The following is a 56,454-nucleotide window of genomic DNA, read 5'->3' as shown; positions in this document are numbered from 1 at the left end:
CGGTGGCCCAGTACGGGCTGGTGGGCGGGCCCGAACAGGACGCCGGGGCGTGGCTGCGGGCCACCGTCGGCGCCGGGCTCTACATCGCCCTGCTGGGACTGCTCTCGATGGCCGTCGGCACGATCATCCGGCACTCCGCGGGCGCCATCACGATCATGATCGGGGTGCTGCTGCTGCCGCTGGTGGCGGGACTGTTCATGTTCACGGAGTCCCTGCAGGGCCTCCAGGAGGCGCTGTTCACGTACGCCGTGCCCTCGCAGATGATCGCGCTGTACGCCGACGTCCCGCCGTTCGGCGCCGACGGCCCGTCCGGCTGGGAGCCGGTACTGATCCTCATCGGCGTCACCGGCCTCGCCCTCGGCGCCGCGTACGCGGCGATGCGCGCGCAGGACGTGTGACGCCGCTCCGGCCGGGCGTTCAGTAGCGCGGCGCGTTCCGGGACCGCTGCACCCGCGAGGTGCGGCGGTCCTTCGCGTTCCAGCACGCCTTGTGCCAGTGCCGCCGGTCGTCCACTCCCCCGTACTCCGGCCAGGCCACCACGTGCGGCGCGCCCGACGGGATCTCCTGGTCGCAGCCGGGGCAGCGGTACCGCTTGCCCGGGGAGCTGGCGCCGGCCACGAGGCGGACGTACCACTCCTCGCCCTGCCAGGTCTCGCTCCGCTGCGCGCCTCCGTAGCGGTCGCCCGGCTCGTCCTGCTGGGCCGCCGGCTTCTCGCCGCCTCGGGAGCGGTTGCGACGCGGGGACACGGAACACCTCACAGGGCAGGGGACGACGGTCGGCTCCCTCCAGCGTACGGGCCGGGCCAGGCCGCTCCGGCCCACCCGGACGGCGGTGTTACCGGAAAATCGCAACAACTTGCCGCGTGCCCGTTGCCTTTGGCACGTGCAGGCGTTGATGCGTACAAGGGGGAGTACCGCGTCGGCCGCAAGGAGGCAGTAGCGATGCGCGTGGGTACGTTTGTTCTGGCCGCCCAGTTCCCGGGCCAGGGGCCGGGGGAGGCGCTGCACCGGGCGGTGCGGACGGCCGAGCTCGTGGAGGAGTGCGGGCTCGACTCGGTCTGGCTGGCGGAGCACCACTTCGTGCCGTACGGCGTGTGCCCGTCCGCGGTGACGCTGGCCGCGCTGCTGCTGGGGCGGACACGCCGGATCCGGGTCGGCACGGCGGTGAGCGTGCTGCCGACGGCCCATCCGGTGGCGCTCGGCGAGCAGGCGGCGCTGCTCCATCTCACCTCCGGCGGGCGGTTCACGCTGGGCGTGGGCCGGGGCGGGCCGTGGGTGGACCTGGAGGTCTTCGGCGCGGGGCTGGAGGCGTACGACAACGGGTTCCCGGAGTCGCTGGACCTGCTGCTGCGGTGGCTGGGCGAGCCGCGGGTCGGGGCGGACGGCGAGCGGTACGCGTTCCGCGAGGTGGCGGTGGTGCCGCGGGCGGACGAGCTGGTGGGCGGCGAGGAGGGCCCGGAGGTCGTGGTCGCCTGCACCTCGCGCAACAGTGTGCGGCTGGCCGCGGAGCGCGGGCTGCCGATGCTGCTCGGGATGCACTGCGGGGACGAGGAGAAGGCGGAGACGGTCGCCGCCTGGCGGCGGTACGCGCGGGACGCCGGCCGGAGCCCCGGGGAGATCGAGCGGATCGGGCGGGGCCATGTCTCGGCCGGTGTGGTGCAGCTCGCGGACCGTACGGAGGACGCGGCGGAGGCGCTGGTCAAGGCGATGCCCGGCTGGCTGAAGCAGGGGCTCGACGCGCATGTGACGGTGGACGGCCGGTACCGCGCGATGCGGGACCCGGTGGCGTACACGGAACTGCTGTGCGGGCTGCACCCGGTGGGCACCCCGCGGGTCGCCGCCGACCGGCTGGCGGCCACCGCCGAGCGCACCGGGATCACCCGCTTCGCGCTGCTCGCGGAGGGCTCGGGCGACCTCGCGGCCACGGAGGAGAACGTCCGGAGGGTGGGCGCGGAGGTCCTGCCGCTGCTGAGCTGAGCCGGCGGCCCGTCCGCGCGCCGGCGACCGCGGACCTCCGCTCCCGCACCGGAAGGATCTCCCCCGTCAGGGACCTCCTCCGCTGCGGGAGCGGCGGCACAAGACATCAGCGGTCGCGGGCCATCAGCAGTCGCGCAGTTCCGGTGACTGGTTGAGCAGCTGTCCCCGGACGGAGGTGAAGCGGGCCAGCCGCTCGTCCGCCGCGGCGTCCAGCGGGAAGACCGCCACACGGTGGCAGTTCTGGAAGGCGAGACGCACGCCGAAGTGCCGCTGCAGCGCACCACGGATCGCGTCGCTCGCCAGCGCACGCAGCAACTGGCCGCGCGCCTGCTCGTCCGGCGGCGGCGTCTGGTTGTCGGCGAACTCTCCGCCGTCCACCTTCAGCTGGGCCACCAGAGAGCTGATCATCTCCCACGCGTAGGGCAGGGAGGTCCGGACGCAGTCGACGAAGTCGGCTTCGTCGACCTCGCCTCGCTCGGCCTGTTCCAACAGCGCCGGTGAGACGTCGAGCGACATGTGTACTCCTCTCGCGACCCCGCCCGCGGCGGGGTCTTCCGGGCAGGACTGGAGGACCCCCGTCCGCAACGCAGAGTGCACGGGTGGCGACCTCCTGCTAACACGGTAAGCGTGCCGTCCTGACCGCACCAGGAGATTGGGAACACAACCGGCCAATAACGAACGGGAGTTTAGGCGCGAATCGCGCGGAGGAGCGGAGGTCTTGTAGCGTTGCGCACCATGCGTCTCGTCATTGCCCGTTGTTCCGTGGACTACGCGGGCCGGCTCACCGCCCATCTGCCCTCTGCACCCCGACTGATCCTGGTGAAGGCGGACGGCAGCGTCTCCATCCACGCGGACGACCGCGCGTACAAACCGCTCAATTGGATGTCCCCGCCGTGCACGCTCAAGGAGGGCGTGGACGGCGAAGAGGGCGTCTGGACCGTGGTGAACAAAGCGGGCGAGAAACTGATCATCACGATGGAGGAGATCATGCACGACTCCTCCCACGAACTCGGTGTCGACCCGGGCCTCATCAAGGACGGCGTGGAAGCGCACCTGCAGGAGCTGCTCGCCGACCGGATCGAGACGCTCGGCGAGGGCTGGACGCTGATCCGCCGCGAGTACCCGACGGCGATCGGCCCGGTGGACATCCTGTGCCGGGACGCCGACGGCGCGACGGTCGCGGTGGAGATCAAGCGGCGCGGCGAGATCGACGGCGTCGAGCAGCTGACCCGCTACCTGGAGCTGCTGAACCGCGACCCGCACCTCGCGCCGGTGAAGGGCGTCTTCGCCGCGCAGGAGATCAAGCCGCAGGCCCGCGTGCTGGCGACGGACCGCGGCATCGACTGCGCGGTCCTGGACTACGACGCCCTGCGCGGCATCGAGGACGACAAGCTGCGGCTGTTCTGAGCGCCCCCCACGTGTGACGGCCCCCGTCCGGCGAGAGCCGGGCGGGGGCCGTCGTCCGTGCGGGACTCAGAGGCCGGTGGGGCTGCCTCCCGTGGAGGCGGCGCCCCCGGTCGCCCCGCCGTCCGTCGTCGTGCCGCCGTCGGTCGTCGTGCCGCCGTCGGTGGTCCCGCCGTCCGTCGTCCCGCCGTCGGTCGTCGTCCCACCGTCCGTCGTGGTCCCACCGTCCGTCGTCGTGCCGCCGTCGGTGGTCGTACCGCCGTCGGTGCCGCCCGTGGGCGTGCCGCCGGACGGGCTGCCGGACGTCGTTCCGCCGGTCGTCGGCGTACCCGGCTTCGTGGTCTTGGTGGGCTTGGTCGTCGTGCCGCCCGTGCTCGTCGGGGTGCCCGGCTCGGTGGAGGTGCCGCCGGTGGTGGAGTCCCTCGGGTCCGTGGCGGCGGAGCCGGTGGGGGAACCGCTCTCGCCCGGGGTGGCCTCGCCGGAGGGGTCCGGGGTGGCGTCCGGGGTGGCGGTCTCGTCGGGCGTCTCCGTGTCGTAGCCGTCGCCGTAGCCGTCCTCGCCCGTGGTCTGGTCGGAGGTGACCCGGTTGGAGCCGGGGTCCTCGCCCTCGCCGGACGTCGCGCCGAGGGTGACCACGGTGCCGAGCACCGCGACCAGCAGCGCGCCCGCGCCCGCGGCGATCAGGTTGCGGCGGGTGCCGAGGAGGCCGCGGCGGGCGGGTCCTGCGGCCGGTTCGGGGGTGGCGGTGCCGGTCAGGGCCACGGTCGGCCCGTCGTCGGGGAAGTCCGGGAAGTGCTGGACGGTCGGGAACGGCGCGCGATCCTTCACGAGCGCCGTCGTCGTGTCGACGGCCGCCGCGGCCGGCTCCTCGTACAGGTCGCCCGGCACCGGCGACGGGCTGCCGCCGCGGTCCGCGACGAGGGCCAGCGCCCGCCGCCCGGCGACGGTGCCGCGCTTGTCGGCGAGCGCGCCGCGCAGCGCGATGGAGGCCTCCAGCTCGGCGCGGGCCCGCTCCAGGTTGCCGGAACACAGTGCGAGGACGCCCAGCTCGTGGTGGAAGTACGCCTCCTCCGCGACCTCCCCGGCCCGCCGGGCGGCCTCCTGGCCGGCCCGCAGGGCGCGCTCCCAGGCGCCCCAGTGCAGCCCGGAGGCGAAGACGGGCGCGGCGCTGCGGGCGAGCAGCACGGCGGCGCTGGCGTGCCCGGCCTCCTGGCTGGGCAGCAGCACGGTGAGCGCGCAGCCCAGCGCGTCCGCCTCGGCGGCGGCGCGTTCGGGGGTGACGGAGGGGTGGCCGGCCCACCAGGCGTAGTGCTGGGCGACGGTGTGCGCGCGGCCGACGGTGTCCTCGGCGTAGCCGGAGGCGACGAGCTGGGTGAGCACGCCGGGCGCGAGGCGGTAGCGGGCGCCGACCGGGCTGAGCAGTCCGGCGCCGGTGAGTTCGCCGAGCGCGGCGTCGGCGTGGGTGTCGCCGACGAGGGCGGGCAGGTGCGCGGGGTGCGGGACCTCGCCGCCGAGGGCGACGGCGAACCGCAGGGTGTCCTGGGCGGACTGGCCGAGCCGGGAGGCGAGCAGGGCCGCGGGGGCGGCGCCCTCGCCGAGGGTGGGCAGCGGGACGTCGGTGCCGTCCGCCGCCCCGGGTATGCCGGAGACGTGGACGCGGGTGCCGCCGTCGCCGGGCCGGCCGGCGTCGCCGAAGGCGTCGTCGAGCGCGCCGAAGGCGTCGAACTCGTCGAAGGCGTCGTTCTGCTCGGGCCCGCTGCGCAGCCGGTCGCGCTGCCTCAGCAGGGCTCCGGCCTGGACGAAGCGCAGCGGCAGGCCCTCGGACTCGAACCAGAGGTCGCCGGCCCAGTTGGCCTCGTCGTCGGTGAGGGTGCGGCCGACGGTCGCCTCGAGGAGCTCCAGGGCGGAGGCCCGGCCGAGGCCGGCGAGGGCGACCTCCTCGACGTGCGCGTCGGCGGAGGGCGCGGCGACGTCGGGGGCGGCGGCGAGCAGGTAGGCGCACTCGGGGGTGGCGGTGAGCAGTTCGTCGAGGGCGGCGCCGCCGAGTTCGAGGTCGTCGACGACGACGATCGCGCCGATCTCTCGGACGAGGTCGAGCACCTCGGCGCGGTCGGGGCGGTACGCGGGCAGGTGCATGACCGTGCCGAGCAGGTCGTGCAGCAGCTCGGTGGCGGTGCGGTGGTAACCGGAGAGGCGCACGACGCCGTCGGGGGCGAGGTCGGTGCAGTCCGCGGCGACCTCGTCGAGGAGCCGGCTGCGGCCGGAGCCGGCCGGTCCGGTGACGCGGGCGCTGCGGCCCCGGGAGAGCAGCTGGACGAGCCGCTCGCGCTCCTCCTGGCGCTCCAGGAGCGGCGGGCGGGGCACGGCGGGGCCGGGCGGTACGGGCGGGGCGGAGGCGCGGGCGTGGTCGGCGCGTTCCTCGGCGGTGCGGCGGCGCGGCGGCTGCGGCCGGTCTCCGGGCGGGCAGGCCTCGATCTCGCTGCCGTCGACCGGGTTGACGGTGAGCAGCAGGTCGCCGACGACGAGTTTGACCGTACGGACGACGGGGGGTGCGGACTGGCCGAAGTCGGACGTCAGCGGGTCGCGGGGACCACGCCGAGCACCGGCGGCCGCGCCCGTGCGCTCGCCGTCCTTGCCGTACTCCTCCGGTCCCCGGTGGATCGGGTCCATGGTGAATGCCCCCAAAAAAGCGGTGCGCGCCGTGCCCCTCCCGGCCGTTCTGCACGCTCGCTGACGCTTCGGGTCCGGTGCCCGCCTGGTGGGTCCGTCAATCGGCGGGCGACCGAACCCTAGACCGATGGACGGCATTCCGTCACGGGCGGGGTACCGCCCCGCCCGTGACGTCACCATCTCGTGAGGATTGAGCGGGTCGCCGGTTTCACACAGGTGCTTCACAGGCGGGTCGCCCGCGCGTCGTTTCAGACGCGCGGCAGCGACTCGGCGGCGAGGCCGCCCTCGATGGCGAGGATGCGGTGCAGCCGGGTGGCCACTAGCAGCCGCTGCATCTGGGGCGGGACACCACGCAGCACGAGCCGGCGGCCGCAGCGGCCGGCCCGTCGGTGTGCGCCCATGATGACCCCGAGCCCGGTGGCGTCCCAGGAGTCGAGACCGGTCAGGTCGAGGACCAGGTCTCCGTCTCCGTCGTCGACGGCCGAGTGCAGGACCGTACGGGCGTCCGCCGCGCTGCGGACGTCGAGGCGGCCCCCGACGACCAGCTCGGCGTGGTCGCCCCTGATGTGCATATGCGCTCCCCGAGAGTGCTTCGTCTATGCAACAACTGACTGCCGGACCGGCAGAAGCGTTGCGCCTTGTAAGCGAACCGAGACCGAATTCACCCGTCGGGGTGATAGCGGTCAGTACGTGTAGAAGCCCTGCCCGCTCTTGCGGCCGATGTCACCCGCGTCCACCATCCGGCGCATCAGCTCCGGCGGGGCGAACTTCTCGTCCTGGGACTCGGTGTAGATGTTGCTCGTGGCGTTGACGAGGATGTCGACGCCGGTGAGGTCGGCCGTGGCGAGCGGGCCCATGGCGTGCCCGAAGCCCAGCTTGCAGGCCAGGTCGATGTCCTCGGCGGTCGCCACGCCCGATTCGTACAGCTTGGCGGCCTCGACGACCAGCGCGGAGATCAGGCGGGTGGTCACGAAGCCGGCCACGTCGCGGTTGACGACGATGCAGGTCTTGCCGACGGACTCGGCGAACTCCCGTGCGCCGGCGAGGGCTTCGTCGCTGGTCTTGTGTCCGCGGACCAGCTCGACGAGCTGCATCATCGGGACCGGCGAGAAGAAGTGGACGCCGACGACGGACTCCGGGCGCTCCGTCACCGCGGCGATCTTGGTGATCGGGATGGCGGAGGTGTTGGAGGCGAGGACCGCGCCGTCCTTGGCGATCTTGTCGAGGGAGCGGAAGATCTCGTGCTTGACCTCGAGCTTCTCGAAGACCGCCTCGACGACGACATCGGCGTCGGCGACCGCGTCGAGGTCGGTGGTCGGGGTGATCCGGGCGTAGGCGGCCTCGGCGGCCTCCGCGTCCAGCTTCCCCTTGGAGACGAACCTGTCGTACGAGGCCTTGATGCCGTCGGTGCCCCGGGTGAGGGCCGCGTCGGTGACATCGCGCAGCACGACGTCCCAGCCCGCCTGGGCGGAGACCTGCGCGATTCCGGACCCCATCAGTCCGGCGCCGATGACGGCGAGCTTCCTGGCCACGTTGGTTCTCCCCTTAACGACTGTTCACCGATGACTCTCCGGCGGAGATTAGCGGCCTGGGAGCTTCATGTGACCCGGAAGTAATGCGCGTCACGCCCGGTTTGACGGACGTCACACTGACGACACCCCGCGGGAGGTATCTACGCTGGGGCCATGGTCAATCTGACGCGCATCTACACCCGTACCGGCGACCAGGGCACCACCGCCCTGGGGGACATGAGCCGGACCGCGAAGACCGATCTGCGGATCGCCGCCTACGCGGACGCCAACGAGGCCAATGCCGTCATCGGCACGGCCGTCGCGCTCGGGGGGCTCGACGAGGAGGTCGTGAAGGTCCTCACGCGCGTGCAGAACGACCTGTTCGACGTGGGCGCGGACCTGTCGACGCCGGTGGTCGAGGACCCGAAGTACCCGCCGCTGCGGGTGGAGCAGTCGTACGTGGACAAGCTGGAGGCGGACTGCGACCGCTTCCTGGAGCGCCTGGACAAGCTCCGCTCCTTCATCCTCCCCGGCGGCACGGCCGGCGCGGCCCTGCTGCACCAGGCCTGCACGGTGGTCCGCCGCGCGGAGCGCTCCACGTGGGCGGCGATGGAGGCCCACGGCGACACGATGAACCCCCTGACCGCCACCTACCTGAACCGCCTCTCGGACCTGCTCTTCATCCTGGCGCGGACGGCCAACAAGGAGGTCGGCGACGTGCTGTGGGTGCCGGGCGGGGAGCGCTGAGAACGCCTCCGCGCCGGCCGGCCCCCCGTGGCCGGCCGGTGCGGGGCGGGCTTACTCCGCGGCGCCCCTCTGCCCGGAGGCCGGGGGTTGTCCTCCCGACGACACCGCGTCCTCGGGCGCACGGCCGGCCATGCGGTCGGGGCCGTGCTCCGGGTCCCGGGCGGGGAGCGCGGAGGACTCCTCCGTCTTCGGTGCCTTGCGGGGCCAGAGGGCGTAGCTGAGGGCGATCAGGCCGTGGATGCCGACGGCGCGCCAGGCGCCGTACATCCACATCTTCAGCGAGGTCGTGTCGCCGTCGTCGCCGACGTACCACATCGCGGCCAGCAGCAGGACGGTGGCGACGGCGCCGCCGATCAGCGTGCCGAGCCAGATCTCGCCCTCGTGGCGGGCGCGGGCCATGCCGTACTGCGGGGGCTTCTTCGGCGGCGGGCCGCCGCCGAGGCGGTGGGCGGCGTGGCCGTCGAGCCACTTCACGGTGCGGTGGCCGTGGCCCACGGTGTAGCCGATGTACAGCGCGGCCAGGCCGTGCTTCCAGTCCGGCGAGGCGCCGTTCTTGAGGTCGATCGCCGTCACGACGAGCAGCACGACCTCCAGCAGCGGCTCGCACAGCAGGAACGCCATGCCGAGACGCGGCATCTTCAGCAGGTAGCGGGTCGCGAGTCCGGCGGCCAGCAGCACCCAGAACCCGACCTCACAGATCACGATCAGCCAGACGATCACGGTGGAACTCCTTTCCGGTTCCCCCTCAGCGTCCCGTGCGGCCGGGCCGGAATCGTCGTCGCCGGTGACGAAGTGGGGCTACATCCTTCGGCGGAGGCGCGGCGCGTGCGGGATCGGTCCGTACGGCGACGTGCCCGCGGGCCGCGCCGTGTTGGATGGGCGTGTGAGAATCCCCCGACCCCACCGCGTCGACCTGCTCATCGCCGCCGGCGGCCTGGCCTGCGGGCTGCTGCTGTGGGGCTTCGGCATCGTCGTCCGGCCGGACGCGCTGATCGACGGGCGCTGGGCCGTCCTGGTGCCCCTGCTCGTGATGACCGCGACGGAGACGGTGCGCCGCACCATGCCGCGCACCGCGCTGGCCGTCGGCACCCTCGCGGTCGTCGCGAACGAGTTCACGCACGGCAGCATCGCGACCATCCTGATGTTCACGGACGTGGTCTACGCCGCCGTCGTGTACGGCCCGCCCGCCTCCGCCCGCCGCATCCCGTACTCCACCGGGCTGATCACGGTCGGCATCACCATCGGCTTCCTGGTCTGGTGGCAGAACGCCATAGCGCTGCTGATCGGCGTGGCCAGCGGCATCGTCTGCTTCCTGCCCGCCCTCACCGGTGCGGTGGTGCGCAACCACCGGCAGACCGCCGAGGCCGCCCGGCTGCGCGCCGAGCAGACCGCGCTGCTGGCCGAGATGGACCGCAGCCAGGCGGTCGTCGCCGAACGGGCGCGGATGGCCCGCGAGCTGCACGACATGGTCGCCAACCATCTGTCGGCGATCGCGATCCATTCCACCGCCGCGCTGTCCCTGGACGACGCGGCGACCACCCGCCAGGCGCTGACCGTCATCCGGGAGAACAGCGTCGCGGGCCTGGCGGAGATGCGCCGGCTGATCGGTCTGCTGCGCGACAGCAGCGGCGACGCCGAGCCGGCCGCCGCGCCCACGCTGGCCGGCCTGGACGCGCTGGTCGCGCAGGCCGGGACGAACGGCGAGTCCAGCGGGCTGACCTTCGCCCTCGACGACACCCGGGACCCGGCCCGCCCCGCACTGCCCGCGCCGGTGGAGCTGGCCGCGTACCGGATCGTCCAGGAGTCGCTGACCAACGCGCTCAAGCACGCCCCCGCCGGGCTGGTCGCGGTGACCCTGACCCAGGACGGGCACACCCTGCGGGTGCTGGTCACCAGCCCGTTCGGGGACCGGCCGGGACCGCGCGCACCGGGCTCCGGGGCGGGGCTCGTGGGCATGCGCGAGCGCGTCGCCCTCCTCGGCGGTGAATTCGAGGCCGGGCCGGTCACCACGGCCGAGGGCCGGAAGATCTGGCAGGTGCGGGCCGAACTGCCCGCGGAGGAGAGGACGTCGGACGGATGACGATCCGGGTGCTGGTCGCCGAGGACCAGAGCGCGGTACGGGCGGGCCTGGTGCTGATCCTGGGCAGTGCCCCGGACATCGAGGTGGTCGGGGAGGCCGCCGACGGTGAGCGGGCGGTGGCGCTGGCCCGCGAACTACGGCCGGATCTCGTCCTGATGGACGTGCAGATGCCCCGCATGGACGGCGTGACCGCCACCGGCCACGTGGTCGCGGAGGGGCTGGCCGACGTGCTGGTGCTGACCACCTTCGATCTGGACGAGTACGTCTTCGGGGCGCTGCGCGCGGGCGCCGCGGGCTTCCTGCTGAAGAACACCGACGCGGCCGACCTGATCGAGGCGGTGCGCACGGTGGCCCGCGGCGAGGGCCTGATCGCACCCGCGGTGACCCGCCGGCTGATCGCGGAGTTCGCCGCGCACACGCCCGTACGCTCCCCGGACGCACCGGATCCGTCGGTACTGGACGTGCTGACGCGACGGGAGCGGGAGGTGCTGGCGTGTCTGGGGCAGGGGCTGTCGAACGCGCAGATCGCCGAGCGGCTCGGGATGGCGGAGGCGACGGTGAAGACGCACGTCAGCAAGGTGCTGGGGAAGCTGGATCTGCGCAGCAGGGTGCAAGCGGCGGTGCTGGCGCAGGAGTTGGGCGTCTGACGGATTACCGAACCGAACACTCCGGCGATGGTCTGGACCTCTTGACGATTGGTCCAGACCTTCCTACGCTCTCGGCGCGCGCAAGTACTACGGACCACCCCCACCCTGTCCGTTCCGCGAACTTGAGGAGCACCGTTGAGCACTCAAGCACCGACGCGCAGAACAGGCCTCAGACAACGGGCCGCCGCTGGTCTGACCGCCCTGATCCTGCCCCTGGCCGCGATGGTCGGCCTCGCCTCCCCGGCGGAGGCCGCCACCTCCGCCACCGCCACGTACACCAAGGTCTCCGACTGGGGCTCCGGCTTCGAGGGCAAGTGGACGGTGAAGAACACCGGCACCACCACGCTCTCCTCCTGGACCGTCGAGTGGGACTACCCCTCCGGCACCGCCGTCACCTCCGCCTGGGACGCGACCGTCACCGGCTCCGGCACCCACTGGACCGCCAAGAACGTCGGCTGGAACGGCACCCTCGCCCCCGGCGCCTCCATCTCCTTCGGCTTCAACGGCACCGGCTCCGGCTCGCCGTCCGGCTGCAAGGTCAACGGCGGTTCCTGCGACGGCGGTTCGCAGCCCGGCGACGCACCGCCGTCCGCCCCCGGCACGCCCGTGGCCTCCGACATCGGCAACACCTCGGTCAAACTGACCTGGACCGCCGCCACCGACGACAAGGGCGTCAAGAACTACGACGTCCTGCGCGACGGCAACAAGGTCGCCACGGTCACCGGTCTGACCTACACCAACACGGGGCTGACCGCCGGCACCGACTACAGCTACACGGTCGTCGCCCGCGACACCATCGACCAGACCGGCCCGGCCAGCGGCGCCGCGTCCGTCCGCACCACCGGCGGCGACGACCCGCCGCCGCCCGGCGACACCGTGAAGATGGGCTACTTCACCAACTGGGGTGTCTACGGCCGCAATTACCACGTGAAGAACCTGGTCACCTCGGGCTCCGCGGCCAAGATCACGCACATCAACTACGCCTTCGGCAACGTCCAGGGCGGCCGCTGCACCATCGGTGACTCCTACGCCGACTACGACAAGGCCTACACCGCCGACCAGTCCGTCGACGGCGTCGCCGACACCTGGGACCAGCCGCTGCGCGGCAACTTCAACCAGCTGCGCAAGCTGAAGAAGGCCTACCCCCACATCAAGATCCTCTGGTCCTTCGGCGGCTGGACCTGGTCCGGCGGCTTCGGCCAGGCCGTGCAGAACCCGGCGGCCTTCGCCCAGTCCTGCCACGACCTGGTGGAGGACCCGCGCTGGGCCGACGTCTTCGACGGCATCGACCTGGACTGGGAGTACCCGAACGCCTGCGGTCTGAGCTGTGACACCAGCGGGCCGGCCGCGTTCAAGAACATGATGTCGGCGATGCGCGCCAAGTTCGGCGCCAACGCCCTGGTCACCGCGGCCGTCACGGCCGACGCCTCGTCCGGCGGCAAGATCGACGCCGCCGACTACGCGGGCGCCGCGCCGTACATGAACTGGTTCAACGTGATGACGTACGACTTCTTCGGCGCCTGGGCGGCGCAGGGCCCGACGGCCCCGCACTCCCCGCTCACCTCGTACGCCGGCATCCCCCAGGCGGGCTTCAACTCCGCCGAGGCGATCGCCAAGTTCAAGGCCAAGGGCGTTCCGGCGAACAAGCTGCTGCTCGGCATCGGCTTCTACGGCCGCGGCTGGACCGGCGTCACCCAGGCCGCGCCCGGCGGCACCGCCACCGGACCGGCGCAGGGCACGTACGAGCAGGGGATCGAGGACTACAAGGTCCTGAAGAACAGCTGCCCGGCCACCGGCACCGTCGCCGGCACCGCCTACGCCAAGTGCGGCAGCAACTGGTGGAGCTACGACACCCCGGCCACGGTCACGTCCAAGATGGGCTGGGCCAAGAACCAGGGCCTGGGAGGCGCGTTCTTCTGGGAGTTCAGCGGCGACACCGGCAACGGCGAGCTGGTGAGCGCGATCAACTCGGGGCTGAACTAGTCCCCGGCGCGGCGGGGGCGGCGCAGCACGCCGTCCCCGGCGCGGCGGGGGCGGCGCAGCACGCCGTCCCCGTCGTACGCCACCTCGTGCCGGACCACCCGGCAGCCGTCGCCGAGCACCGCCACGGCCGCCGCGTAGTCGTCCGGCGCCGGAACGTCGTACAGCCGCACCGGCGGGTGCGGCTGTGCGCGTTCCGCCCAGGACAGCAGGGCCGCGGGCGCGTCGGGGGCGCTCACCGTGAGCAGCGCCGGGTCGACGCTCAGCCCGTCGCCGGTGGCCTTGAGCACCGCTTCCTTGCGGGCCCAGTAGCGGGTGAAGCCGCCGGCCCGCTCCCCCGCCGGCAGCCGGTCGTACGCGGCCCGCTCCTCGGCCGAGAGCACCGTGAGCGGCGGGTCGCCGACCCGCCCGATCTCCTCGATGTCCACGCCGACCGGACCGGCGTACGTCAGTGCCACCGCCACCTGGTCCCCCGCGTGGGACAGCGAGAGGTGCAGCGGGGAGCCCGGCAGGACGGGCTTGCCGTGCCCGCCGGAGGTGCAGGTCCGGCACACCGCGGCGAAGGACGGCTCCGCGGGATCGAGGTCCAGCTGGGCGCCGACCAGATCGCGCAGCAGGGCGTGCGCGGTCAGATACAGGCCACGCGGCTCGTCCCGGAGGAAGGCCTCGTACCGGGCCCGCTCCCCCGCGTCGAGCAGTTTCAGCAAGGCCGGCGCGCCGGAGGCGCGCACGGAAACGGCCCGGGCGGTCCACACATGGCACTCACCGGGCCGTACGAGTTCCTCGGGCGGGGGCGTCACGCCACGTTCACCCTCCCCCAGACTCCGTCCGGGGGTACCCCCATCCAACGAGACCCCCTTCTTATGCGACATTGACTCGTTGTCCGGGCGGGGCCGCCTCCAGCCAGGCCAGGAAACCGGTCAGCGCGTCCTCGCTCATCGCCAGCTCCAGGCGGGTCCCCTGATGGAGACAGCCGAGCACGACGGCGTCGGACAGCAGCGCCAGCTCCTCCTCGCCCTCCGGCATCCGGCGGGCCAGCACCTCGATCTGGGAGCGCTCGAGGACACGGCGGGGCCGGGGCGCGTAGGAGAAGACGCGGAACCAGGCGATGCGGTCGCCGCTGTAGCGCGCGACGCCGTACACCCAGCCCTTGCCGGTCAGGTCCGGCTCGTCGGGGATGTTCCAGCGCAGGGAGCAGTCGAACGTGCCGCCGGAGCGCTGGATCAGCCGCCGGCGCAGACCGAACACGAACAGCCCGATCACCACCAGTGCGACGACCAGGCCGCTCACAAGCAGGGCGAGGAACATCTCCACCGACCTCCTCGCAACGTCCCGTAAGCGAACACCAGCATCTGCATCTGCATCGCCTCAGCCGCGGTACGGTCTGGAAGATTCCAGCCGTACCGCGGCTGAGGGCACAACTCTCGGCGCGGTCCGCTAGCGGACCGCCACCGCGCGCAGCCGGACCTCGGCGCGCCGCTCGGCGACGGCGTCCTCCTCCGTCTTCGCGCGCTCCAGGGCGCGCTCCGCGCGCTGGGCGTCGATCTCGTCGGCCAGCTCGGCGATCTCCGCGAGCAGAGACAGCTTGTCGTCGGCGAACGAGACGAATCCGCCGTGCACGGCCGCGACGACGGTCGCGCCCTCGCTCGTACGGATGGTCACCGGGCCCGACTCCAGCACACCCAGCAGCGGCTGGTGGCCGGGCATGACGCCGATGTCGCCGGAGGTGGTACGCGCGATGACCAGGGTGGCCTCGCCGGACCAGACACTCCGGTCCGCGGCGACCAGCTCGACGTGCAGCTCAGCAGCCAAGGGTGGCTCCTCGGGTCACCACCCGGCGGTCGCCGGGTGTTGGGGTCAATTCTAATGGGGGCGAGGTGAGGGGGCGGGGCGAACCCGCCCCCTCATGAGCACGGGGCTCAGGAGACGCCGAGCTCCTTGGCGTTCTTCTTGAGGTCCTCGAGACCACCACACATGAAGAAGGCCTGCTCCGGGAAGTGGTCGAACTCGCCGTCGCAGATCGCGTTGAACGCGGCGATCGACTCGTCCAGCGGAACGTCCGAGCCGTCCACACCGGTGAACTGCTTCGCCGCGTGGGTGTTCTGCGACAGGAAGCGCTCGACACGACGCGCGCGGTGCACGACGAGCTTGTCCTCCTCGCTGAGCTCGTCGATACCGAGGATCGCGATGATGTCCTGGAGGTCCTTGTACTTCTGGAGGATCCCCTTGACGCGCATGGCGGCCTCGTAGTGGTCCTGCGCGATGTAGCGCGGGTCCAGGATCCGGGACGTGGAGTCCAGCGGGTCCACGGCCGGGTAGATGCCCTTCTCGGAGATCGGACGGGAGAGAACCGTCGTCGCGTCGAGGTGGGCGAAGGTGGTCGCCGGCGCCGGGTCGGTGAGGTCGTCGGCGGGGACGTAGATCGCCTGCATCGAGGTGATCGAGTGACCACGGGTCGACGTGATGCGCTCCTGGAGGAGACCCATCTCGTCGGCCAGGTTCGGCTGGTAACCCACGGCGGACGGCATGCGGCCGAGCAGCGTGGAGACCTCGGAACCGGCCTGGGTGAAGCGGAAGATGTTGTCGATGAAGAACAGCACGTCCTGCTTCTGCACATCGCGGAAGTACTCCGCCATGGTCAGACCGGCCAGGGCGACGCGCAGACGGGTGCCCGGGGGCTCGTCCATCTGGCCGAAGACCAGCGCGGTCTTGTCGAGAACGCCGGCCTCCTCCATCTCGACCATGAGGTCGTTGCCCTCACGGGTGCGCTCACCGACGCCCGCGAAGACCGACACGCCCTCGTGCAGCTTGGCCACACGAACGATCATTTCCTGGATCAGAACGGTCTTGCCGACACCGGCGCCACCGAACAGACCGATCTTTCCACCCTTGACGTACGGGGTGAGAAGGTCGACGACCTTCAGGCCGGTCTCGAACATCTCGGTCTTCGACTCGAGCTGGTCGAAGGCCGGAGCGGTGCGGTGGATGCCCCAGCGCTCGGCGTTCGCGACCGTGGACGCGTCCTCGTTGAGGACCTCGCCCAGGGTGTTGAACACCTTGCCCTTGGTGACGTCGCCGACCGGGACGGTGATGGCCGAGCCCGTGTCGGTCACCGGGGCCTGGCGGACCAGACCGTCGGTGGGCTGCATCGAGATGGTGCGGACCAGGCCGTCACCGAGGTGCTGCGCGACCTCGAGGGTCAGCGTCTTGGTGCCCTCGCCGGCGGAGTCCGGCACGTCGACGTGCAGCGCGTTGTAGATCTCCGGCATCGCGTCGACGGGGAACTCCACGTCGACGACCGGGCCGATGACCCGGGCGACGCGGCCCGTGGCGGCGGCCGTCTCAACAGTGGTCGTCATTACTTGTCACTCCCCGCGGTCGCGTCGGCCAGGGCTGCGGAGCCACCGACGATCTCGCTGATTTCCTGGGTGATTTCGGCCTGGCGGGCCGCGTTGGCAAGTCGGGTGAGGCTGGTGATCAGCTCACCCGCGTTGTCGGTCGCCGACTTCATCGCGCGCCGCGTGGCGGCGTGCTTCGAAGCCGAGGACTGAAGCAGCGCGTTGTAGATCCGGCTCTCGACGTAGCGCGGCAGAAGGGCGTCGAGGACGTCCTCCGCCGACGGCTCGAAGTCGTACAGCGGACGGAGGGTGTCCGTCGCGCCGGCCTCCTTCGCGACCTCGTCGAGGCTGAGGGGCAGCAGCCGGGCCTCGACCGCCGTCTGCGTCATCATCGAGACGAACTCGGTGTAGACGATGTGGAGCTCGTCCACGCCGCCCTCGGCCGTGTCCTTCTCGATCGCCTCGATCAGCGGCTCGCCGATCTTCTTGGCGTCCGCGTACGACGGCTCGTCCGTGAAGCCGGACCAGGTGTCGGCCAGCTTGCGCTCACGGAAGTTGAAGTGCGCGACACCACGGCGGCCGACGACGTACACGTCGACCTCGCGGCCCTCGCCCTCGAGCTTCTTGATGAGCCGCTCCGCCGCCTTGATGGCGTTGGAGTTGAAGGCGCCGGCCAGACCGCGGTCGCTCGTGAGGAGCAGTACCGCGGCACGGGTCGGGTTCTCCGTCTCGGTGGTCAGCGGGTGCTTGTCGTTCGCACCCGTGGCCACCGCGGTGACCGCGCGAGTGAGCTCGGTCGCGTACGGAGTCGACGCCTGCACCTTGCGCTGCGCCTTGACGACGCGCGAGGCGGCGATCATCTCCATCGCCTTGGTGATCTTCTTCGTCGCGGTGACGGATTTGATGCGACGCTTGTAGACCCGGAGCTGCGCTCCCATGAGTCAGGTCCCTTCCGTCGTCACTTCGAGACGTTGACGGTGGCGTCCGCGCCGAGCAGCTTGCCGTCAGACGTCTCGAACTGCTTCTTGAACTCCGCGATCGCGTCGCCGACGGCCGTCAGCGTGTCGTCCGACATCTTGCCGCCCTCACGGATGGAGGTCATCAGGCCCGAGTGGCTCTGACGCAGGTACGCCAGCAGCTCGGCCTCGAAGCGGCGGATGTCGCCCACCGGGACGTCGTCCATCTTGCCGGTGGTGCCGGCCCAGATGGAGACGACCTGGTTCTCGGTCGGCATCGGCTGGTACTGAGCCTGCTTGAGCAGCTCGACCATGCGCTGACCGCGCTCCAGCTGCGCCTTCGACGCGGCGTCCAGGTCGGAACCGAAGGCGGCGAAGGCCTCCAGCTCACGGAACTGGGCCAGGTCCACACGGAGGCGGCCGGAGATCTGCTTCATCGCCTTGTGCTGGGCGGAACCACCCACACGGGAGACGGAGATACCGACGTTCAGGGCCGGACGCTGGCCGGCGTTGAACAGGTCGGACTCCAGGAAGCACTGGCCGTCGGTGATGGAGATGACGTTGGTCGGGATGAACGCCGAGACGTCGTTGGCCTTGGTCTCGACGATCGGCAGACCGGTCATCGAGCCCGCGCCCAGGTCGTCCGAGAGCTTGGCGCAGCGCTCGAGCAGACGGGAGTGCAGGTAGAAGACGTCACCCGGGTAGGCCTCACGGCCCGGCGGGCGGCGCAGCAGCAGGGACACGGCGCGGTAGGCGTCGGCCTGCTTCGACAGGTCGTCGAAGACGATCAGGACGTGCTTGCCCTGGTACATCCAGTGCTGACCGATGGCCGAACCGGTGTACGGCGCAAGGTACTTGAAGCCGGCCGGGTCGGACGCCGGGGCGGCGACGATCGTCGTGTACTCGAGCGCGCCGGCCTCTTCGAGGGCGGCACGGACGGACGCGATGGTGGAGCCCTTCTGGCCCACGGCGACGTAGATGCAGCGGACCTGCTTGTTCACGTCGCCCGAGCGCCAGTTGTCGCGCTGGTTGATGATCGTGTCGACGGCCAGGGCGGTCTTGCCGGTCTGGCGGTCGCCGATGATCAGCTGACGCTGACCGCGGCCGACCGGGGTCATGGCGTCGACGGCCTTGTAGCCGGTCTCCATCGGCTCGTGGACGGACTTGCGCTGCATGACGCCGGGCGCCTGCAGCTCGAGGGCGCGGCGACCCTCGACCGCGATCTCGCCGAGACCGTCGATCGGGTTGCCGAGCGGGTCGACGACGCGACCCAGGTAGCCCTCACCGACACCGACCGAGAGGACCTCGCCGGTGCGCTGCACCGTCTGGCCCTCCTCGATGCCGCTGAACTCGCCGAGGACGATCGCACCGATCTCGCGCTCTTCCAGGTTCAGCGCGAGGCCGAGGGTGCCGTCCTCGAACTTCAGCAGCTCGTTCGCCATGGCCGAGGGAAGACCCTCGACCTTCGCGATGCCGTCGCCGGCCAGGCTGACCGTGCCGACCTCCTCGCGCGAGGCCGCGTCCGGCTGGTACGACTGGACGAAGGTGTCCAGCGCGTCCCGGATCTCCTCCGGCCGGATCGTGAGCTCCGCCATCTGGGTTCCCTGCTCTCCTTGTTGGGCCCGAAGTTTTCTTGGGGGTCTGGGGGCCGACCCCCAGGAATCTTCTGCAATGTGCACGGCCCAACCGGGCCGCAGTGATGCTTGTTGAGTTGTGCTGCCGTCAGCCGGCCAGTCGACGGGTCGCCTCGGCGAGGCGCTCCGCGATGGTGCCGTCGATGACCTCGTCGCCGACCCGCACCGTGATCCCGCCGAGGACCTCGGGGTCCACGTCCAGGTTCAGATGCATCTGGCGGCCGTACAGCTTCGCCAGGACCGCGCCGAGGCGCTGCTTCTGCTGGTCGGACAGCGGGACCGCCGAGGTGACGACCGCGACCATCCGGTCCCGGCGCGCCGCGGCGAGCTTGGACAGGGATTCGATTCCCTGTTCCAGGCTACGTCCACGCGGCTGGGTCACCAGTCGGACGATCAGTCGCTCGGTGGCGGGCCGGGCCTTGCCGCCGAGCAGGCTGCGCAGCAGCTCGCCCTTGGCGGTGGCGGTCGCGGCCTTGTCCGTCAGCGCGGAGCGGAGCTCCTTGCTGGAGGTGACGATCCGGCCGAACCGGAACAGCTCGTCCTCGACGTCGTCCAGGTCACCGGCCTGCTGCGCAGCGGTGAGGTCGGCGACGTTCGCCAGCTCCTCGGTCGCGTCGACCAGGTCGCGCGACTGGGACCAGCGGGAACGGACCATGCCGGAGACCAGGTCGACGGTCTCGCCGCCCACCTGACCGGTGAGCAGTCGCTGCGCGAGCGCGGCCTTGGCCTCACCCGGCTGTGCGGGGTCGGTCAGGACCCGACGCAGCGACACCTCACGGTCGAGGAGCGCGGTGACGGCGGCCAGCTCGTCGGCGAGGGTCGTCGCGTTCACGGACGTGTTGTCCGTCAGCGCGTCGAGGGCCTCGCGGGCGGCGGCCAGTGCTTCGCGGCTCGCTCCGTTCATCGGACGGCCTCGGCCTTCTCCTCGAGCTCGTCGAGGAACCGGTCGATCGTGCGGCTCTGACGGGCGTGGTCCTCCAGGGACTCGCCGACCAGCTTGGCAGCCAGATCCGTGGCGAGCTTGCCGACGTCCTGGCGCAGGGCCGCGGACGCCGCCTTGCGGTCGGCCTCGATCTGGGCGTGGCCGGCCGCGATGATCTCTTCACGCTGCCGCTGGCCTTCCGCCTTCATCTCGTGGATGAGAGCGGTGCCCTGCTCCGTCGCCTCCTGGCGAAGACGCGCGGCCTCGTGGCGGGCCTCGGCGAGCTGGGCCTTGTACTGGTCCAGCACACTCTGGGCCTCGATCTGGGCCGACTCGGCCTTCTCGATGCCGCCCTCGATGGCCTCGCGCCGCTCGTCCAGAACCTTGTTGATGGTCGGGAGGAGCTTCTTGGCGAGGAAGCCGAAGACGATGACGAAGGCGATCAGGCCGATGACGAGCTCGTCAAGATGCGGGAGGAGTGGAGGCTGGGCCTCCCCCTCCTGCGCAAGAAGCAGAGCGTTCACATCAGTGCCTTCCGTAAAAAAGGTTCGGTCTGTCAGTGCGGCTTACTGGTAGACGAAGCCCATGACGATGCCGATGAGGGCGAGCGCCTCACAGAAGGCGAAGCCCATGATCTGGTTGGTACGGATCAGACCGGCGGCCTCGGGCTGACGGGCGAGGGCCTGGGTGCCGTTACCGAAGATGATGCCGACGCCGACGCCGGGGCCGATGGCCGCGAGACCGTAACCGATGGAGGCGACGTTGCCGACGACGGTCGACTTGGCGGTGTCACCGGGGGCGGCGAGGTTGATCATTTCGAGAGCAGCGGACATGCCGTTACTTCCTTCTCTTTCAATGACCCGGTGGGGGTTGGCCACCGGACGACTGCTGGGTTCGGGTGAAGCTGCTGGGCCGCGGCCCGGCTCAGTGGTGCTCGGAGAGCGCGCCCTGGATGTAGCTGCAGGACAGGAGGACGAAGACGTACGCCTGAACCGCCTGGATGAAGAGCTCGAAGGCGGTCATGATGATCACCATCAGGAACGACGCGCCGGCGTAGACGAAGCCGATGCCGTTCAGGAGGTAGTACGTGGCCAGCGAGAACATCACGATGAGCAGGTGACCGGCGAACATGTTCGCGAACAGTCGGACCGCGTGCGTGAAGGGCCGGATCAGCATGTTCGAGAGGAACTCGAGCACCACGATGAGCGGAAGGATCGGGCCGAGCGACTTGTCGTAGCCGGTGATGTTCTTCCAGCCGCCGACGAAGCCGTGCTTCTTGAACGTCAGCGAGACCCACATGATGTAGACGATCAGCGCGAGACCGGCCGGGAAGGCGATCAGCGAGGTGACCGGGAACTGGGCCAGCGGGATGATGGACCAGAGGTTCATGATCCACACGAAGAAGAACAGCGACACCATGAAGGGGACGTACTTCTCGCCGTCCTTCTTGCCGATGATGTCGTAGACGATGCCGCGGCGCACGAAGTCGTAGCCGGCCTCGCCGACCATCTGCAGCTTGCCCGGGACGACCTTGGGCTTGTTGAACGCGGCCCAGAAGAACCCGATCACCACGATGGAGCCCAGGACGGCGAGCAGCATCGGCTTGGTGATCTCGATGCCGGCCACCGTGCCGATGGGCTCGTACATGAACGTGTGCAGGCCCGGCGCCGGGAAGCCACATCCAGAGAAGATGTGGCAATCCGGGTCGAAGGCAAGCGTCTGGTCAGCACTCACCGCGGGCTCCTTCAGCGTGGCGCATAGGTACGGCAACCTCGTTGTGTCGGCGCGGCGCGCAGCCGCGGGTCGGCACTGGACTGGTCTTACGGATAAGGGGGCGGCGGTTCGGCGTCGAGCCTCGCGCTGGGACAGGCGTCAGCTCGGATGCCCGCGCCCGCAGTGCCGCAGTTGGCACCGGACGATAGCAGGAAGCCGAACACCGCTTTATCCCGGCCCTACTCCTCACGTCTTGGGCCCCGAGTTCTTGGGGTCGACGTAGAGGATCTTGGCCTTCATGTAGGCCCGGGCCTGCGCGGCGATCCAGACGATGGTGACGCCGAGCAGGGTGAACGCGAAGGCCTTGAAGTCGAACCACGTGGTGTTCTTCAGCAGCGCCATGACGACGAAGAGCAGCAGGATCTGCGCCGTGTAGAGCAGCAGACCCATGGCCTGGAACAGGTGTGGAAGGGACTTGGCCGTCCGCTGGAGCACCAGCAGCCCGATACCCATGAATGCGAGGACGACCACGGTCGCGAGTACGGCGCCGATCGCTCCCTTGCCACCGGCGACCAGTCCGCTGATCACGGTGCCGAGGGCACCGGCGGCAGCGGCCGGAACGGCGGCCGACAGAAGGATGCGTGCGTCGTTGGACGGCATGGCGGTGTCTCCGCATTGCTGGTGGGGGCGATGGTGTCGTCAGGGACGAGCGTAAGCCCGGTCCGAGGTGAGTCTCGGGGCCAACGAACCGTCGCACTACGGTCCTTCGGCACTGTCGCCGGGTCTCGTGAACGGTATCACAAACTATTTGATGAGGTCTTTACCCACCCGTGTGCCGACTGTCACACATGAGGGTCAACGCGCGCGTGTGTGCAGGACGGTGAGGCGCTTCGTCTGGTAATGGCCGCGTGTGCGGCTTTCGTCAACTCGGCGTTCCGGCCTTACGCCGATCCGTGAAGCGCGAACGGTGACCGATGGCGGTCGCTCCATTGACACCGCTGACCCCGGCTGCGCCTGCCGCCACGGGGACGCGCTCCTCGGCGGCCTCGTCGGCCCCCTCTTCGGCGGCCTCGGCGGCAGCCGGTACGGGCTCCTCCGCGCGGACGCGACGACGGCGGTAGCGGGGCGGCACGAACGACTCCGCCCAGTGCGGGGCCCGCGGGGTGAAGCGGGGCAGCAGGAGCAGCACCAGGCCGAGGGCGCTGAGCGCGACGACGACGAGCACGATCCACATGGACGCCGAGTGCACCGAGTACGCGAGCGTCCCGAAGGCGATCAGCGCGGACCAGAAGTACATGATCAGCACGGCCCGGCTGTGCGAGTGGCCGATCTCCAGCAGCCGGTGGTGCAGGTGCCCGCGGTCGGCCGCGAACGGCGACTGGCCGTTCCAGGTCCGGCGGACGATCGCCAGGATCAGGTCCGCCATCGGGATCGCGATGATGGTCAGCGGCAGCACCAGCGGGATGAAGACGGGCAGCGCCGCGTGGGTGGCCTGGCGGGTCGAACCCTCGAAGATCTTCAGCGCGTCCGGGTCGACCTGGCCGGTGATGGAGATCGCGGAGGCGGCGAGGATCAGGCCGATCAGCATCGAGCCGGAGTCGCCCATGAAGATCCGCGCCGGGTGCATGTTGTGGGGCAGGAAGCCCAGGCACATGCCCATGAGGATGGCGGCGAACAGCGTCGCGGGGGCGGCTGCCTCGATCGTGTAGCCGTACCAGATCCGGTACGCGTACAGGAAGAACGCGGCGGCGGCGATGCAGACCATGCCGGCGGCGAGGCCGTCGAGGCCGTCCACGAAGTTCACCGCGTTGATGGTGAGCACCACCAGCGCGACGGTCAGCAGGGTGCCCTGCCACTGCGTGAGGGCGACCGTGCCGACGCCGGGGATGGGCAGCCACAGGATCGTCAGACCCTGCATGACCATGACGCCCGCGGAGATCATCTGCGCGCCGAGCTTGATCAGCGCGTCCAGCTCGAACTTGTCGTCCAGGACGCCGATCAGCCAGATCAGGGCCGCGCCGGAGAGCAGCGCGCGGGGCTCGTTGGAGAGCTCGAAGACGCTGGAGAGGTTCGCCAGATGGCTGGCGACCAGCAGGCCCGCGCACAGGCCGAAGAACATGGCGATGCCACCGAGCCGCGGAGTCGGTTCTCGGTGTACGTCGCGTGCGCGGATCTCCGGCATCGCCCCGGTCGCGATGGCGAACTTCCGCACCGGACCGGTCAGCAGATAGGTCACCGCGGCCGTGACACAGAGCGTCAGCAGGTAATCACGCACGGGCTGCCCCACAGGAATCGCTGGCCATCTCAGCCCCACACCCTAGCCGTGCCGCCCATGTGGTTGAGGACATCAGGTCGGCCGGATCGGTTCCCGAGGGGTTCCTTACAGGCCTCACTCCCGGCCATACGGGGGAAATCGCCCGGCCAGATCGCGGACTTCCTCACGTACCCGAGCCGTACGTTCCGGATCGTCGGCCAGCGCCAGGGTGAACAGCATCGCGATCCGGGCCATCTCGGCCGGTCCCATGCCCTGCGTGGTGACGGCGGCGGTGCCGAGCCGGATGCCTCGGCCGTCGCCGTACGGCAGGGCGCAGGTGTCGAGGACGAGCCCGGCGGCGGCCAGCCGGCGGCGGGCGGTGGGGCCGTCGACGCCGAGCGGGGCGGGGTCGGCGGTGATCAGGTGGGTGTCGGTGCCGCCGGTGGTGACGGCGAATCCCTCCGCCTCCAGGGCGGCGGCGAGGACCCTGGCGTGTTCCACCACCTGATGGGCGTACGCGGTGAACGCCGGTGTTGCCGCCTCGCCGAAGGCGACGGCCTTGGCGGCGATGGTGTGCATCTGGGCGCCGCCCTGGGTGAACGGGAACACCGCCCGGTCGATCCGCTCGGCGAGCTCGGCGCCGCACAGGATCAGGCCGCCGCGGGGGCCGCGGAGCACCTTGTGCGTGGTGGCGCAGACCACGTCGGCGTACGGGACGGGGCTCGGCGCGGCTCCCCCGGCGACCAGGCCCATGGGGTGGGCGGCATCGGCGAGGAGATAGGCCCCGACCTCGTCGGCGATCTCCCGGAACAGGGCGTAGTCGATGTTCCGCGGGTACGAGATGGACCCGCACACGATCGCCTTCGGGCGCCGGGCCTTGGCGAGGGCGCGGATCTGCTCGTAGTCGACGAGCCCGCTGTCCGGCTCGACGCCGTACGGGACGAAGTCGAACCAGCGGCCGGAGAAGTTGGCGGGCGAGCCGTGCGTGAGGTGGCCGCCGTAGGGCAGCCCCATGGCCAGCACGGTGTCCCCGGGGCGCAGCAGGGCGGCGTAGGCGGCCAGGACGGCGGAGGAGCCGGAGTGGGGCTGCACGTTGGCGTGCTCGGCGCCGAAGAGGGCCTTGGCCCGGTCCACGGCGATCCGCTCGGCGGCGTCGACGTACTCGCAGCCGCCGTGGTGGCGGGCGCCGGGGTAGCCCTCGGCGTACTTGTTGGCGAGCGGGGAGCCGAGGGCGGCCAGGACGGCGGGCGAGGTGAAGTTCTCGGCGGCGATCAGCTGCAGCGAGTCGAGCTGCCTTCTGACCTCCCCGAGCATCACGTCGGCGATCTCCGGGTCCTGCTGACGCAGGCCCTCGAGATCAGGCCCGTACGACGGAACACGGACGTCTGCGGGAAGAGCGGTGACCGGCATCTGCGGCTCCGGGCGTGAGCGGGACGTCAGCTCCGACGAGAGCGGGGCCTCAGCTCCAATGTAGGCAGCTACGGCCCGGTATGCCCCATGTTCCCCGACTTTTCTCCGCCGTACGGGGCTCCCGACCCGATCCCCGACGCCGGGGTGCCGTCACGCGTTCGTCGCTGCTCAGCGCTCGGCCGGGACGCCCGTCAGCGCGGTGACGACCGGGTCCAGGGCGTCGTTGATCTCCTCGCCGACCGAGCGGAAGAAGGTGATGGGGGCGCCGTACGGGTCGTTGACCTCGTCGGCCTCGGCGCTGGGGGCCAGCAGCCACCCGCGTAGAGCGGCGGCGGCGCGGACCAGGGCGCGGGCGCGTTCGACCATGCCGTCGCTCAGCGGGTCGGGGAGCGTCGCCGGGTCTATGGCGCGGACCAGGCGGGTGAACTCCTTGAGCGTGAAGGTGCGCAGGCCCGCGGAGTGCCCCATCGAGATGACCTGCGCCCGGTGGTCGCGGGTGGCCGTGAGGACCAGGTCCGCGCGGATGACGTGCTCGTCGAGCAGCTCGCGGCCCACGAAGCCGCTGGCGTCCGCGCCGAAGTCGGCGAGGACCAGCTCCGCGTTGGCCTCCATCGGGGCGCCCTCGTGCCCCCAGGTGCCCGCACTCTCCACGATCAGGCCGCCGCCTCGCGGATCCGCGAGGCGGGTGCACAGGGCATGCCGGGTCAGCCGCTCGGTGATGGGCGAGCGGCAGACGTTGCCGGTGCTGACGTGGAGGATGCGGAAGGATGTGCCGATGTCGGGTCCCGCTATGCCACGCCCCTCAGGGACGCTCAACTGGACACCTCGAGGTCGGGTACGACCTTGCGCAGCTCGTCCGCGTCGAGCGCGCCGGCCCGCAGCAGTACCGGGACCTTGCCGGTGACGTCGACGATCGACGACGGCACGATGCCGGGCGTCGGGCCGCCGTCGAGGTACACGGAGACGGAGTCGCCGAGCATCTCCTGCGCCGCGTCGCAGTCCTCCGGCGACGGGTGCCCGGTCAGGTTCGCCGAGGACACCGCCATCGGGCCGACCTCCGTCAGCAGCTCGATCGCGACCGGGTGCAGCGGCATCCGGATCGCGACGGTGCCGTGGGTGTCGCCGAGGTTCCACTGGAGCGACGGCTGGTGCCGCGCGACCAGCGTCAGCGCGCCCGGCCAGAACGCGTCGACGAGCTCCCACGCCTGCTCGGAGAAGTCCGTGACCAGACCGTGCAGCGTGTTCGGGGAGCCGATGAGCACGGGCGTGGGCATGTTGCGGCCGCGCCCCTTCGCCGCGAGCAGGTCCGCGACCGCCTCGGCGCTGAAGGCGTCCGCGCCGATCCCGTACACGGTGTCGGTCGGCAGCACGACCAGCTCGCCCCTGCGGACGGCGCTCGCGGCCTCGCGCAGCCCGGTCGCGCGGTCGGTCGCCTCGTTGCAGTCGTATCGCCGTGCCATCAGTCGCGGGCCTCCTCGTACACGTGCTTGGTCATGGCATCGCCTTGCGTGCGGTCGCGAAGCGCGGCCGGTTGTTCAGGTCGGGGTGGTCGGCGGCGTCGACCCAGCCGGCCTCCTCGTTGAAGATCCACGGCACCTGGCCGCCCTGGGTGTCGGCGTGCTCGACGACGACCAGTCCCCCGGGCCGCAGCAGCCGGTGCGCGGTTCGTTCCAGACCGCGGATGAAGTCCAGCCCGTCCTCGCCGGAGAAGAGTGCCATCTCCGGGTCGTGGTCGCGGGCCTCGGGCGCGACGTACTCCCACTCGGTGAGCGGGATGTACGGCGGGTTGGAGATGACCAGGTCGATCTGGCCGTCCAGCTCCGGCAGGGCGGCCAGGGCGTCGCCCTCGTGCAGCTCGACCCGGGAGCCCTCGACGTTCTTGCGGGTCCACAGCAGCGCGTCGTCGGACAGCTCCACGGCGTGCACCCGCGAGCGCGGCACCTCCTGCGCGAGCGCGAGCGCGATCGCGCCCGAGCCGGTGCACAGGTCCACGATCAGCGGCTCGACGACGTCCATGGCGCGCACCGCGTCTATGGCCCAGCCGACCACGGACTCGGTCTCCGGGCGCGGGACGAACACTCCGGGCCCGACCTGCAGTTCCAGGTACCGGAAGAACGCCCGCCCGGTGATGTGCTGCAGCGGCTCGCGGGCCTCGCGGCGGGCGATCGCCTCCCAGTACCGGGCGTCGAAGTCGCCGTCCTTGACCGTGTGCAGTTCCCCGCGCTTGACCCCGTGCACGAACGCGGCGAGCTCCTCCGCGTCGAAACGCGGGGAGGGCACGCCGGCGGCGGCCAGCCGCTGGGTGGCCTGGGCCACCTCGGCAAGCAGCAGACTGCGGGGGCCTGGGAGTCGCCCCCCAGATGGTGACTGCACGCTGGTCCTCCGGTGGTAGAGCAGAACTCAGGCTGCGGCGAGCTTGGCCGCCGAGTCGGCGTCGACGCAGGCCTGGATCACGGCGTCGAGTTCGCCGTCGAGCACCTGGTCCAAGTTGTACGCCTTGAAGCCGACGCGGTGGTCCGAGATGCGGTTCTCCGGGAAGTTGTACGTCCGGATCTTCTCGGAACGGTCCACCGTGCGCACCTGGCTGCGGCGCGCGTCCGCGGCCTCGGCCTCGGCCTTCTCCTGCGCCGCGGCGAGCAGCCGCGAGCGGAGGATGCGCATGGCCTGCTCCTTGTTCTGGAGCTGGCTCTTCTCGTTCTGGCAGGAGGCGACGATGCCGGTCGGCAGGTGGGTGATGCGGACCGCGGAGTCGGTGGTGTTGACGGACTGGCCGCCGGGACCGGAGGAGCGGTACACGTCGATGCGCAGGTCGTTGGCGTGGATCTCGACGTCGATCTCCTCGGCCTCCGGGGTCACCAGGACGCCGGCGGCGGAGGTGTGGATGCGGCCCTGCGACTCGGTGGCCGGCACGCGCTGCACGCGGTGCACGCCGCCCTCGTACTTGAGGCGCGCCCAGACGCCCTGGCCGGGCTCGGTGGCACCGTTGCCGCCCTTGGTCTTCACGGCGACCTGGACGTCCTTGTAGCCGCCGAGCTCGGACTCGGTGGAGTCGATGATCTCGGTCTTCCAGCCGATCCGCTCCGCGTAGCGCAGGTACATGCGCAGCAGGTCGCCGGCGAACAGGGCGGACTCGTCGCCGCCCGCGCCGGCCTTGATCTCGAGGATGACGTCCTTGTCGTCGCTGGGGTCGCGCGGGACCAGGAGCAGCCGCAGCTTGTCGGTCAGCTCCTCGCGCTGCTTCTCCAGCTCCTTCACCTCGGCGGCGAAGTCCGGGTCGTCGTGCGCCAGCTCGCGGGCGGTCTCGATGTCGTCCCCGGTCTGCTTCCAGGAGCGGAACGTGGCGACGATCGGGGTCAGCTCGGCGTAGCGCTTGTTCAGCTTGCGCGCGTTGGCCTGATCGGCGTGGACCGAAGGGTCGGCGAGCTTCTTCTCCAGGTCGGCGTGCTCGCCGACCAGTTCCTCGACCGCCTCGAACATCGGGGGCTCCTGGGTTTCGTGAATTGCTGCGGGACGGCAAAGCGCCGGTCCCGGCCGCCCCGCGCCGGGGCAGCCGTGGACCGGCGCAGTGGCTCGCTACTTCTTGGCGGAGCCGGCAGCCTTGCCGAAGCGGGCCTCGAAGCGGGCCACGCGGCCACCGGTGTCGAGGATCTTCTGCTTGCCCGTGTAGAACGGGTGGCACTCGGAGCAGACCTCGGCACGGATGGTGCCCTCGGCGAGGGTGCTACGGGTGGTGAACGACGCGCCGCAGGTGCAGCTGACCTGGGTCTCGACGTACTCGGGGTGGATGTCGCGCTTCAAGGTGTCTCCTAGTTTCGGGAGGGCGCCGGGTCGCAGGGGCGGGAATGCACATGCGTGAACCGGGGCCGACGTACCAGTCTGCCAGGACCGGCCGCATCTCCCAAAACCGGGGGGTGAGCGAAACTATTCCGCCGGTCCGCGGGGGCGTCGGGCTACTTCACGACGCCGTCCGCCTTCCCCTGCGCGGCGTCCTTCGTGGCGGAGGCGGGGATCGGCAGGTCGGCCCTGAGGGCCGTCCACACCTGCTGTCCGGCGGCCTCCAGCGGAACCACGCGGTTGGGGTCGGCGGCGTCGTACGTGACCGGCAGGGTGATCATCCGGACGTCCTCGGCGCCGAGGCCGCTCAGGCCCTTGGCGAAGCCCATGAGCTCGGCCGCGGAGTCGAGCTCGGAGTCCGGGGTGATCGCCTTGGTGGCGGCGTCGGCGAGGTCCAGCAGCTTCTTCGGGTCACTGAGGACGCCGACGTCCTTGACCTGGTCGATGAAGGCCTTGACGAACGCCTGCTGGAGCTGGATGCGGCCGAGGTCGCTGCCGTCGCCGACGCTCTTGCGGGTGCGGACCAGGCCGAGGGACTGCTCGCCGTCGAGGGTGTGCGTGCCCGGTTCGAGGTCGAGGTGGCTCTTGGAGTCCTTGATGGCCTTCGTGGTGGTGATCTCCACCCCGCCGAGCTCGTCGATCAGCTTCTTGAAGCCGGTGAAGTCGACCTCGATGTAGTGGTCCATGCGGATCCCGGACATCGATTCGACGGTCTTGACGGCGCAGGCCGGGCCGCCGGCCTCGTACGCGGTGTTGAACATCGCCCGCTCCTCGCCGGCGACGCGGTTCCCCTTGCCGTCGGTGCAGTCGGGACGCTCGACGAGGGTGTCGCGCGGGACGGAGACCACGGAGGCCTTCTTGTGGCCCTCGTGGACGTGGACGACCATCGCGGTGTCGGAGCGGGCGGCGCCCTCGTCGCGTCCGTACGCTCCGTTGGCGCCGGAGCGGGAGTCGGAGCCGAGGACGAGGATGTCCATCGAGCCGTTGTCGACGTTCTCCGGGCGGTCCTTGCCGAGCTGGGCGTTGATGTCGACGCCCTCGAGGTTGCCGTTGAGCTTGAAGTACACGTACCCGAGGCCGGAGCCGCCGACCAGGACGAGCAGCGCGGCGCCCCAGGCCGCGGCGGTCGCCGCGCGGCGGCCCTTGGCGGGCGGCTTGCGGCGGCTGCCGGAGCCGCGTATTCGGCCGCTCTTGCTCTGCTCGGTCATCGTCGTTTCCTCGGGGCGGAAGTCGTATGCGTCACCTTCTGTGACGGCGAACCACCCAAAAGGGTTGCATGCGCCCCTGTGAGGTTTCGGTGAGCGACGGTGCGGAACGCACTGCGCCCACCGTGCGGGCACGGTGGGCGCAGTGGTCTTTCCGCAGGTCACGAGCCGGTTACGGGGCCAGGAGCGGCCCCGTCCGGTGGTGACCCAGATCTCCGACGTTCCGGTCTAGCCGAGGACGGAGTAGGACTTCCAGCCGGAGCCGACCTTGATCCGGTTCGACGTCATGAACGGGGTCGTGGGCGAGCCGGAGCTCTTGTACGCCCACAGGTAGCCGTTCGCGTCACGGACCACGAAGTCCGCGTGACCGTCGCCGGTGATGTCGCCGGTGGTGGCGTACGCGGTGAAGTTCCAGCCGGAACCGACCTGGACGCGGGCCGAGAAGGGCCAGCTCGGGTTGCCGGTGCCCTTGTAGACCCACAGCCGGGCACCGCTGTCGCGGGCCAGCAGGTCCGGACGGCCGTCACCGGTGAAGTCGCCCTTGCCGTACACCTGGTAGCTGCCCCAGCCGACGCCGATCTTGACCTTGGTGCCGAAGGTGCCGTTGCCGCGGCCCGGCCACAGGTACAGCGTGCCCGTGGAGTCGCTGGCGGTCAGGTCGGGGTGACCGTCGGCGGTCAGGTCGCCGGCGACCGCGAGGTTGCGGAAGCCGGACCAGCCGGTGCCGACGCGGCGGTCGTTGTAGTCCGAGATCGCCGGGTCGTAGCCGAAGACCCACAGCTCGCCGTTGGTCTTCCGGTACAGGAGGTCCTGCGCGTCGTCCCGGTTCAGGTCCGTCTGGCGCACCAGGTTGGCGTCGCGCCAGTCGCCCCAGCTCTCCCGGTTGGTGAGCGAGGTGCCGGTGGAGTGGTAGCCCCAGCCCTCACCCGCCGAGTCACGGGCGAACAGGTCGGCCTTGTCGTCGAAGTTCAGGTTCGCGTCGTCGATCCGGTGGTTGATCGGACCGGCGTACGTGGCCGTCTTCGCGAAGACACTGCGGGCTCCGGTGGCGACGCAGTCCCGCACACCCCACGACACGACACCCGCGATGCGGCCGTTGACGACCAGCGGGCCGCCCGAGTCGCCGTTGCACGGCGAGACGGTGCCGCTGTCCTCGCCGGAGGCCGCGTTGCCCGCGCAGAGCATCGCGCCCGGCACGTAGTCCGTGCCGTAGTAGCCGGTGCACGTCGAGTCGGCGTTGACCGGGATCGTCGCCTTCTTGAGCGTCGGCGAGATGTCCTCGTTGAGCGAGGTGGTGCGGCCCCAGCCGTACACGGTGCCGGGCTGGCCGGCCGTGTAGGTGGTGCCGTACTGGGCGGGCTGCAGCGGCTTGTACGGCAGCGTCCCGTTGAGGGTCAGCACGGCGACGTCGCCCTTGAGGGTGGAGCCCGAGTAGCCCGGGTTCCGCCACTGGCGCCAGACGCCGACGGCCTGGCCCTCGGTGCCGTCGTACAGCTTCGCGGTGCCGCCGGCGACGGCGCCGTTCTTGTTCCAGTCGTAGCCGTCCACGCAGTGCGCGGCCGTCAGGACCTTGGACGGCGAGACGAGCGTGCCGCCGCAGAAGAAGCCGATGTCGTCCAGCTCGTCGGCGGTGCCACGGTCGTCGTGGTACCACAGCTGCACCATCCACGGGGCCTCCGTGATGGTGGCGTCGACGCCCCCGATGATCTTCGGGTCGATCGTCGACGGGGCCGAGGCGGACGGCTCGTCCGCGCTCGGGGTCTTCGAGGCGCCTTCCTCGGCGCCCTTCTTCTTCGCATCGGCCTCGAGGACGGCGTTGGCGCCGTCCACCCGGGCCTTGAGCTCGGCCCCGGAGGCCGAACCGGGCCGCTCGACACCCGTGCGCCGCGGCGACTCGTCGGCCTGGGCCGGTACGGCCGTCAGGACGGCGCCGCCCAGCGCGAGTGCGGCAGCGGCCGCGGGAAGGGCCGTGCGAACCCTTCTGTGAGCAGAAGTCACGCAGTTCTCCTATCGATGTGTCGCACATGTCAGGAGAGAAGGCTCGATTGACCCCACTGCCGACCCCACTGCGTCAGGGCATGACGAAGTACTGCCTCATGGGCACATCCGGAAATGTGTTCCCCCCCACGTGCGACCGGCCGATCGTACAACGCGAAACCGCCCCCGTCACCGAGGTGACGGGGGCGGTCGGCGCGCTGCTGACGGAACGTCAGTCGTTGTTGCCGGACGACGGGGTCGTCTTCTGGATCTGCAGCAGGAACTCGGCGTTCGACTTCGTCTGCTTCATCTTGTCGAGCAGCAGCTCGATCGCCTGCTGCTGGTCGAGCGCGTGCAGCACCCGGCGCAGCTTCCAGACGATGGCGAGCTCCTCGCTGCCGAGCAGGATCTCCTCCTTGCGCGTACCCGAGGCGTCCACGTCGACGGCCGGGAAGATGCGCTTGTCGGCGAGCTTCCGGTCGAGCTTGAGCTCCATGTTGCCGGTGCCCTTGAACTCCTCGAAGATCACCTCGTCCATGCGCGAGCCGGTGTCGACCAGCGCGGTGGCCAGGATGGTCAGCGAGCCGCCGTCCTCGATGTTGCGCGCGGCACCGAAGAAGCGCTTCGGCGGGTACAGCGCGGTCGAGTCGACACCACCGGACAGGATGCGGCCGGAGGCGGGCGCCGCGAGGTTGTACGCGCGGCCCAGACGGGTGATCGAGTCGAGCAGGACGACCACGTCGTGACCCAGCTCCACGAGGCGCTTGGCGCGCTCGATGGCCAGCTCGGCGACCGTGGTGTGGTCCTCGGCCGGACGGTCGAAGGTCGAGGAGATGACCTCGCCCTTGACCGACCGCTGCATGTCGGTGACCTCTTCCGGACGCTCGTCGACCAGGACGACCATCAGGTGGCACTCGGGGTTGTTGTGGGTGATCGCGTTGGCGATCGCCTGCATGATCATGGTCTTGCCGGTCTTCGGCGGGGCCACGATCAGACCACGCTGGCCCTTGCCGATCGGCGACACGAGGTCGATGATCCGCGTGGTCAGCACGCCCGGGTCGGTCTCCAGACGGAGCCGGTCCTGCGGGTAGAGCGGGGTCAGCTTGTTGAACTCGGGGCGGCCGCGGCCGGAGTCCGGCGCCATGCCGTTGACCGAGTCCAGGCGGACCAGCGCGTTGAACTTCTCCCGGCGCTCACCCTCCTTCGGCTGACGGACCGCACCGGTGATGTGGTCGCCCTTGCGCAGACCGCTCTTGCGGACCTGGGCGAGGGAGACGTACACGTCGTTCGGGCCGGGCAGGTAGCCGGAGGTCCGGATGAACGCGTAGTTGTCGAGGATGTCCAGGATGCCCGCGACGGGGATCAGGACGTCGTCCTCGGAGACCTGCGGCTCGCCGGCCGCGAAGTCGTCACGGCCACGACGGCCCCGACGGTCGCGGTAACGGCCCCGACGGCCCCGGCGGCCGCCCTCGTCGTCGAAGTCGTCCTGCGGGCCGGTGTTCTGCTGCTGGCCGCCCTGACGCTGCTGGCGCTGGCCGCCCTGGCCACCGCCCTGCTGCTCGTCGCCCTTGCCGCGCTCGCGGCGGTCGCGCTGCCGGTCACGGCGGTCGCGGCGGCCACGGCCCTCGGCGCCCTCGACGGCGGCCTCGGCCTTGGCGTCCGGCTGCGCCTCCGTACGGGCCTCGGCCTTGGCCTCGGCCTTCGGCTCGGCGCCCTCCGGGGTGCCGGCCGGCGCGGTGGCGCGGCGACGGCGGCGCTCGCCCGCGGGCTGCTCGTCGGCGGACTCCGCGGCGCCGGCGGCCTTGGACGGCTGGCCCGGGATGTCGATCTGCTGCTGAGCGGCCTTCTCGGCGGCCGGCTCGGCGGCGGCCTCGTCACCCGTGCGGGTCTTGGAGGTGGCGCGGCGCTTCGGCTTGGTCTCCGCGGCCTCGGCGGCCTTGGCGGGGGCCTGGCCGCCTCCGGCCTGCGCCTCCTTGATGACCTCGATCAGCTGGCTCTTGCGCATCCGCGCGGTGCCCCTGATGCCGAGGCCGGACGCGACCTGCTGCAGCTCGGCCAGGACCATGCCCTCGAGGCCGGTGCCGGAGCGGCGGCGCCGTGCGGTGGTGCCGGTGGCAGCACCTGCGGCGGGCGCGGCGGCGTCGACACTGCTGTCGGCAGTCACGCCCATCAGATCGGTGGTGTCGCTCACGAAGGGTCCTTCCCTGGAGCGGACGTCGGCCATCTGGCTCGGCGACCGGTTGTGCTGTCCGGCAGCGGTCCTGGCTTGTGGACCGTGTCCGGGGCGGTGGTCCCGCCGGGTAACGGCGGAAAGAGAAACGTGCTGTAAATCCGGCCCGAGCCCCCTGCTCGGCCCTCACAGCGGAAGAGCGAGGGGTGTCGTGCCGGTTCCGGAGCGTGCTCGAAACTGCTCAGGCAGGCTGCTCAGGCAGTTGGGGAGGCTCCCGGAAGAGTGGGTGGTCCCTGATGGGGACACTCCGCACCGCGCCACAAAGGCGTCGGGTGCAGACTTGAGGTTAACACTACCGGCTCCAACAAACATTCCCCCTCTCCCTCACCGGCAATCTCGGATTCCGCAAAAGCGCCGGTCGGAGCGGCCGCCCGATGGCCGCTCACGACGCGGAGCGCGGACTCTACGGAGCGAGCGGCAGGACGCTCGCCCCCGAGGTGTCGAGGGCCAGTCGATTCGCCGCCCAGCCGTCGCCCGCGAGACCTTCGACCTTGTCGGCCGTACCGGCGTCGGCCAGCGCGAGCACGGTGGGGCCGGCACCGGAGATGACGGCGGGCACGCCGTCCGCGCGCAGCCGGTTGACCAGCGCGAGGCTCTCCGGCATGGCGGGAGCGCGGTACTCCTGGTGCAGCCGGTCCTCGGTGGCGGCGAGCAGCAGCTCGGGGCGGCGGGTGAGCGCCTCGACGAGGAGCGCGGCGCGTCCGGCGTTGGCCGCGGCGTCCACGTGCGGGACGGTGCGCGGCAGCAGGCCGCGGGCGGTCTCGGTCAGTACGGGATTCCCCGGCACGAAGACCACCGGAACGACGGAACCGGCGGGCTCCATCCTGATCGCCCGCGCGGCGCCGGACTCGGTCCAGGCGAGCGTGAAGCCGCCGAGCAGACAGGCGGCCACGTTGTCGGGGTGCCCCTCGATCTCGGTGGCGAGTTCGAGCAGGGCGGCGTCGTCGAGCCGGGCGTCCCCGCCTATGGTCACGGCGCGGGCGGCGACGATGCCGGCGCAGATGGCGGCGGAGGAGGAGCCGAGGCCGCGGCCGTGCGGGATGCGGTTGGCGCAGACGACCTCGAGGCCGCGGGGCTGGCCGCCGAGCAGGTCGAAGGCCGTGCGCAGGGAGCGTACGAGCAGGTGGCTCTCGTCGCGGGGGAGCGTCTCGGCGCCCTCTCCGGCGATGTCGATGTGCAGACCGGAATCGGCGACCCGGACGACGACGTCGTCGTAGAGGCCCAGCGACAGGCCGAGGGCGTCGAAGCCCGGCCCGAGATTGGCGCTGGTGGCGGGAACGCGCACCCGGACGGCGGCGGCGCGGAAGGCGGGACCGGCCATCGGTCGACGACTCTCCTTGACTTGCGACTACGGGGTGTTCAAGAGAAGTACGGGTTTTCGAAGACGTACGTGAAACCCGGGGGCCGCGCCGGGTGGGGGTGACGACGGCGACAACACCGCGCAGATGCAGCGGGGCGGGTTCGGTACAGCCTATCGAAGGAAGGTTCTGTGGCGACATAGGGCGCACAGGAGGCGCACGATGCGTGTCGCGAGCCTTCCTGTGCGCCTATGTACGTTCCTGGTCGGGTTTGGAGGCCCGTCAGGGACAGAGTCTGGCACGGGACTTGCGCCCTCGGGGCGGACGCCCGGCGCAGACCCGACCGGTGGCTTTACGCCAGTCCGAGCCGCTCGGCGGCCGTGGCGGCGTCCACCGGGACGGTGACCGGCTGCGGCGCGCCGGCGACGGCCCAGTCCGGGTCCTTCAGACCGTTGCCGGTGACCGTGCAGACGATCCGCTGGCCCGGGTCGACCTTGCCCTGCTCGGCGGCCTTCAGCAGACCGGCCACGGACGCGGCCGAGGCGGGCTCCACGAAGACGCCCTCCTGCGAGGCCAACAGGCGGTAGGCGCGCAGGATCTCACGGTCCGTCACCTCGTCGATGAAGCCGCCGGACTCGTCGCGCGCGGCGATCGCGTAGTCCCAGGAGGCCGGGTTGCCGATCCGGATCGCGGTGGCGATGGTCGACGGGTCCTTGACGACCTCGCCGCGCACCAGCGGCGCCGAGCCGGAGGCCTGGAAGCCCCACATGCGCGGGGTCCGGGCCGCGAGACCGTCGGCCGCGTACTCCTTGTACCCCCGCCAGTAGGCGGTGATGTTGCCCGCGTTGCCGACCGGCAGGACGTGGATGTCGGGAGCGTCGCCCAGCATGTCCACGATCTCGAAGGCGGCGGTCTTCTGCCCCTCGATACGGACCGGGTTCACGGAATTGACCAGCGCGACGGGGTAGTTGTCGGACAGCGCGCGGGCCAGGTCCAGACAGTCGTCGAAGTTGCCGTCGACCTGGAGGATCTTCGCGCCGTGCACGAGGGCCTGGCCCATCTTGCCGAGCGCGATCTTGCCCTGCGGCACGAGCACCGCGGACACCATGCCGGCGCGCACCGCGTACGCGGCGGCGGAGGCGGAGGTGTTGCCGGTGGAGGCGCAGATGACCGCCTGGGCGCCCTCCTCCTTGGCCTTGGAGATGGCCATGGTCATGCCTCGGTCCTTGAACGAACCGGTGGGGTTGGCGCCCTCGACCTTGAGGTGCACCTCGCAGCCCGTGCGCTCGGAGAGGACCTGCGCGGGAACGAGCGGCGTACCGCCCTCACGGAGCGTGACGACGGGCGTGGTGTCCGTGACCGGAAGACGGTCCCGGTACTCCTCGATGATGCCGCGCCACTGGTGGGTGCCCTTGGTGGTCATGGGTCCTTACTCCCCTTCAACACGCATGATGCTGGCGACACCGCGCACGGTGTCGAGCTTGCGCAGCGCCTCGACGGTCCCGGAGAGGGCGGCGTCGGGCGCGCGGTGGGTCACGACGACGAGACTGGCCTCGCCGTCCTTCCCCTGCTGACGGACGGTGTCGATCGACACCCCGTGCTCGGCGAAGACCGTCGCGACCTGGGCGAGGACACCCGGCTTGTCGGCCACGTCGAGACTGATGTGGTACCGCGTCACGACCTCGCCCATGGGGCTCACGGGCAGCTGCGTGTACGCGGACTCGCCGGGGCCCGTCGCCTCGTTGAGACGGTTGCGGCAGACGGCGACGAGGTCGCCGAGTACGGCCGACGCGGTCGGCGAACCGCCGGCGCCCGGACCGTAGAACATGAGCCGCCCGGCCGCCTCCGCCTCGACGAAGACGGCGTTGTACGCCTCGCGGACGGAGGCCAGCGGGTGGCTGAGCGGGATCATCGCGGGGTGCACGCGCGCGGTGACGGACTCGCCGTCGGCGGCCCGCTCGCAGATCGCGAGCAGCTTGATGGTGCAGCCCATGCGCTTGGCGGAGGCGAAGTCGGCGGCGGTGACCTCGGTCATGCCCTCGCGGTACACGTCGTCGAGACGGACCCGGGTGTGGAAGGCGATGCCGGCCAGGATCGCGGCCTTGGCGGCGGCGTCGTAGCCCTCGACGTCGGCGGTCGGGTCGGCCTCGGCGTACCCGAGCGCGGTGGCCTCGTCCAGGGCCTCCTGGTAGCCGGCGCCGGTGGTGTCCATCTTGTCGAGGATGAAGTTCGTCGTGCCGTTGACGATGCCCATCACCCGGTTGATCTTGTCGCCGGCGAGGGACTCGCGCAGCGGCCGGATCAGCGGGATCGCGCCGGCGACGGCGGCCTCGTAGTAGAGGTCCTTGCCGTGCTCCTCGGCGGCCGCGTACAGCCCCGCGCCGTCCTGGGCGAGCAGCGCCTTGTTCGCGGAGACGACGGAGGCGCCGTGCTCGAAGGCGGTCCTGATGAGGGTGCGGGCCGGCTCGACCCCGCCGATGACCTCGACGACGACGTCGATGTCGCCCCGTTTGACCAGGGCGGTCGCGTCGGTGGTGATGAGCTCCGCGGCGATGCCCTCGCGGACCTTGTCGGGACGGCGCACGGCCACGCCGGCGAGCTCGACCGGCGCGCCGATGCGCGCCGCGAGGTCGTCGGCGTGCGTCGTCATGATGCGCGCCACCTCTGAGCCGACCACACCACAGCCCAGCAGCGCCACCTTCAGCGGACGCGTACGCATCATCCGACCTCGTTTCTCGTACTACTTCGTATCTCTACGGTGAGGACCAGTCTCACTCACCGGACGGCGCTTTCTGCCCTCCGTCCGGATCCTGAGACATCTATTTCATCACCCGACATCGAGACGCAGGAGATCCTCCTCCGTCTCGCGGCGGACGATCACCCGGGCCTCGCCGTCGCGGACGGCGACGACCGGCGGGCGAAGCGCGTGGTTGTAGTTGTTGGCCATGGAGCGGCAGTACGCCCCGGTCGCGGGCACGGCGAGCAGGTCGCCGGGAGCGATGTCGGCCGGCAGGAAGGCGTCCCGTACGACGATGTCGCCGCTCTCGCAGTGCTTGCCGACGACGCGGGAGAGCATGGGCTCCGCCTCGGAGGTGCGGGAGGCGAGGGAGACCGAGTACTCGGCGTCGTACAGCGCGGTGCGGATGTTGTCCGACATGCCGCCGTCGACGGAGACGTACGTGCGCAGCCCTTCGAGGGGCTTGACGGTGCCGACCTGGTAGAGGGTGAAGGCGGTCGGCCCGACGATGGCGCGCCCGGGCTCGACGGAGATCCGGGGCGTGGCCAGCCCGGCGGCCTCGCACTCCCGGCTGACGATCTCGTTGAGCGCCTTGGCGATGTGGTGGGGCTCGCGGGGGTCGTCGGCGGAGGTGTACGCGATGCCGAGGCCGCCGCCGAGGTCGATCTCGGGCAGCTCGATGCCGTGCTCGTCGCGGACCTCGGCGAGCAGCTGGACGACGCGGCGCGCGGACACCTCGAAGCCGGCCATGTCGAAGATCTGGGACCCGATGTGGGAGTGGATCCCGATGAGCTCGAGCCCGTCGAGCCGCAGGGCCCTGCGCACGGCCTCGGCGGCCTGGCCGCCGGCGAGCGCGATGCCGAACTTCTGGTCCTCGTGGGCGGTGGCGATGAACTCGTGGGTGTGCGCCTCGACGCCGACGGTGACGCGGATCTGCACGCGCTGCCGCTTGCCGAGGGACTGGGCGATGTGGGCGACGCGCACGATCTCCTGGAAGGAGTCGAGCACGATCCGGCCGACGCCGACCTCGACGGCCCGCCGGATCTCGTCCTCGGACTTGTTGTTGCCGTGGAAGGCGATGCGCTCGGCGGGCATGCCGGCGGAGAGCGCGGTGGCGAGCTCGCCACCGGAGCAGACGTCGAGGTTCAGCCCCTCCTCGTGCAGCCACCGGACGACGGCCCGGGACAGGAAGGCCTTCCCGGCGTAGAAGACGTCGGCGTCGCTGCCGAACGCCTCGACCCAGGCGCGGCAGCGGGCCCGGAAGTCGGCCTCGTCGACGATGTACGCGGGAGTCCCGACCTGCTCGGCAAGCTGCCCGACGCTCAGCCCGCCCACGGTGATCTGCCCGTCCTGACCGCGCTGGACGGTGCGGGCCCAGACCTTGGCGTCGAGGTGGTTGAGGTCGGCCGGCGGGCCGGCGTAGTGCCCTTCGGGGAGGACGTCGGCGTGGCGGGGCCCGGCGGGGTGGGCGGAACGGCTCATGGCTGCATCTTTCAGATCTGTTCGGGAGCGCTGATGCCGAGCAGGGAGAGGCCACCGGCGAGCACCGTCCCGGCGGCTTCGGCGAGCGCGAGCCGGGAGCGGTGGGCGGCCGAGGGTTTCTCGTCGCCGAGCGGCAGCACGGTGTGCTGGAAAGCGAGCAGCGCGTCGGCGGTGGCTTCGAGGTGCCGGGCGACCCGGTCGGGCGCGTGGAGGCGGGCTGCGGAGGCGAGGACGGCGGGGTGGTCGCGGAGCAGGGCGGTCAGCGCGGGTGCGTCGACGGCCTGCAGCGGCTCGCTCGCGAAGCCCAGTTGCTCGGCGTTGCGGAGCAGGGCGCGGGTACGGGAGTACGCGTACCGCACCCGGAAGAGGGGGTTGCCCTCGTGCTGGTGGAGCAGCTCGTCGGTGAGCCTGGCGTGGTCGTGCGCGGCGGCGGAGAGCAGTCCCCAGCGGGCGGCGTCGACGCCGAAGCGCGTATGGAGCTCTCGGGCGGTGCGGGGGACCGGCAGGGGGGCGATGTCGGTCGCGAGCAGACCGCGGGCGTGGGCGGCGGGGGCGGACACCCCGAGCAGGGCCCACTCGTCGTCGGCGGCGTCCTCGCAGGCGGTACGGAGGCGCACGCCCTGGAAGAGCAGCAGCCGCCGGACGGCGTCGCCGGTGACGGCGGCGCGGACGTCGGAGCGGTGACAGGGCTGGGCGATCTCGCCGGTGTCGGGCCGACGCCCGTACCTGAGCCCGTCCCGCAGGACGACCCGTACGAGGTCCTGCTGGGTGTCGGCGCGCAGGCTGAAATTGAGGAACCCGGGCCCGGTGATGTCGACGCGGTCGAGGTGGGGGTGCGGGAGGAGCCGCTCGATGAGCAGCTGGGCGACCTGGCGGGGCGTCGTGTCGGCGGCGCGGGCGAGCACGAGCGCGACGTTGCTGGCGTAGTCCCCGCAGCCGCCGGGCCGGGGCCGCTCGACCCGTACGGTCTCGGGCACGTCGACGGACAGCACACCCTCGTCGACCGCACGGCGCACGGCGTGCTGCACGGTGAGGGAGAGGTCCGCGGGGGTCACGGGACAAGCGTATGGGAGGAGGGGGGTGGGAATGCGAACGGGTTTCGCGATGCGGGCAGCGGGCAGGGCCGGACGGACGCAGGAGGCCAACTCACCACCCGGCGGTCACTGCCAAGGAGTACCGCTCCGCCCGGCCCCGTGTCTGCTGCCGTCGACGGACGGCGGCCCCTCCGGTTCCCGTGGCGGCCTGCGCCCGCCGTGCACGAGCCGGCGCACGACGCGCACGAGCTCGGCGGGCTCGAAGGGCTTGGCGAGGAACGCGTCGACACCGGCGGTGAGCCCGCTCTCGACCTCGTACGGGGTGCAGGCGCTGATGATCGCGAGAGGCAGCCCGCTGGTCTGCGGATCGTCCCGCAGCCGCGCGGCGGTGCGCAGCCCGTCGAGCCGCGGCATGACGACGTCAAGAGTGACGACATCAGGACAGACCTGATGCACGACATCCAGACACTCGGCACCATCGGCCGCGGTCACCACCTCGAACCCCTCGAGCTCGAGATTGACCCTGATCAACTGACGGATCACCCGGTTGTCATCGACAACGAGCACTCGCCCGGACACGCCTGACACAACTCGAGAGTAGGCGTCCGGTCACGGCTGCGTCCCGGTTTTCCCCACTTCCGACCCGTGCGGGGGAACGGGCCGGTGGTGACCCACCGGAAATACCTGTTCACGGCCACCCCTCCGAAGCTGGTAGTGTTCAACCCGTCGCCGCCGAGAGCAGCGACAACGCCCCCGTAGCTCAGGGGATAGAGCAACGGCCTCCGGAGCCGTGTGCGCAGGTTCGAATCCTGCCGGGGGCACTTCGCAGGAAGTGCCTAAAGACCCCGCCATCAGCGAGAACGCTGAGGACGGGGTCTTGTTGTATGCGCAGGCGTGTGCCGCCCTGAGCCGCCGTATGTCGAGGTCTGTGGACGAGCCGTGGACGGGACGTTGAGGCAATGCCCCAGGTGGAGACGGCACAACGACAAGGCCCCCAGGCGCAATGCCCAGGGGCCTTGAACGGTTCAGGTGCCGTCACTCGTACTCGCGGAGCAGGTCCTCGATGCGCCGGTTGGCGACGTCCTGGCGCCCGTCGAGGCACTTGGCGTACCGGGTCAACAGGACCTCGACGCTGTTGCCGGCACGCTCTGCCACCTCAGTCGGGTCGACGCCCGCGTTGAGCCACGTCGATAGCGCCGAGTGCCGAAGGTCGTACGGCCGACTCGCGAGGGGCGAGGCCGCGACCGCCGGCGGAAGCGCGAGGAGCCGGGCTTCCTGCCACACGCGGTAGTAGGTCGAGGACGGGACGACCGCGCCCTTCTCACTGAAGAACAGCCGCCCGTCGTCCGCCGTGCCGAAGGTGGCCAGGTGCTCGCGGAGCATGGCGACGAGGTGCGGCGGGATGGGCACCCGCCGGACGTCCTCGGTCGGTCGGTTCTTCAGCCCGCGGTCGTCGTGGGTCTCCCCCGAGTCGGTCCACTGCTTGCCGGCTGACGGGCGAGTCCGATGAAGAAGTGCTGAGCCCCAGCCGTGCTCGGGCAGCACGAGGTCCGTCTCGACCAGACCGACGGCTTCGGCTGGACGAAGGCCACCGAAGTACATCGCCGCGAAGAGGCCGACGAGCCGACGGCCACGGGCACGCCGGTACCCGCCGACGTAGGAGACGGCCGCCAGGAGATTGCGTGCCTGCTCGGGGTTGGCGACCACGCGAGGGTCGACCTGGTTGGATACCTTCGGCTTCTGCCAGCGAACGGCCGTGATCGGGTTTTCCCGCAGCTCCCCCAAGTCCACTGCATAGTTCGCTGCATTTACCAGGGTCCGACGCTTACGCCGCACGGTTTCTGCGGCTGCCGCCGTGCCGTCGAGCTTGAGTTTCAGCGAGTCGAGCACTGCACGAGCCGTCGCGGGTTCTGCGAGATCAGCGAGCGGCCGGGACGCCTTGGCAACCCAATGAAGGACGTTGCTTACGTCGTCTGGCACCTCTCGCTCAGCAGGTCCGGGAAGCACGAAAGCCCAGTTCCGCAACGCTCGACGGATCGACTCGTCGGCCGGACGCCCGGGGCGGTCGCCAAGGAGTTCCATCGTCACGCTGGTGAGAGATTCGTTGATGCCGTCACGCGTGTTGGGGGCAGCGTGAGGCCACTTCATCGCAAGGTACTTGAGGGCAAAGTCGTACCAGGAAGCAGCCGACTTTTTCTCCTCCATCGAGGCGGGGAGTCCAGATTCCGTATCGAACTCTTCCCCATCCCGCATCGCTCGCATGAGCTTCGTTCGGTAGTGATCAGCAAGCGCCTTGGTGCGGAAAGAGTCCGAGAAAGCGCGGCCAGCAACAGACCAGCGAACGCCGTATGAAGGTGTTTTGGTGTCGCGCTTTCGGACACTCCAAACCTTCACGTCGAGCGACTTCACGCAGCCGCCTCCAACTGCCGGAGCCACGTGTCGAAGTCGCTTCGCCACACACGAAGCTCCCCGTTGGGCAGTTTGAACGCGGCCGGCCCCTGCCCCAGCTCCCGCCAGCGGTAGAACGTGCGCCGCGAGACTCCTCCCAGCTCGGCAAGGATCTGCCGCGTGGTCATGAGTTCGTCCTTCATGTCAGCGCTCCTTCCAGGTCGAGTTCGGCGCGGAGTTCTCGTGCGATTTCGCGGTTGTGCTGGAGCTCCCGGCGGACGTTGGCAGCGAGCCAGGACTCGCCGGGCGTGGAGCCGTGGCCGGCGTACGCCCAGTGGGCGACGACGAGGACGGTGGCCTCCGGGTGCTCGTCAGGGTCGGGCAGGCCGAGGGCGGTGCGTTGCTGGGCGGCGCGGTAGTCGGCGCGGACCTGGCGGAGTGCGCCGAGGGTGGTGGAGTACTGGCGGGACTTGGTGGAGAAGTGGCCGCGGAAGCCGAGCATGTGCGCCCACCGAGCAAGGTGTCGGTCCGGGTAGAGCGGTTGGAGGTGCACGCATGCGGCCATCAGATGTCGGGCGTGCTGGGGGATCTCCAGGCGGGCCAGGTCTTCGCCCAGTCCGGTGCCCTGGCAGTCGACGCAGCGGGCGAGTGCCGAGCCGGGGCGGTCGTAGCGCGGGGAGCGGCCGGATCCCTGGCAGGTGCGGCAGTGGACTGGGGCATCCGTGGCGCCGGTCGTCTCGGCGGCTTTGGTGGCGTACTTGGCCACGTACGAGGCAACCGCGAGTTCCGTGATCTCGGAGCCGTCGCCAAACGCCTTGACGGGGCGTACGTCGAGCTGCGTGCCCCAGCGCAGGGAGCGGGCCGGTTGGTCACCGGCCGGCGGCACCTCGATGGCGACGCGGGCGGCAGCGGCGCGGATGGCGTCGGTGAGCAGATCGAGGGTGGCCCACGCCGGAGGCGGGGTGTCGGGGCCGTCCGGTCCGTCGAAGCGGAACACGGCGTGGAAGTGCACCGCTCCGCGCTTCTGGTACTCGGCGACCTTGCCGAACGAGACGCGTGACTGTTCCCGAGCCGCTTTCTGCGTCAGCCCGGCGCGACGAGCGATCTCCCGCCGCAGGTAGATCGTGAAGTACCGCCACAGCTCGGAGGCGTGGTTGTTCCAGAGCACCGCCGCCGCGTAGTCGTACGCAGCCGGGTCGAGCGGGGTGCCGAGTTCGGGCGCGTCCTCCTGGTGGTGGACGCCGCAGCGGCAGGGCCGGGTGCCGGGACGGTTGTGAACCGCTCCGAAGGAGGGCGCGGTGAGGGTGGCGAAGACGCGGGGGTGGTCGCGGATCGTGTGCGGGGTGCCCTTGTCCGGGTCACCGACGAGTCCGGCGCGAATGAGGTGATAGGTGTCTCCGGCGTACGTCCATGCGCAGGAGGGGCAGCGCGAGGCACGGCGGTTTCCGCAGGCGACCCGCAGGACGCCGCCGGGCTCGCCCTCGGTGCTGTACGCGTGGAGCACGGTCCGCGTGCTCGGGTCGAGGAGCTTGGTTCCGCCGGCGAGCCGGATGGGGGCGGCGCATCCTCCCGTACGGCGGATCTGTTCGGTGAGGCGGTCGAAGCCGGGGGCCCCGGCCACCCGGAGCAGGTCGCTCAGGGTGGCCGGGTCCAGGCCCGCCAGGGTGGCGGCGTCGGTCAATGCGGTCACTTCCCCATCCGGGCGAAGGCCACGGCGGTGGTGTGACCGAGGCCCCGGCAGGTCGGGCAGTGGACGCGGACGGTGTCTCGGGTGCCGTCGGCGGCCTGAAGGCCCGTGGTGATCGTGACGGTGGCGAAGCCGTCGCAGTCGCGGCAGACGCGCCGGGGCGGGTTGGTCTCGGGCATCATGGGCTGTCCCTTTCGGGTCCGTTGGATCTGGAGGGGTTCAGGCGCCCGGGGCGGCGGAAGTTTGGCGACCGAGGCCGCTCCGGGGGCCGCTCAGCGTGAGTTGCGCCTGCCGTGGCCCTTGGCCGCGTACATCGAGACGTCGGCGGCGGACAGTGCGTCGGTCAGGACGGGGACCTGCAGTTCGTCGCGGTGGCAGTGGCCGACCGATGCCGAGACCGGCAGCGCGATCCCGTGATGCGTGACCGGTTCGTCCAGCGCGGCCCGCAGCGCCTGGAGGCCGGCGGTGTGGGCGGGGTCGGTGATGATGGCCGCGAACTCGTCGCCGCCGAGGCGGGCGGCGATGCCGTGGCGTCCGCACCAGCCGGACAGGCGGCGGGCAGTCGCGGTGAGGACGGTGTCGCCGGCGGCGTGGCCGTGGGTGTCGTTGACGGCCTTGAAGTCGTCCAGGTCGACCAGGAGCACGAGCGCATTCGCGTGCTTCGCCAGGAGGTGATCGGCGCGGGCGGTCCAACCGGCGCGGGTGTGCAGGCCGGTCAAGGGGTCACGGCGGGCGTTGGACAGGCGGCGCAGGAGCAGGCTGCCATGCAGGGCCCAGCCCAGGGCCGGTAAGCCCGCGGCTGCCATCGTGTACGTGTCCACGGTGGTCACCGGCCCTTCTGCATGTCCGTGACGAGCAGGCGCAGCACCACCGCCACCACGGCGACGGACACACCGGCGATCGCGACCGCCAGGAGCAGCGAGACGAGGACCGCGCCGACGACCAGGACCACGGCCCCGCCACCGGCCGCGAGGGCGAGCGCGCTGCCGGGGGTGAGCTGGATCGTCGAGCGTGCCGGGGCGACCGGTGCCGGTGCCGGGGTGGTGGGCACGGGGGCGGCCGACTGGTTCGGGACCGTGTGGTGGACCGGGGTGTAGGTGTCGGGTGCCGGGTACTTCGGGGTGAACACGGGCGTTCTCCTCTCAGGCCTTGCAGCGGTGGGTACGGGCGGCCAGCTCGGCGGCGGCACGAGTGAGGTAGTCGGCGGAGAAGTCGCAGCCGGGCGCGGTGCACACGGCGGTGTGCTTGGTGCGGCCCCGGCCGTCGCGGTGGGTGCCGACCTGTACCGGGCCGAAGCGGGCGACGTTGTAGAAGCGGTTCGGGCGCATCGTTCGGTCTCCTTTCGTCTCAGGCGAGTTGGACTGCGATCGAGTCCGCCAGGGCGGCGGGGACACCGAGGCGGCTTCGGAGGGTCGCCGCGTCGATGGGGGTCCCGGTCTGAGCGCGGTGGGCTTCCGCGAGCTTGCGGGCGTGATCGAGCAGCGCCGGCGGGACGGGCACGGCGGGTACGGATGAGGCAGGCTCCGGCTGGGTGTCCTGCGGCTCGGGCTCAGCAGGCGGCAGCTCGGGCGCCGGTTCCGGAGTGCGCTCGACCGTCACGGCCTGCGTGGGTACGACGTCGGGCTCCTCCTCCTGCACGGGCTCCGCCTTCGGCACCGGAGCGGGTGCGTGGGCGAGGAGCGTGCCGCCGAGGAAGGCCAGGGCCGGCCATCCGGCGACGAGGATGCGCAGCCAGTCCGGGACGTGCTGCATGTCGAGCAGTCCGGCGGTGGCGACGTTGGCACCGAGCGACGCCGTGAGGGCGATGGCGAACCACAGCCACGCGTCACGGTTTCCCGAGTCCGTACGCATGCGGCGCCAGGCGGCGACCAACAGCAGGTCGACGCTCACCGGATAGGCCCACGCCTTCCAGCCGTCCTGCCCCGCTGCGGCAGCCAGGTCGTGCAGGTGGGCGAAGGACAGGGCACCGGCGATGACGGCCTGGACGAGCACGGCGTCGAGGCGGAAGGTGCGGAACACGTGGTCACCTTCTTTCGGGCGGGGACGTCACTGGTCCGTCGTCGGGATCGGCTTGACCAGCGGGACGGGCTCGGCGTCCGTGACCGGGGCGGGCACCGCCGGCCGGTACGGCGCGAGCCGGGGAATGTCCGGGGTGAGGTGTGCGTGCTCGGCGCAGATTCCAGCGGCCTTGGCCGCGCTCAACTCGGGTGTTCGTATGCGGGACCAGCCGCCGGACGAGTCGCCGGCCACCGCGACACCGGGCCGGTCGGGCGGGATCGTCGTCACGGCCACCACGGCGTCCGGGGCGATGTCGCCCAGGCCCATGTCGGCGGTCTGCTTGTCGTTGACGCGGTGCACGACGCGGCCGGTGAGCTGGGCGCGAAGGGTGGTCGCGCCCTTGCCGAGGTCGGCTCCGAACCGCTGGCCGCAGACCTCCAGATACATGCCGGCCGCGCGGGCCATCTGCCCGAGTCGGATCATCTGGGTGACCATCCGGTCCCGGCGTTCCTCGTCCTTCTTGCCCGCGACGAGGAAGAGCTCCGCGACCTCGTCCACCAGGACCACGATGGGCACAGGGCGAATGTCCTCGGGCAGTGCCCAGATGTCGGAGGCTCCGTGCTCGCTGAGCAGGTCGAAGCGGTCCTCCATCTCGCCCACGAGCGCGTCCAGGACCCCGGCTGCTTCCTCGGGCGTGACGGCCAGCGCCGAGAGTCGCGGCGCGTATCCCCGCTGCTCGACGCCCCGCTTGCAGTCGATCCCCACCAGGGCGACCGGGAGCCGTGCGAGTCCGGCGATCAAGTTGCGCTGATACATGGACTTGCCCGACTGGTTGGCACCGAGCGTCAGCGCGTGCGGCACCTTCAGGTAGTCCCGGACGAACGCGGTCCCGTCCTCCCGCAGAGCCACGGGGACCGTCATCGGCCCGGTGGGGACGCGACGAGGCAACTTCACCCGCCGCAGCACGTCGTAGCCCGTCATACGCAGCTCGACGAATCCCGGCTTGATCTCCACCACGTTGACCGAGTGGACGCCCCAGGCGTGCCGCAGACGCTCGGAGGCGGCGACCACGTCAGCGGGCTCCAGCCCGGCAGGGAGGCGGAGCGTGACCCGCATCCCGGTCGAGGAACCCCGTACGCGACGGATCTTCGGCGGCACGGGCTGGACGTCACTGCGGCGGGCGACCGTGCGGACCATGAACGCCCTCAGGCGGGACGGCTGTACCGTCAGCCCGCACACGTCCATCGTGGAGCGGTACGTCATCGTGAACCGCATCTGCGTGACCGGCAGTCCAACCAGCGACCAGAACACGCGCGGAGCGCGGACCTTCGCGAGGCCGAGACCGCCCGCACCGGCCATGGGGAGTCCGACCTCCCAGAGCAGCGACAGGTCAGCCACGGTCAGGCCCCCATCGGCGTCACGGCGACGGCGCGGAACGAGATGCCGTGACGGGTCTGGCCGTTGAACGTGTTCTCCCAGTCCCGCGCCTTGAGGCCGATCACCGAGACGGGCGTTCCGGGTGCCAGGCCCTCGGGGAGCCCGGTCTCCGGGACGGTCACCTGGTAGAGGTTGCCCTCACCCTCGTCGGAGATGAGGAGGCCCACCGTGGACAGCCCGGCACCGGTCTCCCGGTCCATGGCGCGCTCCCCGGTCTGCTTGCTGACGAGCTTGGGCGTCGGAGCGGTGGCGACGAAGACGACTGCGGTCGAAAGGTCGATCTTGAAGGACGGCATGTCCACTCTCCCGGTAAGGGGGGCTTAACACCCCAGGTGTGAAACCCCCACTCCGTTAAGGGGGGGTTACCACCCCAAGATGCACGCGACTGGTGCGAGGTGTCAAGCCCCCCTTAGCATGCTGGGTATGAAGACAGTTCTCCGTCCGGTCCCGCGAGGTGTTCGCCGTGATTGAAGAGGTGCGACGCGTCGCCGCCATGCAAGATCACGCGCTCCGCGTGAAAGCCGCTGTGGACCTGATGGGGGAGCTCCAAGCCGCCGTCGTGGAGACCTCACGAATGCGCAAGGAAAGCATCGCTTGGCTTCGCGACCACGGGCACTCGATGGCCGACGTGGCGAAGCTGATGGGAGTCAGCCGGGCGCGAGTCGCGCAGCTGCGTGACGCCGGCCCCCCGCCGGAGCGAGCGTTCATCGGGACCGGAGCCGTTCAGGTACTCGTGCCCATGCGGCCGGGCGAGCGGGAGTACGTGGCGCTCGAAGACAGCTCCACGGGCCAGAAGCTCTTGGCCTTGGCTCATCAGCTCCAGCTCGAAGGAGACCTGGGGTACATCCCGACGTCGGGCGAGATCGACCTGAACCGCGACGATCTCATCGTGGTCTGCGGCCCCAAGACCTCCCCTGTCACCGCGGCCGCCCTCCAGGCCGACCCCCGTCTCTCATTCGAGACTCTGCCGGACGGTCGTTGGGCCTTGATCGAGCGGGACAGCGGGCAGACGTACACGTCTCCGAGCGATGACCCCGACAGCCCCGCGTCGTCGGATGTCGCGTACTTGGGCCGGCTTCCGAGGCCCGACGGGCAGGGCACGTTCCTGCTGATCGCTGGTGTGCACGCGGTCGGCTCTCTGGGAGTCGCGCACTTCCTCACGGAGCACCTGGCCGACCTGTACCAGCAGGCCGGAACGGCCGAGTTCTCCATGGTCATCGGCTGCGACTACGAGCCGGGGGCTAAGACGATCGCTGACAGCCGCGCGATCAGCGAGCTGCTTCTGCACGAGGTGAACTGACGTGGATTTCGCCCTGTCCAGCACTCCTCGCCCTGGCGGACCCAACGAAGACTTCGCCATCGGCAGCGCCGAGTGTGTCGTGGTGCTGGACGGTGCCGGCATGCCGAAGGATCTGCCCACCGGCTGTGTCCACGGCGTGCCTTGGTACGTCCAGCGGCTGGGCAACTCGCTGCACAGAGAAGCCACCGAGAGCCAGCGGGACTTGGCTCACTGCATGGCGACCGCCATCGAGCAGACAGCGGATCTCCATCGGGACACCTGCAAGGTGGACAGCCCGTTCTCGCCGTCAGCGATGGTCGCGATGCTCCGGGTCCGGAACGAGCAAGCCGAATGGCTGGTACTGGGAGACGGCACTCTCGTCCTCGACGACGGGCAAGAGCCCTCGGTCGTCTCTGATCAACGCTTGAAGGCGGTGGCCAGCGAGAAACGAGCCGCCTTGCGCGCGGCCGAGCCGGGGTCACCTGAAGAACGAGCGGTGCACACCGCGTTGGTCGAGGAAGAGCGGGCACTGCGCAACCGGCAAGGCGGATTCTGGGTAGCCGCTGCCGATCCTGAAGCCGCGGCCGAGGCCCTGACGGGCAGCACCCCGATCGACCACCTGAAACGAGCAGCGCTCCTCACCGACGGCTCGGCCCGGTACGTAGACACCTTCGGGCTTGGCGACTGGGCAGACTTCCTCGACGTCCTGGAGCACCACGGCACAGCCTCACTCATCAGCAAGGTCCGCCAAGCGGAGCTGAGCGACCCCGACCGGAAGCGATCGCCCCGCTCCAAGGGCCATGACGATGCCACGGTGATCTTCGCCCGCTTCTAGCAGCGAGCTGTTACAGGTTTCTCTACCTCATCAAGCACCCGGCTGCGCTACCGCTCCGCCGGGCGGGCTTCCCGGCTCCGCTCCGCGCGACGCTCCTGCCTTCGGCCCGCTCCGCGCGCGCTGCGCCGACGCCCGCCCCTGCAAGACGGGACAGGCCCAAGGGCATGAGTCGATCCCCAACCGGCGCCGCGGTTGCCATCCGCCACCGACATGCCTCCGGCGGGGGCCTCAGGCTCCGGGATGGCGGGAGCCCGTACGCGGGTGCCGACGGTGGAGGGTTGAGGTGGGGACTCCCATCCCGCCTGCCGTCGACCCAGCCAGAGCCGAGCAGACACGGCACCGGGCGTCCAGGTCGTTCGTACAGTGGCGCGCTCCACCTGGACGCCCGGCACCGCGCCCGCTCCACGTACGTGTGGGTCGACGGCAGACGGGATGGGAGTTGGGGGGATGGCTGAGCGCAACGGCGCACACGTGCAGACTCGTTGAGTCGCCAGACATCGAGACATGGCGGTTCCCAGATCCAGCCTGATTCCCTGGAGCCTCGTAGTGCTCTGAGGGGTCTCCCAAGCGCGGCGTTAGGGAGACCCGGGTTGTTCTCGTCGAGTGTGTCGAGCTCACACCGCCACATGAATCACGTTAGCCACGCACCTGGGCTCGTACGCTCGCCTGGGCCTTCATGGTCCGAACCTTCGCGCGCAAGTCTGCGTAGATCGGGGGCAGTTCTTCGCTAACCCAAAACCGGATAGCGACTGCATAAGGCTGCCGATTAGCTGCGAAGTCCCAGCGGTTTATATTCTGTACAGCTAGAACAAGCTCCGAGGAGTTCTCATTGAACCGCTTTAGAGCCGACTTCCACTCGATCCGCCCTACCTGATTGGCACCAGCAGATCTAGCCATACGGCTCGGCCGCAAGGCGAGCTTCTGCTGATCCGAAAGATCTGACAGAGTGTCCAAACGGGTACCCGCTTCTCGCCTGGCCCTCCGTACGTCTTTTTCTTCGGCCAACAGCAGATCAATGGTCGCCTCGGGAGAAACACCCCGCAGCAACTCCCACTGCATATGAGAGCCCAGATAATCCATCCTTCGCGCCCTGACAGGGGGGTCATAACACAGAGAAACCGTGATACCCCGCCTCGCACGCCGCGAAATAAAGAATGCATCGGGCACAGGGATCGTGTACAGGTGCACTGAATCCAGCGCAATTGCTTCCTCAGCGAAGAGTACTGTATCTCGGTCGCCGCTCAGGACACTACGCTGCTCAGAGACTTCACCATACCCTCCCAGCCAGAGAGTATTTGCTTCGCGAACACCTTTGGTCAGACCCTTGACGTCTTGCAGTGGCGACACACGCTCAGTGACCGACTGCAGGACCAGAGATCTGATTAGGTTCGCCGAGGCCTCTGGATACGCTTCCTGCACGATAGCGCAAGCCCGCGCCACTCTCGGAGCGGCAAGGCTTGTACCGACGTCATAAGCTACGAGAGCCGACCCATCAGGGCGCCCATCGGCCACTGCAAGCCGAAAGGCGTCGCTCTGCTGCAGAATGTTCTTATCAATGGAAAGTCCGAGCGTACCCGCCGGGGCGCTGACTTCCGGCTTGATCGCTCCATTGATACCCGGACCAATCCGCGAGAACGGTGAAGGCCATCCGGGCTTACCGATGGCGTGAGTTCCCAGCTCAGCCGAGCGAAGCGCCGGAACAGCGCCTCCGACGGTGATGGCGATCGCCGAAGGGGCGGGGTCGATGAGTCCTACGTCCGGGCTCTCCAGCATGCGCTGGGGGTAGTCTTCGCGGAATTCGGGCCCTATCCTTCCAGAGTACATCGCCGGCGCCATCGTTCCCGTAGGGACAACGAATACGACGCCGAACTTCTTCGCCAAACTGTCCAGGACGGCTGCAAGCACTGGTGCCCGGTCGCCACTGACTGTCGAGTTCTCATCTCCAAGGCTGAGGTTGATTACCTTTACCCCGCGAGCGGCGAGGTAGGCGACGGCCTCAGTGATTTCCGACTGCGGAAGCCGGTTGAATGGGATCTTATTTTCCCCATCAAGAACACGCACTGACAGGATGCGGCACGGTGGATCCGTCCACTCCCCTGATGCCAAATGCTCTTCAATTGGCCCCCGGAGCAGGATGCTGGCAACTGCTGTGCCGTGACCGTTTCGGTCAGCGCCGTCGTTATGAAAGCTGTTGACTGCAGCGGCCTCAGTAACGCAGCCACGCACGAGAGGGTGCTCGGCTTGGATCCCGCTGTCAATGATTCCCACGACGGGGGCGTCGGCTGCCGGCAGAGGAAGTCCGGAGAGTTGTTCAAGGCTGACGTCGCTGGGACTCAGATGTCCGTCCTGCCCAGCAGGAAGCGTTTCAACCTTAGCGACCAAGTCAGTGTTCAATAGCTTGGATATGACCGCAAGGGCTGCAGTTACTCGCATTATCGATACGCCTGCCGCCGCACTCGAGAATGAGTCGTGGACGTCCGCACCGTGGCGACGGAGCGCCGCGCCAATCAAAGACATCCAGCCATCGGCTTTCTGCTGCTCACCTGGGTGCCAAACCTCGACATCCACCGTGAGACTGTCATCCTCGTCTGAGGAGGCGAGCGCGGAAGCCAGCGCGACTCCGAGCCTGTCCTGCCTTCCGTAACGACGCACGCTGACGATATTGTCGAAGAATCCTTCATAGGAGGCGGATTTCTGACCCTTTTGCGGCCCCTGTGAGTACAGATCGAGCCGCCTCACAAATTCCGTCATCTGCGGGTCGTCGCTAAAGGCAACGACCCTGCTCGATTCTCGAGCTTCGATGATACGAAGGCCCGACCGATGCCATTCAGGCTCCTCCGACGGACCGACCGTTTGCGTGCCAATCTCAACTACAAGAATGAGACGAGGGTCAATCCCGAGAGCTGGCTCTGAATTCTCGATCTCATCGAAGATGAAGTCGATATTCTCGTGAATATCTCCACCATGCTTCTCTCGGTCACTGAACTGGCGTACCGCACCGCGCCCGGCGACCTTTCGCCTGGCACCCTCCACGGCAGTTCGATCTATCTCAATATGAGGAAGCGCTGCAGATTCGAACATCGGAAGCGGAATTAAGCCTGAGATTTCCCTGCCTCCTTGTACCTTCTCTTGCGAGCCGCAGCACTATCCACCAGATCGGCGGTAGAAATGCTTTTCGCTCCAGCAAGAACTGACTTCCGCATGGCGTCCAGGCATACTGACTCGACCTCGGCATGACTCATTCCCGCAAGAGCGCGCGAGACTTGCTCCCTGTTCACTTTATAGTTGAATTTACGGAGCTTGAGTTCCAATAGCGCAGCAATCTGCGCTTGCGTAGGGTTCCGATAGGTCAGAACCTCATCGAATCGCCGCCACATGGCGGAGTCTAGCGAGGTGCCGTGATTTGTAGTAGCGATCACGAGATTATCTGATTTGAAATCCTCAAGCTGCTGGAGCAGAACGGTCGAAACCCGTCGCATTTCTCCATGATCCGAGTTTTCGCGCTCGCCAGCGAACATGTCGATTTCATCAAAACTAACTACCCACTGGTCACTCTCGGCATACGACAAGATTCTTTCTAGGTGGCGTGCTGTCTGCCCCAGGTAGGAAGAAATTACCGCCGAAAGCCGCACCTTAACCAGGGGCACTCCAAGGGCATAGGCCAATGCCTCAGCCGTTTTGGTCTTGCCAGTGCCACTTGGGCCAGCGAGCAGCAACTTACTTCGAGGGCGCAACCCATATGCGGCCAGTCGGCTGGCATGGCGATGCTCGTTGAGGATCTCCCTGAGGGCGTCAACAGTGGCTGGAGGCAGCACCAGATCATGAATCGAGACCACGGGTTCACTCACCGTGACCAGCGGTACGTCCTCGTCGCTCACTGGAACTGCTGCCAGGCTGTTGACGGTCACAGGCCTACGCCGCCCACGGGCCGCAGCGGCCCGCTCCAGTCGCCCAGCGAGGTTTCCTGTGGGACGGGGCTCGCTGAAGGCACCCGATCGAACGGCATGGTTGAGGGGCTCCTCCTGCTGTATCCACAGAGTCTCAGCCTGGTCGCTGACAGCCACTTCACTCCTCCCGAAGCCTGGCAAAGATGCCCCTAGAGACACCTGCCCAGCGCTACCATACCCAACACTTGGCCGGCTCTACATGGTTCGGCGTCTGAGATTTGGGACAAATAACTTCGCCCGGGGGAGTTGCCTTGATGACCGAAGGTAGCGTTGCTTACTCGCAGGTAGATTCTTCTGAGTTGTCGACGGCTATCAGAGGGTCCGACTTTAAGAAGACGTCAACCAAAGGAGTTTTGACCCTAAGCGGGCCATGCCCCCGATGCGGCCACGAGTTTTCCTGCAGTCTCCCTTTGAAGCCGGTGCTTGTAACTCCGGGATCTTATGTCACCGGCCAGTCTGCCAACGGCTCCTTGACCGCGAATCCTCAAGAACACACCGTCTATTGCTCATGCACCCACGACCATGAAGGGCGCCCTGAGGGAGAGGTCGGCTGTGGCGCCATGACTCGTTTCCTCATTAGGAAGGCCCAGGCATGAGCGGATCCCGGAAACTAGATCACGATCTCGATCTAAGTGACGTCCCCGTCGAGCAACTTGAGTTTCTGCCATCGCCAAATCCGGCCACTCCAGATGATCTTCGTTGGGCGAAGATGGCCGGAGAAGCGCGTTTCAATGGCCTCCCAGACATCCAGCGCTCAGCAGAGCGCTGGGGGGCCACAATCCTGGTAATCACCGGACTACTCACTACCCTGACCGTTGTACGCGGCGCTTCAGATCTGGCAGCGCTGAGGGATCTATGGCCGCACAAGATCTTGGTCGGATCATTTGCAGGCATCGCACTTCTAGTTGCGATCATCAGCGTTATTCTGGCGGCGATGGCCGCTCAGGGGCAACCTGTTGAAATCGTAGTCAGCGGCCCGCGATTCGAGGAAGCTACCGGAAAAGCAACCAGGACCGCCAGCGGACGGTTGAAATGGAGTCGCTACCTTGCAGTCCTCGTTGTGCCATTCTACCTAGTAGCCCTAGGAATCATGGCGTACGCGCCACAGGCCACCGATCAACCGCCCACAATACTTGTCACTGACGAAGTTGGGGGCACGTACTGTGGGACGTCAGCGAAGAAACAGGGCGGAAATTTGGTGGTCGTAGGTGAGAAGGGCGTGGTCGCCAAGGTACCGCTATCGTCAGTGGTAAACCTCTCCCCTGCAGCTAAATGCCCGGGCAAGAAGTAGTTCGGCGTCTCCACCCTGGCGTCACGCATGCCGCAGTGAGGAATGTCGGCGTGGCTGGTCCGAGCTTCGGTTCGCGGACCACACGTGGACGGCGCACCTCTAGGCCCGAAGTCGCAGCCCTCTGATCAGGTACAACGGTGGCAGCGCACGGGGCCTCCGGAGCCGTGTGCGCAGGTTCGAATCCTGCCGGGGGCACAGAAGCCGGAACAGCGTGATCTTGCCGCTGACCAGCAGATGTGCCAAACACGAAGACCCGGACTCAGTGGGACTGAGTCCGGGTCTTCGTCGTTGTGTGTCACTGATCGCGAGTGAGTGGCGAGGGAGCCCCGCGGGACACCTCCACGGCTTCGGACCGCCCGGCCACCGTCACGCCGAAGCAGCAGCCCCGCGTGGGAAGGCGCCCACTCAGCCGGATCGCCCAACGGGCCAGGGGCCGGTGGTCCCACACCTCTTCGCACGCCGCACGGGACCGCTCTGCCATCTCGGTTCCGGAGCCCTTCGGAGTGAACAACCGGGGGCACCTCTCAATCCAAGCTGCCTATCCGCCGAGGA

At 69.8% G+C, this 56,454-nt stretch carries 55 protein-coding genes and 1 tRNA gene (1 of these 56 running past the window's edge); 11 read left to right on the top strand and 45 right to left on the bottom strand.

The annotated features are described in order from the left end of the window. A protein-coding gene (locus ABZO31_RS23115) for an ABC transporter permease subunit (protein WP_406863170.1) crosses the window boundary here: on the top strand, positions 1-398 show its final stretch. 454 nt of this gene lie to the left of the window's left edge; the window shows 398 of its 852 coding nt (coding positions 455-852); the start codon falls outside the window, past its left edge; the stop codon is at positions 396-398. A 19-nt stretch (positions 399-417) separates the two neighbouring features. On the opposite strand, the gene ABZO31_RS23110 is transcribed toward ABZO31_RS23115, so the two are convergent. Further along, positions 418-747 (bottom strand): ATP/GTP-binding protein, encoded by a 330-nt coding sequence (locus ABZO31_RS23110; RefSeq protein WP_406863169.1) that lies wholly within the window; start codon positions 745-747, stop codon positions 418-420. A gap of 195 nt (positions 748-942) precedes the next feature. Between ABZO31_RS23110 and ABZO31_RS23105 the strand changes: the two genes are divergently transcribed. After that, positions 943-1,977, top strand: a complete 1,035-nt coding sequence (locus ABZO31_RS23105; protein WP_406863168.1) for an LLM class flavin-dependent oxidoreductase — start codon at positions 943-945, stop codon at positions 1,975-1,977. Between the two features lie 123 nt (positions 1,978-2,100). Here the strand turns inward: ABZO31_RS23105 and ABZO31_RS23100 are convergent, their stop codons facing one another. Then, complete coding sequence (locus ABZO31_RS23100) at positions 2,101-2,493, bottom strand: SCO5389 family protein (RefSeq protein ID WP_406863167.1); 393 nt, start codon at positions 2,491-2,493, stop codon at positions 2,101-2,103. 219 nt (positions 2,494-2,712) lie between these two features. On the opposite strand from ABZO31_RS23100, the gene nucS reads away from it, so the two are divergent. Next, positions 2,713-3,384: an endonuclease NucS gene (gene nucS / locus ABZO31_RS23095; protein ID WP_406863166.1), complete on the top strand. Its 672-nt coding sequence runs from the start codon at positions 2,713-2,715 to the stop codon at positions 3,382-3,384. Positions 3,385-3,450: 66 nt separating this feature from the next. Here nucS and ABZO31_RS23090 read toward each other — a convergent pair whose 3' ends face one another. The 3 genes from ABZO31_RS23090 to ABZO31_RS23080 all read right to left on the bottom strand — a co-directional run bounded on the left by ABZO31_RS23090 (position 3,451) and on the right by ABZO31_RS23080 (position 7,583). Next, complete coding sequence (locus ABZO31_RS23090; RefSeq protein ID WP_406863165.1) at positions 3,451-6,051, bottom strand: ATP-binding protein; 2,601 nt, start codon at positions 6,049-6,051, stop codon at positions 3,451-3,453. A gap of 248 nt (positions 6,052-6,299) precedes the next feature. Next, on the bottom strand, positions 6,300-6,623 hold the full coding sequence (locus tag ABZO31_RS23085) for an STAS domain-containing protein (protein WP_153484418.1): 324 nt from the start codon (positions 6,621-6,623) through the stop codon (positions 6,300-6,302). A 111-nt stretch (positions 6,624-6,734) separates the two neighbouring features. Further along, entirely contained in the window at positions 6,735-7,583 is an 849-nt protein-coding gene (locus ABZO31_RS23080) for a 3-hydroxyacyl-CoA dehydrogenase family protein (RefSeq protein WP_406863164.1), read from the bottom strand. Between the two features lie 153 nt (positions 7,584-7,736). On the opposite strand from ABZO31_RS23080, the gene ABZO31_RS23075 reads away from it, so the two are divergent. Then, entirely contained in the window at positions 7,737-8,309 is a 573-nt protein-coding gene (locus tag ABZO31_RS23075; protein ID WP_406863163.1) for a cob(I)yrinic acid a,c-diamide adenosyltransferase, read from the top strand. Between the two features lie 51 nt (positions 8,310-8,360). Here ABZO31_RS23075 and ABZO31_RS23070 read toward each other — a convergent pair whose 3' ends face one another. Then, a complete protein-coding gene (locus ABZO31_RS23070; protein WP_406863162.1) occupies positions 8,361-9,029 on the bottom strand; it encodes a hypothetical protein in 669 nt (222 codons plus the stop codon). 163 nt (positions 9,030-9,192) lie between these two features. Here ABZO31_RS23070 and ABZO31_RS23065 point away from each other — a divergent pair, with 163 nt between their 5' ends. From ABZO31_RS23065 to ABZO31_RS23055, 3 genes are all read left to right on the top strand, one after another. Then, entirely contained in the window at positions 9,193-10,389 is a 1,197-nt protein-coding gene (locus tag ABZO31_RS23065) for a sensor histidine kinase (RefSeq protein ID WP_406863161.1), read from the top strand. After that, positions 10,386-11,036: a response regulator gene (locus ABZO31_RS23060; protein ID WP_406863160.1), complete on the top strand. Its 651-nt coding sequence runs from the start codon at positions 10,386-10,388 to the stop codon at positions 11,034-11,036. Before ABZO31_RS23065 ends, ABZO31_RS23060 begins: the two co-directional genes overlap by 4 nt. A gap of 135 nt (positions 11,037-11,171) precedes the next feature. Then, positions 11,172-13,019 (top strand): glycoside hydrolase family 18 chitinase, encoded by a 1,848-nt coding sequence (locus ABZO31_RS23055; RefSeq protein WP_406863159.1) that lies wholly within the window; start codon positions 11,172-11,174, stop codon positions 13,017-13,019. Here the strand turns inward: ABZO31_RS23055 and ABZO31_RS23050 are convergent. From ABZO31_RS23050 to ABZO31_RS22920, 27 genes are all read right to left on the bottom strand, one after another. Further along, entirely contained in the window at positions 13,016-13,816 is an 801-nt protein-coding gene (locus ABZO31_RS23050) for a 4'-phosphopantetheinyl transferase family protein (RefSeq protein ID WP_406863158.1), read from the bottom strand. The genes ABZO31_RS23055 and ABZO31_RS23050 overlap by 4 nt on opposite strands. Positions 13,817-13,877: 61 nt before the next feature. After that, the gene (locus ABZO31_RS23045) at positions 13,878-14,324 is read right to left on the bottom strand and encodes a DUF2550 domain-containing protein (protein ID WP_406865444.1); all 447 of its coding nucleotides are present in this window, start codon (positions 14,322-14,324) and stop codon (positions 13,878-13,880) included. A gap of 129 nt (positions 14,325-14,453) precedes the next feature. Beyond that, positions 14,454-14,828 carry a F0F1 ATP synthase subunit epsilon gene (locus ABZO31_RS23040; RefSeq protein WP_393643321.1) on the bottom strand — a complete coding sequence of 125 codons (375 nt, stop codon included), beginning with the start codon at positions 14,826-14,828 and terminating at the stop codon, positions 14,454-14,456. Between the two features lie 107 nt (positions 14,829-14,935). Then, on the bottom strand, positions 14,936-16,375 hold the full coding sequence (gene atpD, locus ABZO31_RS23035; RefSeq protein ID WP_406863157.1) for a F0F1 ATP synthase subunit beta: 1,440 nt from the start codon (positions 16,373-16,375) through the stop codon (positions 14,936-14,938). Next, complete coding sequence (locus tag ABZO31_RS23030) at positions 16,375-17,292, bottom strand: F0F1 ATP synthase subunit gamma (protein ID WP_406863156.1); 918 nt, start codon at positions 17,290-17,292, stop codon at positions 16,375-16,377. Before ABZO31_RS23030 ends, atpD begins: the two co-directional genes overlap by 1 nt. A gap of 20 nt (positions 17,293-17,312) precedes the next feature. Next, a complete protein-coding gene (gene atpA / locus ABZO31_RS23025; protein WP_406863155.1) occupies positions 17,313-18,905 on the bottom strand; it encodes a F0F1 ATP synthase subunit alpha in 1,593 nt (530 codons plus the stop codon). A gap of 127 nt (positions 18,906-19,032) precedes the next feature. Continuing rightward, positions 19,033-19,848, bottom strand: a complete 816-nt coding sequence (locus tag ABZO31_RS23020) for a F0F1 ATP synthase subunit delta (RefSeq protein ID WP_406863154.1) — start codon at positions 19,846-19,848, stop codon at positions 19,033-19,035. Continuing rightward, entirely contained in the window at positions 19,845-20,390 is a 546-nt protein-coding gene (locus ABZO31_RS23015) for a F0F1 ATP synthase subunit B (protein WP_406863153.1), read from the bottom strand. Before ABZO31_RS23015 ends, ABZO31_RS23020 begins: the two co-directional genes overlap by 4 nt. Before the next feature lie 42 nt (positions 20,391-20,432). Next, positions 20,433-20,699 (bottom strand): ATP synthase F0 subunit C, encoded by a 267-nt coding sequence (gene atpE / locus ABZO31_RS23010; RefSeq protein ID WP_351653806.1) that lies wholly within the window; start codon positions 20,697-20,699, stop codon positions 20,433-20,435. 91 nt (positions 20,700-20,790) lie between these two features. Further along, positions 20,791-21,600 carry a F0F1 ATP synthase subunit A gene (gene atpB, locus ABZO31_RS23005; protein ID WP_406863152.1) on the bottom strand — a complete coding sequence of 270 codons (810 nt, stop codon included), beginning with the start codon at positions 21,598-21,600 and terminating at the stop codon, positions 20,791-20,793. 225 nt (positions 21,601-21,825) lie between these two features. Further along, complete coding sequence (locus ABZO31_RS23000; protein ID WP_406863151.1) at positions 21,826-22,239, bottom strand: hypothetical protein; 414 nt, start codon at positions 22,237-22,239, stop codon at positions 21,826-21,828. Between the two features lie 262 nt (positions 22,240-22,501). Beyond that, positions 22,502-23,854, bottom strand: a complete 1,353-nt coding sequence (locus tag ABZO31_RS22995) for an MraY family glycosyltransferase (RefSeq protein ID WP_406863150.1) — start codon at positions 23,852-23,854, stop codon at positions 22,502-22,504. A gap of 114 nt (positions 23,855-23,968) precedes the next feature. Then, complete coding sequence (gene glyA / locus ABZO31_RS22990) at positions 23,969-25,243, bottom strand: serine hydroxymethyltransferase (protein WP_406863149.1); 1,275 nt, start codon at positions 25,241-25,243, stop codon at positions 23,969-23,971. 168 nt (positions 25,244-25,411) lie between these two features. Continuing rightward, positions 25,412-26,059 carry a protein-tyrosine-phosphatase gene (locus ABZO31_RS22985; protein WP_406863148.1) on the bottom strand — a complete coding sequence of 216 codons (648 nt, stop codon included), beginning with the start codon at positions 26,057-26,059 and terminating at the stop codon, positions 25,412-25,414. Continuing rightward, positions 26,056-26,703: an L-threonylcarbamoyladenylate synthase gene (locus ABZO31_RS22980; RefSeq protein WP_406863147.1), complete on the bottom strand. Its 648-nt coding sequence runs from the start codon at positions 26,701-26,703 to the stop codon at positions 26,056-26,058. Before ABZO31_RS22980 ends, ABZO31_RS22985 begins: the two co-directional genes overlap by 4 nt. Positions 26,704-26,734: 31 nt before the next feature. After that, positions 26,735-27,616, bottom strand: a complete 882-nt coding sequence (prmC, locus tag ABZO31_RS22975; protein ID WP_406863146.1) for a peptide chain release factor N(5)-glutamine methyltransferase — start codon at positions 27,614-27,616, stop codon at positions 26,735-26,737. A gap of 27 nt (positions 27,617-27,643) precedes the next feature. Then, positions 27,644-28,720 carry a peptide chain release factor 1 gene (gene prfA / locus ABZO31_RS22970; protein ID WP_406863145.1) on the bottom strand — a complete coding sequence of 359 codons (1,077 nt, stop codon included), beginning with the start codon at positions 28,718-28,720 and terminating at the stop codon, positions 27,644-27,646. A gap of 96 nt (positions 28,721-28,816) precedes the next feature. Then, on the bottom strand, positions 28,817-29,041 hold the full coding sequence (rpmE, locus tag ABZO31_RS22965; protein WP_406863144.1) for a 50S ribosomal protein L31: 225 nt from the start codon (positions 29,039-29,041) through the stop codon (positions 28,817-28,819). A gap of 152 nt (positions 29,042-29,193) precedes the next feature. Then, entirely contained in the window at positions 29,194-30,285 is a 1,092-nt protein-coding gene (locus ABZO31_RS22960) for an LCP family protein (protein ID WP_406863143.1), read from the bottom strand. 225 nt (positions 30,286-30,510) lie between these two features. Then, positions 30,511-32,280 carry a trypsin-like serine protease gene (locus ABZO31_RS22955; protein WP_406863142.1) on the bottom strand — a complete coding sequence of 590 codons (1,770 nt, stop codon included), beginning with the start codon at positions 32,278-32,280 and terminating at the stop codon, positions 30,511-30,513. A gap of 211 nt (positions 32,281-32,491) precedes the next feature. Beyond that, on the bottom strand, positions 32,492-34,450 hold the full coding sequence (gene rho, locus ABZO31_RS22950) for a transcription termination factor Rho (protein WP_406863141.1): 1,959 nt from the start codon (positions 34,448-34,450) through the stop codon (positions 32,492-32,494). A gap of 442 nt (positions 34,451-34,892) precedes the next feature. Continuing rightward, positions 34,893-35,810, bottom strand: a complete 918-nt coding sequence (gene thrB / locus ABZO31_RS22945) for a homoserine kinase (RefSeq protein ID WP_406863140.1) — start codon at positions 35,808-35,810, stop codon at positions 34,893-34,895. A 329-nt stretch (positions 35,811-36,139) separates the two neighbouring features. Continuing rightward, positions 36,140-37,210 (bottom strand): threonine synthase, encoded by a 1,071-nt coding sequence (gene thrC, locus ABZO31_RS22940; RefSeq protein ID WP_406863139.1) that lies wholly within the window; start codon positions 37,208-37,210, stop codon positions 36,140-36,142. A 6-nt stretch (positions 37,211-37,216) separates the two neighbouring features. Next, the gene (locus ABZO31_RS22935) at positions 37,217-38,509 is read right to left on the bottom strand and encodes a homoserine dehydrogenase (protein WP_406863138.1); all 1,293 of its coding nucleotides are present in this window, start codon (positions 38,507-38,509) and stop codon (positions 37,217-37,219) included. Between the two features lie 105 nt (positions 38,510-38,614). Further along, positions 38,615-40,006: a diaminopimelate decarboxylase gene (gene lysA, locus ABZO31_RS22930; RefSeq protein ID WP_406863137.1), complete on the bottom strand. Its 1,392-nt coding sequence runs from the start codon at positions 40,004-40,006 to the stop codon at positions 38,615-38,617. An 11-nt stretch (positions 40,007-40,017) separates the two neighbouring features. Beyond that, on the bottom strand, positions 40,018-41,061 hold the full coding sequence (gene nrtL, locus ABZO31_RS22925) for an ArgS-related anticodon-binding protein NrtL (RefSeq protein ID WP_406863136.1): 1,044 nt from the start codon (positions 41,059-41,061) through the stop codon (positions 40,018-40,020). A gap of 105 nt (positions 41,062-41,166) precedes the next feature. Continuing rightward, the gene (locus ABZO31_RS22920) at positions 41,167-41,619 is read right to left on the bottom strand and encodes a response regulator (RefSeq protein WP_406865443.1); all 453 of its coding nucleotides are present in this window, start codon (positions 41,617-41,619) and stop codon (positions 41,167-41,169) included. A 170-nt stretch (positions 41,620-41,789) separates the two neighbouring features. On the opposite strand from ABZO31_RS22920, the gene ABZO31_RS22915 reads away from it, so the two are divergent. Continuing rightward, positions 41,790-41,861, top strand: a tRNA-Arg gene (locus ABZO31_RS22915). Positions 41,862-42,075: 214 nt separating this feature from the next. On the opposite strand, the gene ABZO31_RS22910 is transcribed toward ABZO31_RS22915, so the two are convergent. From ABZO31_RS22910 to ABZO31_RS22865, 10 genes are all read right to left on the bottom strand, one after another. Then, positions 42,076-43,449, bottom strand: a complete 1,374-nt coding sequence (locus ABZO31_RS22910) for a tyrosine-type recombinase/integrase (protein WP_406863135.1) — start codon at positions 43,447-43,449, stop codon at positions 42,076-42,078. Beyond that, the gene (locus ABZO31_RS22905; RefSeq protein WP_406863134.1) at positions 43,446-43,631 is read right to left on the bottom strand and encodes a helix-turn-helix transcriptional regulator; all 186 of its coding nucleotides are present in this window, start codon (positions 43,629-43,631) and stop codon (positions 43,446-43,448) included. The genes ABZO31_RS22910 and ABZO31_RS22905 overlap by 4 nt, the downstream gene beginning before the upstream one ends. Next, positions 43,628-45,109, bottom strand: a complete 1,482-nt coding sequence (locus ABZO31_RS22900) for a replication initiator (RefSeq protein ID WP_406865442.1) — start codon at positions 45,107-45,109, stop codon at positions 43,628-43,630. Before ABZO31_RS22900 ends, ABZO31_RS22905 begins: the two co-directional genes overlap by 4 nt. A gap of 5 nt (positions 45,110-45,114) precedes the next feature. Next, the gene (locus ABZO31_RS22895) at positions 45,115-45,297 is read right to left on the bottom strand and encodes a hypothetical protein (protein WP_406863133.1); all 183 of its coding nucleotides are present in this window, start codon (positions 45,295-45,297) and stop codon (positions 45,115-45,117) included. Between the two features lie 90 nt (positions 45,298-45,387). Further along, positions 45,388-45,936, bottom strand: coding sequence for a GGDEF domain-containing protein (locus tag ABZO31_RS22890; protein WP_406865440.1), 549 nt, complete (start codon positions 45,934-45,936; stop codon positions 45,388-45,390). Between the two features lie 5 nt (positions 45,937-45,941). Then, complete coding sequence (locus ABZO31_RS22885) at positions 45,942-46,244, bottom strand: hypothetical protein (protein WP_365346110.1); 303 nt, start codon at positions 46,242-46,244, stop codon at positions 45,942-45,944. 13 nt (positions 46,245-46,257) lie between these two features. Continuing rightward, positions 46,258-46,443 (bottom strand): mobile element transfer protein, encoded by a 186-nt coding sequence (locus ABZO31_RS22880; RefSeq protein WP_365346112.1) that lies wholly within the window; start codon positions 46,441-46,443, stop codon positions 46,258-46,260. Between the two features lie 19 nt (positions 46,444-46,462). Next, positions 46,463-47,134, bottom strand: coding sequence for a DUF2637 domain-containing protein (locus tag ABZO31_RS22875; RefSeq protein WP_406863132.1), 672 nt, complete (start codon positions 47,132-47,134; stop codon positions 46,463-46,465). A 27-nt stretch (positions 47,135-47,161) separates the two neighbouring features. Then, positions 47,162-48,511, bottom strand: a complete 1,350-nt coding sequence (locus ABZO31_RS22870) for an FtsK/SpoIIIE domain-containing protein (RefSeq protein WP_406863131.1) — start codon at positions 48,509-48,511, stop codon at positions 47,162-47,164. Positions 48,512-48,513: 2 nt separating this feature from the next. Next, positions 48,514-48,846: a hypothetical protein gene (locus ABZO31_RS22865; RefSeq protein WP_365346116.1), complete on the bottom strand. Its 333-nt coding sequence runs from the start codon at positions 48,844-48,846 to the stop codon at positions 48,514-48,516. A 167-nt stretch (positions 48,847-49,013) separates the two neighbouring features. Between ABZO31_RS22865 and ABZO31_RS22860 the strand changes: the two genes are divergently transcribed. Next, positions 49,014-49,850, top strand: a complete 837-nt coding sequence (locus ABZO31_RS22860) for a sigma-70 family RNA polymerase sigma factor (protein WP_406863130.1) — start codon at positions 49,014-49,016, stop codon at positions 49,848-49,850. Between the two features lies 1 nt (position 49,851). After that, positions 49,852-50,664: a protein phosphatase 2C domain-containing protein gene (locus ABZO31_RS22855; RefSeq protein WP_406863129.1), complete on the top strand. Its 813-nt coding sequence runs from the start codon at positions 49,852-49,854 to the stop codon at positions 50,662-50,664. 636 nt (positions 50,665-51,300) lie between these two features. Here ABZO31_RS22855 and ABZO31_RS22850 read toward each other — a convergent pair. Beyond that, positions 51,301-53,745, bottom strand: a complete 2,445-nt coding sequence (locus ABZO31_RS22850) for a S8 family peptidase (RefSeq protein WP_406863128.1) — start codon at positions 53,743-53,745, stop codon at positions 51,301-51,303. Between the two features lie 11 nt (positions 53,746-53,756). Then, the gene (locus ABZO31_RS22845; RefSeq protein WP_406863127.1) at positions 53,757-54,572 is read right to left on the bottom strand and encodes an AAA family ATPase; all 816 of its coding nucleotides are present in this window, start codon (positions 54,570-54,572) and stop codon (positions 53,757-53,759) included. Positions 54,573-55,203: 631 nt separating this feature from the next. Between ABZO31_RS22845 and ABZO31_RS22840 the strand changes: the two genes are divergently transcribed. Further along, positions 55,204-55,902 carry a hypothetical protein gene (locus ABZO31_RS22840; protein ID WP_406863126.1) on the top strand — a complete coding sequence of 233 codons (699 nt, stop codon included), beginning with the start codon at positions 55,204-55,206 and terminating at the stop codon, positions 55,900-55,902. The last annotated feature ends 552 nt before the right edge of the window (positions 55,903-56,454 follow it).

The sequence above is a fragment of the Streptomyces solicamelliae genome, from assembly GCF_045348655.1.
Lineage (GTDB): Bacteria > Actinomycetota > Actinomycetes > Streptomycetales > Streptomycetaceae > Streptomyces > Streptomyces solicamelliae.
The sequence above is the reverse complement of the archived record's forward strand: the minus strand, read 5'-3'. Positions and strand labels throughout refer to the sequence as shown.

Excerpts from the sequence above, each read along its gene's own strand:
- ABZO31_RS23105 (WP_406863168.1), top strand. The coding sequence starts at position 943 with ATGCGCGTGGGTACGTTTGTTCTGGCCGCCCAGTTCCCGGGCCAGGGG.
- ABZO31_RS23100 (WP_406863167.1), bottom strand. The coding sequence starts at position 2,493 with ATGTCGCTCGACGTCTCACCGGCGCTGTTGGAACAGGCCGAGCGAGGC.
- nucS (WP_406863166.1), top strand. The coding sequence starts at position 2,713 with ATGCGTCTCGTCATTGCCCGTTGTTCCGTGGACTACGCGGGCCGGCTC.
- ABZO31_RS23090 (WP_406863165.1), bottom strand. The coding sequence starts at position 6,051 with ATGGACCCGATCCACCGGGGACCGGAGGAGTACGGCAAGGACGGCGAG.
- ABZO31_RS23085 (WP_153484418.1), bottom strand. The coding sequence starts at position 6,623 with ATGCACATCAGGGGCGACCACGCCGAGCTGGTCGTCGGGGGCCGCCTC.
- ABZO31_RS23075 (WP_406863163.1), top strand. The coding sequence starts at position 7,737 with ATGGTCAATCTGACGCGCATCTACACCCGTACCGGCGACCAGGGCACC.
- ABZO31_RS23060 (WP_406863160.1), top strand. The coding sequence starts at position 10,386 with ATGACGATCCGGGTGCTGGTCGCCGAGGACCAGAGCGCGGTACGGGCG.
- ABZO31_RS23045 (WP_406865444.1), bottom strand. The coding sequence starts at position 14,324 with ATGTTCCTCGCCCTGCTTGTGAGCGGCCTGGTCGTCGCACTGGTGGTG.
- atpD (WP_406863157.1), bottom strand. The coding sequence starts at position 16,375 with ATGACGACCACTGTTGAGACGGCCGCCGCCACGGGCCGCGTCGCCCGG.
- ABZO31_RS23030 (WP_406863156.1), bottom strand. The coding sequence starts at position 17,292 with ATGGGAGCGCAGCTCCGGGTCTACAAGCGTCGCATCAAATCCGTCACC.
- atpA (WP_406863155.1), bottom strand. The coding sequence starts at position 18,905 with ATGGCGGAGCTCACGATCCGGCCGGAGGAGATCCGGGACGCGCTGGAC.
- ABZO31_RS23020 (WP_406863154.1), bottom strand. The coding sequence starts at position 19,848 with ATGAACGGAGCGAGCCGCGAAGCACTGGCCGCCGCCCGCGAGGCCCTC.
- atpE (WP_351653806.1), bottom strand. The coding sequence starts at position 20,699 with ATGTCCGCTGCTCTCGAAATGATCAACCTCGCCGCCCCCGGTGACACC.
- ABZO31_RS23000 (WP_406863151.1), bottom strand. The coding sequence starts at position 22,239 with ATGCCGTCCAACGACGCACGCATCCTTCTGTCGGCCGCCGTTCCGGCC.
- glyA (WP_406863149.1), bottom strand. The coding sequence starts at position 25,243 with ATGCCGGTCACCGCTCTTCCCGCAGACGTCCGTGTTCCGTCGTACGGG.
- ABZO31_RS22980 (WP_406863147.1), bottom strand. The coding sequence starts at position 26,703 with ATGGCACGGCGATACGACTGCAACGAGGCGACCGACCGCGCGACCGGG.
- prfA (WP_406863145.1), bottom strand. The coding sequence starts at position 28,720 with ATGTTCGAGGCGGTCGAGGAACTGGTCGGCGAGCACGCCGACCTGGAG.
- ABZO31_RS22960 (WP_406863143.1), bottom strand. The coding sequence starts at position 30,285 with ATGACCGAGCAGAGCAAGAGCGGCCGAATACGCGGCTCCGGCAGCCGC.
- thrB (WP_406863140.1), bottom strand. The coding sequence starts at position 35,810 with ATGGCCGGTCCCGCCTTCCGCGCCGCCGCCGTCCGGGTGCGCGTTCCC.
- thrC (WP_406863139.1), bottom strand. The coding sequence starts at position 37,210 with ATGACCACCAAGGGCACCCACCAGTGGCGCGGCATCATCGAGGAGTAC.
- ABZO31_RS22935 (WP_406863138.1), bottom strand. The coding sequence starts at position 38,509 with ATGATGCGTACGCGTCCGCTGAAGGTGGCGCTGCTGGGCTGTGGTGTG.
- lysA (WP_406863137.1), bottom strand. The coding sequence starts at position 40,006 with ATGAGCCGTTCCGCCCACCCCGCCGGGCCCCGCCACGCCGACGTCCTC.
- ABZO31_RS22905 (WP_406863134.1), bottom strand. The coding sequence starts at position 43,631 with ATGAAGGACGAACTCATGACCACGCGGCAGATCCTTGCCGAGCTGGGA.
- ABZO31_RS22895 (WP_406863133.1), bottom strand. The coding sequence starts at position 45,297 with ATGATGCCCGAGACCAACCCGCCCCGGCGCGTCTGCCGCGACTGCGAC.
- ABZO31_RS22880 (WP_365346112.1), bottom strand. The coding sequence starts at position 46,443 with ATGCGCCCGAACCGCTTCTACAACGTCGCCCGCTTCGGCCCGGTACAG.
- ABZO31_RS22865 (WP_365346116.1), bottom strand. The coding sequence starts at position 48,846 with ATGCCGTCCTTCAAGATCGACCTTTCGACCGCAGTCGTCTTCGTCGCC.
- ABZO31_RS22850 (WP_406863128.1), bottom strand. The coding sequence starts at position 53,745 with ATGTTCGAATCTGCAGCGCTTCCTCATATTGAGATAGATCGAACTGCC.
- ABZO31_RS22840 (WP_406863126.1), top strand. The coding sequence starts at position 55,204 with ATGAGCGGATCCCGGAAACTAGATCACGATCTCGATCTAAGTGACGTC.